The sequence below is a fragment of the Lysobacter sp. Soil_N_23 genome, from assembly GCF_057656135.1.
In genome coordinates this window covers 55,255-111,009 of record NZ_JBDGKY010000006.1, presented here as the reverse complement: position 1 = coordinate 111,009, position 55,755 = coordinate 55,255, and the positions used below count along the sequence as shown (strand labels likewise).

Sequence of the window (55,755 nt, the reverse complement as noted above, 5' to 3'; positions counted from 1 at the left end):
GCATCAGGTCCTGCTTGGTGACCTTCAGGAAGCCGATGGTCAGCAGCGGGCAGGCCACGAAGATCGACGACAGCGTGCCGATGATGATGCCGATCATCTGCGACTCGGCCATGCCCTGCAGCGAACCGCCGCCGTACAGGTACAGCGCGAACACCGTCAGGAATGCCACGAACGACGTGATCACCGTACGCGACAGCGTCTGGTTGATCGACTTGTTGAGGATCTCCTCCGGCGAAGCGCGCATCGAACGGAAGTTCTCGCGGACGCGGTCGAACACCACGATCGTGTCGTTGATCGAGAAGCCCATCACCGACAGCACACCGGCGAGCACGGTCAGGTCGAACTCGTGCCCGCTCAGCGCGAACCAGCCGGTCACCACCACCACGTCATGCAACGTGGTCAGCACGGCCGCGATCGCGAACTTCTTCTCGAAGCGGAACGAGATGTAGATCAGGAAGCCGGCAACCACGAAGATCAGCGCCCACAGGCCGTTGATCGCCAGGTCCTTGCCGACCTGCGGACCGACCACCTCGCTGCGCAGCACCTTGCCGGGGTTGCCCTCGAACGCCAGCGCATTCTGCACGTCGCTGGCGGTCGTGTTGCCCCTGTTCTCGGCGCCAGCCGCGGCCTGCTTGGGCTGCAGGCGGATCAGCAGGTCGTTGCCGCTGCCGAAGGACTGCACCTGCGCGCCTTCGTAGCCGGCACGGTCGAGGCGCTCGCGGACGTCATCGACGTCGACGGGCTTCTCGAAACGCATCTCGGTGACGGCACCGCCGGTGAAGTCGAGGGCGAAGTTGAAGCCCTTGACCGCCATGCCACCGACGGCCACCAGCAGCATCGCCAGGGCGATGCCCAGCGACAACCAGCGCAGGCGGATGAAGTTGATGTTGCTGTCGTAGGGGAAGACGTTGAACGGTTTCATTTGCGTGATCTTCCCGTCAGATCCAGATCGACTTGATCTTGCGGCGACCGCCGTAGATCAGCGTTGCAATGGCGCGCGACACGCCCACCGCGGTGTACATCGAGGTCGCGATACCGACGATCAGCGACACCGCGAAGCCCTTGACCGGACCGGTGCCGAACGCAAACAGCGCGACACCGGCGAGGATGGCGGTGAGGTTGGCGTCGGCGATCGTGCCCGAGGCGCGCTCGTAGCCTTCGGCGATGGCGGTCTGCGGAGGCAGCCCCAACCGGAGCTCCTCGCGTATGCGCTCGTTGATCAGCACGTTGGCGTCGACCGACATGCCCACCGTCAGCGCGATGCCGGCCAGGCCAGGCAGGGTCAGGGTGGCGTTGAACAGCGACATCACCGCGATCAGCATCAGCATGTTCAGCAGCAGCGCCAGGCAGGTGATGACGCCGAACACGCGGTAGTAGAACAGGAAGAAGACCAGGGCGAAGGCGAACGAGTACGTCACCGCGGTCAGGCCGCGCTCGATGTTCTCGCGGCCCAGGCTCGGGCCGACGATGCGCTCTTCGATGAAGTCCATCGGTGCGGCCAGCGAGCCCGAACGCAGCAGCAGGGCCAGGTCGGCCGCTTCCTTGGAGCTGTCCAGGCCGGTGGTCTGGAACTCCTTGCCGAACACGCCGTTGATGTTGGCCACCGAGATCACTTCCTCGTTGATCTTGGTCGTGCGCACTTCCTTGCCGTCGACGATGCGCACCTCGGGGATGCGCTCGATGTAGACCACGGCCATCGGCTTGCCGACGTGCTCGGTGGTGTAGTCGAACATGCGCTGGCCGCCGACGCCGTTCAGGCGCACCGAGACCGCCGGGGTACCGGTCTGCGGGTCCATCATCGAGGTCGCGCCGACCAGTTGGTCGCCCGAGGCGATCACGCGCTTGTTGAGCAGCACCGGCATCGGCTTGCCGTCCGGGCCGAGCTCGCGGCGGTAGTAGACGCGCGCACCGGCCGGCACGTTGCCGGTGGAGACGGCGTCATACGGATTGCCCTCGACCACGCCGCGATACTCGAGCGTGGCGGTGGCGCCGAGGATGCGCTTGGCCTGCGCGGTGTCCTGCACGCCCGGCAGCTGCACGACGATGCGGTCGCTGCCCTGGCGCTGGATGATCGGCTCCGACACGCCCAGCGCGTTGATGCGGTTGCGCAGGGTGCCGACGTTCTGTTCGATCGCCTCCACCGCCATGCGCTGCATCTCGGCTTCCGAGATCTGCACGGTCAAGGTGTTGCCCTGCACGTCGAGCAGCAGGTTCGGCTGGCTCTTGGCGATCTCCAGGCGTGCCTTCTCGGCATCGGCGGCACTGGCCAGGGTGGCAACGATGGAGTTGCCGCCGCGGCGTTCGACCGACTCGTAACGCACGCGGCCGTCGCGCAGGCTCACGCGCACGTCTTCGGCGGTGGCGTCCATGCGCTTGTCGAGGGCGGCCTTCTGGTCGACCTGCATCAAAAAGTGCACGCCGCCCTGGAGGTCCAGGCCCAGCAGCATGGGTTTTGCGCCGATCTTCTCGAGCCAGTTCGGCACGGTCGAGGCAAGGTTCAGGGCAACCACGTAGTTGCTGCCGAGCTTGTCGCGCAGGACGTCGTTGGCCTTGATCTGCTGGTCGGGATTGTTCAGGCGCACCAGCAGGTTGCCGTTGTCGAGCTCGACCGACTTGGGCGTGACCCCGGCCTGCTTGAGCATGGTGCCGACCTGGGCGCTCAGCGCCGGATCGATCTTGGCACCGCGACTGGCCGTGACCTGCACGGAGGGATCCTGCGGATAGATGTTCGGCAACGCATACAACGCGCTGAGCAGCAGAACGATCAGGATGACGAAGTATTTCCAGCGCGGGTAAGTCAGCATCTAGGGCCCCTGCGGCGGCCACCCCGGCCGCCGTATGTCAAATTCTTCTGGAGACGGCTTACGCCGACTTCAAGGTGCCCTTCGGCAGCACGTTGGCGATGGCGCCCTTCTGCACGCGGATGCGCACGTTGTCGGCGATTTCCACGGTGATGAAGTTCTCGCCGATGTCGGTCACGGTGCCGGCGATGCCGCCGTTGGTGAGCACTTCGTCGCCCTTGGCCAGCTTCTCGAGCATGCCGCGATGCTCCTTCTGGCGCTTCATCTGCGGGCGGATCATCAGGAAGTACATGACGCCGATCAGCAGGATCGGGAACAGCAGCGACATGCCGAAGCCGCTGCCGCCGGCCGGAGCGGCCGCCTGGGCGTAGGCGGGGGATACCACGAGATCAAGCAGGTTCATGACGATTGTCCTGGATCGAAAAATAGCGGGGGATTATGCCACGGGGCGCAGCCCGTCCTTCTCCCGCTTGCGGGAGAAGGTGCCCAAAGGCCTGCCCCGTACCTGATACGGGGGCGGATGAGGGCGCTTTTCGGCCGCCTGGGCGCCCTGCCCTCACCCCAACCCCTCTCCCGCAAGCGGGAGAGGGGCTTGACGAGTACCCGTTCCGCTAGCTGGAGAGGGGCTCGGCAGCCCGTGCGGCGTAGAAAGACTCCCGGAAGGCGGAAAAGGTTCCCCGGGCGATCGCGTCGCGCATCTGCGCCATCAGGCGCTGGTAGTAGCGCAGGTTGTGCAGGGTGCCCAGCATCGGCGCCAGCATCTCGTTGCAGCGGTCCAGGTGGCGCAGGTAGCTGCGGCTGAAGCCGTTGCGGCAGGCGTAGCAGTCGCAGCCTTCTTCGATCGGGCGCAGGTCGCGCTCGTACTTGGCGTTGCGCACGCGGACCGTGCCGAAGCTGGTGAAGTAGTGGCCGTTGCGGGCGTTGCGGGTCGGCATGACGCAATCGAACATGTCGATGCCGCGGGCGACGCCCTCGACCAGGTCCTCCGGCCGCCCTACCCCCATCAGGTAGCGCGGGCGGTCGGCCGGCAGCTGCGGACAGGTGTGCTCGAGCATGTGGTTGCGCTCGGCCTCCGGCTCGCCGACGGCGAGGCCGCCGATCGCATAGCCATCAAAGCCAATCGCCTTGAGCCCTTCGGCCGAACGGTCGCGCAACGCCGGGTGGATGCCGCCCTGGACGATGCCGAACAGCGCCGCGTCGTTGCCTTCGTGCGCCTTCTTCGAGCGCTCGGCCCAGCGCAGGCTCAGCTCCATCGACTTGCGTGCCACCTCCTCGGTGGCCGGGTACGGCGTGCACTCGTCGAAGATCATCACCACGTCCGAGTCGAGCACCTTCTGGATGTGCATGCTCTCCTCGGGACCGAGGAAGACCTTACTGCCGTCGGTCGGCGCGGCGAAGGTCACGCCCTGCTCGGTGATCTTGCGCTTGTGCGCCAGCGAGAACACCTGGAAGCCGCCGGAGTCGGTCAGGATCGGACCGTTCCAGCGACCGAAGCCGTGCAGGCCGCCGTGGTCGGCGATCACGTCCAGGCCCGGGCGCAGGTACAGATGGAAGGTGTTGCCGAGGATGATCTCGGCGCCGAGCTCGCGGATCTGCTCGGGCATCACGCCCTTGACCGAACCGTAGGTGCCGACCGGCATGAACGCCGGCGTCTCCACCGTGCCACGCGGAAAGGTCAGGCGACCGCGGCGGGCAGCGCCGTCGGTGGCGAGCAGGTCGAACGACATGCGGCTCATGCGACCGGCTCCGGATACAGCAACATCGCATCCCCGTACGAGAAGAAGCGGTAGCGCGAGGCGATCGCGTGGTCGTAGGCGGCGAACACGCGCGCCTTGCCGGCGAAGGCCGATACCAGCATCAGCAAGGTGCTCTCGGGCAGGTGGAAATTGGTGATCAGCGCGTCCACCGAACGGATCCTGTAGCCCGGCAGGATGAACAAGCGGGTTTCACCGGCATACGGTTGCAGTTCGCGCACGCCGGCGTCGTTGACGCGCATCGCGCTTTCCAGCGCGCGCACCACCGTCGTGCCGACCGCGATCACGCGGCCGCCGGCCGCACGCGTGCGCTGGATCTGCTCGACCAGCGCGGCGCCGACGTTGAGCCATTCGCTGTGCATCACGTGCTGACCGAGGTCGTCGACGCGGACCGGCTGGAACGTGCCGGCGCCGACATGCAGGGTGACGTGGCCGAACTGCACGCCACGCGCGCTCAGTTGCTGTAGCAATGCCTCGTCGAAGTGCAGGCCGGCGGTGGGCGCGGCCACTGCCCCGACCTCGCGCGCGAACACGGTCTGGTAGCGGGTGTCGTCGTCGCTGCCGGCCTCGCGCTGGATGTAGGGCGGCAGCGGCAGGCGGCCGGCGTGCAGCAACCATTGCTCGAGCGACTCGGGCACGTCGAAGCGCAGGTGGTAGAACTCGCCGTCGCGGCCGAGCACTTCGGCTTCGCCGCCGGCATCGAGCACGATCTTCGCGCCGGCCTTGGGCGACTTGCTCACGCCCAGCTGCGCACGCACTTCGTGGCCGCCAAGCAGGCGCTCGATCAGGATCTCGACGCGTCCGCCGCTGGTCTTCTGGCCATACAGGCGCGCCGGAATGACGCGGGTGTCGTTGAACACCAGCAGGTCGCCCGGGGCGAGCAGGTCCGGCAGGTCGCGGAAGGCGCCGTCATGGAACTGGAACTGCTGCGAGTCGCGGTCACCGGCCGCGGCCGGCGGCACCACCAGCAGCCGGCTGGCCGAGCGCTCGGGCAACGGCACCTGTGCGATCAGCTCGGGCGGCAGGTCGTAATGGAAATCGGATTTCTTCAAGGCGGGGGGCATTCAGGCGGCGGGGCTGGCCGCAGGACCGGGCATTGTAAGACCCCACGCCCGTGTACGGCCCGGGGGCCGTCATTCCCGCGAAGGCGGGAACCCAGCGCCTTGGGCGGGTGCGGCGGAAGACATTGGGTCCCCGCCTTCGCGGGGATGACGGTTTCCGGGATGACGGTTTCTGCGCGAGGCCTGGATCCTGGCGTGCGCCGGGAAGACGGGATGAGGTGACCTACCGCTCGAACTTGGCCGACAGGATGATCGCCGAGGTGGTCCGCTCGACCCCGTCGATGGCGCCGATCCGGTCGGTCAGCTCGTCCATCGCCTCCACCGTCGGCACCACGCCCAGGGCGATCAGGTCGAACGGCCCGCTGACCGAATGCAGCGTGCGCACCTCCGGCATCCCATGCAGGACCGCCACGACCGAGGTCATCTGCTTGGGCAGCACGGTCACCATGATGTGGGCGCGGATATGGCCGCGCTCGGCCTCGTCGTGGACGCGGACGGTGTAGCCGTCGATCACGCCCTGCCGTTCCAGCCGCTCGATCCGGCTGTGGACCGTGGTCCGCGACAGCTTCAGGCGGCGGGCAATGTCGGCCGTCGAGGCCCGCGCGTTCTCGCGCAGGACGCAGAGCAGCTGCTGGTCGGCGTCGGTAATCTTCATCTCGCCCAGATTGTTCGTCGGATCGACGAGATTGTCCAGTAATTCGTACAAATCCGCACTGTCTACCGACGAATTATTCCAGATAATAGGGAGATTGCGTACCGACAGGAGAAACACACCATGGCCGTCCTCGACCGCCTCGCCCCCTTGCGCGCCCACAAGGGCCTTCGCCGCACCCAGGGCCTGGACGACGCCACGATCATCCGCTTTGCCGCCAGCCACGCCGAGCTGATCGAAGCGATCGAGGCCGCTGACCAGGAATACCGGCGGCTGAAGGACGACTTCGCCGAATTGCTCAACCTCGACGAGGAAGCGCAGATCCAGACCGTGCTGGCCGGCTACATCAACTTCTACCCGGACGACGCGGTCAATCCGTACGTCGCCCTGGCCGCGCGCGGCCCGTGGGTGGTCACCCTCAAGGGCGCGGTGCTGCACGACTCCGGCGGCTACGGCATGCTCGGTTTCGGCCATGCGCCCAAGTCGGTGATCGCGGCGATGGCCAGGCCGCAGGCGATGGCCAACATCATGACGCCGTCGCTGTCGCAGCTGCGCTTCGATCGCGCGCTGCGCGCCGCTATAGGCATTGCCCGCGGCGGCTGTCCGTACGACAAGTTCCTGTGCCTGAACTCCGGTTCGGAGTCGGTCTCGCTGGCATCGCGCATCGCCGACGTCAACACCAAACTGATGACCGACCCGGGTGGTCGCCACGCCGGCCGCGCGATCAAGCGCGTGGTGGTCAAGGGCAGCTTCCACGGCCGCACCGAACGCCCGGCGCTGTATTCGGACTCCTCGCGCAAGACCTACATGCAGCACCTGGCCAGCTTCCGTGGCGAGGACACCTTGCTGACGGTCGAGCCGTACGACGTCGACGCATTGAAGAAGGTCTTCGCCGACGCCGACGCCAATGGCTGGTTCATCGAGGCGATGTTCCTGGAGCCGGTGATGGGCGAAGGCGACCCGGGCCGCGGCGTGCCGCCGGCGTTCTACGCCGCCGCGCGCGAGCTGACTCGCGCCCACGGCGCGCTGTTGCTGGTCGACTCGATCCAGGCCGGCCTGCGCGCGCACGGCGTGCTGTCGATCGTCGACTACCCCGGCTTCGAGCAGCTCGACCCGCCGGACATGGAGACCTACTCCAAGGCGCTCAACGCCGGCCAGTACCCGCTGTCGGTGCTTGCCGTCGGCAAGCGCGCGGCCGAGCTCTACAAGAAGGGCCTGTACGGCAACACGATGACCAGCAACCCGCGCGCACTGGATGTCGCCTGCTCCGTGCTGGAGCAGGTTACCCCTGCCCTGCAGCAGAACATCCGCGACCGTGGCGTTGAGGCACTGGAAAAGCTCGAGAAACTCAAGACCGACCTGGGCGGCCTGATCACCAAGGTCCAGGGCACCGGCCTGCTGTTCTCGTGCGAGCTGGCGCCGCAGTTCAAGTGCTATGGCGCGCGCTCGACTGAAGAGTGGCTGCGCGAGCACGGCATCGGCGTGATCCACGGCGGCGTCAATTCGCTGCGCTTCACGCCGACCTTCACCATCACCAGCGAGGAGATCGACCTGCTGGTGGCGATGGTGGCCAAGGCGTTGAAGGAAGGGCCGCGCGCCGAGCAGGCTGTGGCGGCGTAACTCCCTCTCCCTGGCGCTGCGCGCCTGTCCCTCTCCCACAAGGGGAGAGGGTCACGCGGATGCTCCTGACGCTTGCCGTTGCCTCTCCCCTTGTGGGAGAGGGACGACCGCGAATGCGGTCAGGGAGAGGGGGCTGTGCAATCCCGCAGCGACAACGCCCGGGCAATATCCCGCCAATCAAACGCCGCCACCGCCTGGTCGTCATCGACCGCATAGAACACGCCCTGCGGAAAACGCGCGCTCGCGCTCTGGTCCAGCCACACGCCATCGGTATTGGCAGTCTTGCCACCGGCAAAGGCACCGACGTGCTTCAGCGTGTCGCGATCGAACACATGGAACAGGCTGCGATCCTTGAACTGGTCGGTGGCAATCCAGTAACCACTGCCATCGGCGCAGCGCGCCAGCGCCATGCCCTCGGCCTGCGCCTTGAACAGATCGGCGCCGATATCGCGGCCACGGTACTGACCGTCGAGGCCGTATTCGCGAAGACGCGTGCCGGTGGCGACATCCTCTTCCGCCAACAGCAGGCGATCGTTGCCGACATCGCCGAACACCGATTCGGCGATGCGGATCGCGCCGGCCTCACCGGTGTCGCCGAACACACCCATCAGCCGCGCCTGCCAGCCACCCGGCACGCGCCGTAGCTGGTAGCGCTTGAAACGCTCACCCAACTGCGCCAGCGGCGGCGGCAGGTCCTCGTTCTGCGGCGACATGTAGTTGTCGCTGACGATCACCTCATAGCTGTCCTTCTGCGCGCGCACCCACAGCCCATATGGCTGCTTGAGGTCGTCACCGCCGAACACCAGCAGCGGCGTGAGCTCGGGCAGCTGGAACATCTGCACGCGATGGTTGTCGCGCTCGACCACCAGTGCGTAGTTGTCCATCACGGCGATGCCGTTGGGGCGCTGCAACTGTCCCAGCGCGGTGCCGGGACCGCCGACGCTGCGGACGGACTTGCCGCTGTCGCCGTCATAGACCACCAGCTTGTCGGTGGCCTTGCCGGTTGCGATCAACCAGCGCTTGCCGTCCGGCGATCGCCAGCTGGCCGGCGAGTCGATGTTGTCGGCCGGCGTGGCGGCGGTGATGAACGCTTCGGTCACCACGCTGTGCGGCACACCCGCCTGGCTCAGCAGCGGATCGACTTCCGCGGTCTTCTCATCGGGCTCTGGCTCATGGCCGTTGCGCAGCGGCGGCGCGGTAGTCGCGCAGGCGGTGAGCGCAAGGACGAGTGCGAACGTGGTCAGGCGTGATGTCACGGATCCCCCGGAGGATGGAATGCAAACCTCGACTATCTACGCGGCCATTGTGACCGCGTTGTTGCGCCAGGCGCCAACACCGCCCTTGGCCAAAGTGCAGTTGCACTGTCACGTTTCCGCCATCCGCGCCCCGTACAAATCGCGGTTTGTTTGCCGCCGTCTTGCATGGGGATGCAGATCCAATGAAACGAAACCTCCTGTCCCGCGCCCTGTCGCGCGCGTTGTTTGTCGCAGTGCTGGCGCCTGTCAGCTTCACCGCCATTGCCGATGACGGTGCCGATCCGGCACCGGATCCGAAGCAGCTCGACGCCGTCGTCGTCCAGGCCGATATCGCCTACCGCAACCGCACCGACGCCACCGCACCGGTGCTGTCCTACGACCTGGAATACTTCCAGCGCTTCGAGCCGCTCACCGTCGGCGACATGCTCAAGCGCGTGCCCAGCGTCGCCTTCGTCTCCGACGTGCTCGAGTACGACGGCGCGCAGTTGCGCGGCCTGGATCCGGGCTACACGCAGATCCTGATCAACGGCAAGAAGGTGCCCGGTGCCGGCAACGACCGCTCCTTCTTCGTCGACCGCATCCCGGCCGAACTGGTCGAGCGCATCGAGATCGTCCGCAGTGCCAGCGCCAACCGCTCCGGCGACGCCGTGGCCGGCGCACTCAACATCGTCCTGCGCGATGCCTACGAGTTCGACGGCAGCTACATCCGTGGCGGCGTCATGCACTTCGACGACGGCAAGTACAAGAACACCTACGGCGCGGTCAGCAGCGGCGAAGTCGGCGGTGGCCGCCTGCTCGGCGGCTTCAACGTCCAGGGACGCTACAACCCGAAGGTCAAGCGCAGCGACCGCTTCGAGGAACCCGGCGGCGAATTCGTCGACCGCGAGGACCAGGCCGACACCCGCGACGGCACCGACTACTCGGCCAACGTGTCCTACACCCACGACATCGGCAGCGGCCGCCTGTCGCTGGACGGCTTCTACGTGCGCACCGACCGCGACGAGACCGAGCACTCGCTGGAGTACAACGACCCGACCAGCACCAGCCGCGACAACCTGCTGTCGGTCAACGACCAGTTCGAGAACATCAAGCAGGACAACTGGTCGTTTGGTGCCAACTACGAGTTCGACATGCTCGGTGGCCGCACCGAGCTCGACCTCGACTACGCCCGCTTCGACGACGACACCGTGTCGACCGAGGAAGAGACCGGATACGACGACGAGGACACGCCGCCGTCGTTTGACGGCCGCGAAGGCACGCGCACGCTGAGCGACATCCGCGACGACGAGTTCGGCTTCAAGGCCGCGCACAAGCGCGAGTTCGGCAACGCCAAGCTCGAGTTCGGCGTCGACTTCCTCGACAAGCAGCGCGACACCGGCCTGCAGATCGCCGAGGTCGAGTCCGACGACGAGGACGTCGCCCTGCCGCCCTACGAGGATTTCGAGGGCATGGCCAGCCGGATCGACGAGACCCGCATCGATCCGTACCTGATGTTCTCGGGCACGTCGGGCGCGCTTGCCTGGGAAGCCGGCCTGCGCTACGAGACGACCGACGTCGACGTCCGTGCCGACGATACCGCCGTCTCCAACGACTACTCGACGCTGCTGCCGTCCGCGCACCTGAAGTGGGACGTGACCGCCGACGACCGCATCAGCCTGTCGCTGGCGCGAACCGTGCGTCGCCCCAACTTCGACCAGATCCTGCCGCTGACGCTGGAAGAGGAGTTCGGCGACAACGACTTCACCGGCAACCCGCTGCTCGAACCCGAGCTCGCGTGGGGCCTGGACCTGGGCTACGAACGGCGCCTGGGCCAGCGCGGCGTGTTCGGCGTGAACGTGTTCTACCGCGACATCCAGGACCTGATCGAGACCGTCAACACCGGCGACCCGAGCTCGACCGCGCTGGACGACTTCGAGGACGAAGTCGAGGAGTTCCTCGACGAGAATCCCGGCGCCGACGAGAACACTCCGGGCTATCCGCAGTTCGACCCGGACAGCTTCGTCTACACCGCCCGCAACGTCGGCGACGGTTACGTCTACGGCATCGAGTTCGACCTGTCGACGCCGCTGACCGTGCTCGACCTGCCCGACACCGGTGTGTTCGTGAACTACTCGTGGCTGGACAGCTCGGTCGACGACGAGTTCGGCGAACGCCGCTTCAACAACCAGGCCAGGTACGTCTACAACGTCGGCTTCATCCAGAACATCCCCGATTGGGGCGTCTCGTTCGGTGCAAGCTACCGCCGCCAGGGAGAAGCGTTTTCGCGCATCGTCAGCGAGGAAGTCACGACGACGTATGAAGGCGACCTGGAAGTGTTCGTCGAGAAGCGCTTCGGCGATCGCATGTCGGTGCGCCTGACCGGCTCGAACCTGCTCGATGCCTCCAAGGAAGAAGCCTTCAACAAGTTCGACAACGCCGCCGACCAGATCGATCGCGACTTCGACGAGTACGAGCTGGAGCGCGAGACCGCCGGGCCGGTGTACCAGCTGATCGCACGCTATTCGTTCTGACCGGAATGTCGTCCCGACGAGCCACCGTCGGGACGACACCTACATCCGCGCGAGCACCAGGTGCGAGTGCATCGGCACAACCACGTGCCCGTCGTGGATCTGCTCCCTGATCGCCCCTGCCAACCGCGCTTGTGCCGCCTCGGTCAGCTCCGCACGCGCCTTGACGTCCAGGTGCTGCGTTGCCGGCACCGCCGCGGCTATGACGTCCACCTCCATCGCGACGAAACTGTCCGGATCGGGAAACACCGCCGGCATCGCCCGTGCCTGGATCGAGACGTCGCGGAATCCGGCATCACGCAGCAGCGCTTCCAGCTCCGATGCCTCGCCCAGCTCGAACGGTGCGGCGAGCGCGGGAATGCCGATCAGGTCCACCAACACGTCGTTGAACCGCGACCAGAACGGGTGATGGTCGAGTCCGCGCCAGACCGCCAGCGCCAGGCGACCGTCGTCGCGCAGCACGCGCCGTGCCTCACTCAGCGCCGCGGCACGGTCGGGCACGAACTGCAGCCCGTGCTGGCACAGCGCCAGGTCGAACTCGGCCTCGGCGAACGGCAGCACCTCCAGCCGGCCCTGCTTCCATTCGATGTCGAGCCCTTCCAGCGCACCCTGGACCTGCGCCACGCCGAGCATGTCGGGGTTGAGATCCACGCCGACCATGCGCCCGCTCGGCCCGACCCGTGGCGCGGCCAGGCGGGCGACGATGCCGGTACCGCAGGCCAGGTCGAGCACGTGTTCGCCGGGCGCGGGTTGCGCGAGATCAAGCAGCGCGCCGACCCAGGGACGGAACAGCACCGGGACCATCTCGCGTTCGTAGGTGACGGCGGGATTGCTCATGGGGCTCCTTAGGCGGTCCTTGCCGGTCGCCACGATATTCAACCGTGCATGCGAACGGGAACGTGTAGGCGCCCAGGCGGCGGCCTGGCCTGCCGGGCGAGCTTGGTATGCCGGGCGCGCCCGGCTGCGCTAGGCTTGCGCGATGAAGATCATCGAAGTCCGCCACCCGCTGGTGCAGCACAAGCTCGGCCTGATGCGACTGGCCGGGATCAGCACCAAGGAATTCCGCGAACTGGCGTCCGAGGTGGCCACGCTGCTCACCTACGAGGCCACCGCCGACCTCGAGACCGAGGAAGTCACGGTCGAAGGCTGGGCCGGTCCGGTGAGGACCCGCCGCATCAAGGGCGCGAAGGTAACCCTGGTGCCGATCCTGCGCGCGGGCCTGGGCATGCTGCCGGGCGTGCTCGAGCTGATTCCCGCCGCCAAGGTCGGCGTGGTCGGCCTTCAGCGCGACGAGCGCACGCTCGAACCGGTCGGTTACTACGAAAAGCTCACCGGCCGCATGGACGAGCGCACGGCGCTGATCCTCGATCCGATGCTGGCCACGGGCGGCACCCTGGTCGCCACCGTCGACATGCTCAAGGCGGCGGGCTGCAAGCGCATCAAGGGACTGTTCCTGGTGGCGGCGCCGGAAGGCCTGCACGTGCTCGAGAGCCGTCACCCGGACGTGGAGGTGTACACCGCCTCGATCGACGACCGCCTCAACGACGTCGGCTACATCCTGCCGGGCCTGGGCGACGCCGGCGACAAGATCTTTGGGACGCGGCACAACGGCTGAGGGCGCGGCGGACGGCCACTCATCCGGGCAAACACTTCCTCACCTCATCGCACCCGCACCGTCATCCCGACGAAAGCCGGGATCCATTTGCCCTTGACGTTGCTCCGCAGTCACTGGGCTCCCGCCTACGCGGGAATGACGGGGTGGTGGCGTAATCGCGATCTTTCACCGTCATCCCCTCACCGTCATCCCCGGCGAACGTTCGCCGGGATGACGGTGAGGGGGAACGACGGTGAGGTAACGGAAAAGTGGCGGGCCTGGATCCCGGCGTTCGCCGGGATGACGGTGAGGGGGCGGATGACGGTGAGGGGGCGGACGACGGTGAGGGGCGGATGACGGTGGGCTGACGCGGGATATCAACCGCGCTTGCGCCGCACGCGCCGCCACACCAGCGCCGCGCCGAGTAGCATCGCCGCCGCGCCCAGCAACCACGGCAACAGCCGCTGGTCCGTCCCCGGCGGCAATTCCACCACCGTGGACGCACGTTCCGCGCTCAATGCCTGCGCGGCGGCCTCCGGCGACAGCACCCAGCGATTGCCGCGAAGTTCCACCTTGTCGTCCAGCGGCGGCAGGCTCAGTTCTCGCCAGGTGATGCGGATGTCGCCGATCTGCGGATCGAGCGGATTCTCGGCACTGCCCAGACCGTCGCCTTCGGGCTGGAACGACGCCGCCAGGTTCGCCGGCAATCGCGAGAAGTTCGGCCGGAACACGCGCCATTGCCCCAGCGTCTGCAGCACCGCCAGATCGATCGGCTTGCCTTCCAGCGTCGCGTCGTCGGACCACCAGCGGCGATTGTCCAGTGGCAGTTTCTTCGGATTGGCGTGCCCCGGCGCGAAACGCGACGAGTCGATCGCCGCGGCGTTCCACACGCGCGTGTAGCCATCGCGGTTGGCACGCCACTGGTACATCTCGACCCTTCGATCCAGGCCGAAGCCGCGCGTGCCGACGCCGAAATCACGGTCCCGCAACGCCTTGCCGGGCTTGGGCGGATCGAGAGAATCATCGACGACCGCCGGCTGCGCCCATGCCTTGCTGCAGCACGCCGCGCCCATGGCGAGCGCGCAGGCCAGCGACAGCCAGGCTGTCGCTCCGGGCCGCGTCATGCGCGCAGCGCCCTCGCCTGCAGTTCGGCCACCTCGTGGGTCGTGCCGAATTTGCCCTTGTCGTCCTGGGTGACCTGCGCCAGCGCGCACTGCGGATCGTGGGTGAAGAACAGATGCACGTTGCGTCGCAGCTTGTCGGCAAGAAAGGCCTTCTTCTCGTCGATCAGCAACTCGGCATTGCGGTCGTAGCCCATGGTGATCGGAACATGCACCCACGGCCGTCCCGGAATCAGGTCGGCGCAGAACACCACGCCGCCGTGCGGCTCCCCCTCCACCTGGTCCGGGCCGACGATCTCGGCCAGCATCAGTCCCGGCGTATGGCCATCGCTGTAGTGGAAACGCACCGCCTGCCCAAGCGTGCGCGAGTACTCGCCATCGACCAGTTCGAGGCGGCCGGTGGCTTCGAGCAGGCCGGGCAGTTCCGGAATGAAGCTGGCGCGATCGCGTGCATGCGGATGCAGCGCGCGCTCGTAATGCTCGCGACCGACGACATAGGTCGCGTTCGGGAACAGCAGCCGGGGCGCCTCGCCTTCCTTCCATGGCGCGAGCAATCCGCCGGCATGGTCGAAGTGCAGGTGCGACAGCACCACTACATCGACATCCTCCGGAGCGAAGCCGGCCGCTGCCAGGGACTGCACCAGCACGTGCTGTTCCTCGACCACGCCGTAGCGCTCGCGCAGCTTCGGCTCGAAGAAGGCACCGATGCCGGTTTCGAACAGCACCGTCTTGCCGGCAAGCGGGCTGGCAAGCAGCGCGCGGCAGGCCAGTTCGATGCGGTTTTGCTCGTCGGGTGGCGACCACTTCGCCCACATCGCGCGCGGCGCATTGCCGAACATCGCGCCGCCATCGAGCTTCTGGCTGTTGCCGAGAATGGACCAGAGTTTCATCGGGCTAGGGTAACTCCACGCGCGTTAGGTTCGCGATAGCGCAATTCAACGACACCGTCCGTCCTGAGCGTGGCGCAGCGAAGTCGAAGGACCGGATAACCGGAAACCGCCAGCCACCTGCTCCTTCGACTTCGCGCCTTCGGCGCTACGCTCAGGACGAACGGTGTCGGGGGCCTGCCGGGGCCAGGGATTGGAAGCGGGCTCAGCGACCCTCTACGGCACCCTTGCCGACCGGGTTGCGCGGGTCGGTACCGGCCTCCAGTACGTTGCTGCGCTTGTCCCAGGACACCGTCTGCAGGTTGCCCCAGGTGTTCTCGCCGGCATTGACCTTGTGCCCCATCGCCTCCAGCGCCGTCACCGTCTGCGCGTCCAGCGTGCCCTTCTCGGCGGAGATCACGTCCGGCATCCACTGGTGATGGATGCGCGGCAGCGCGGCAACCTCCTGCGCGCCCAGGCCGGCGTCGTAGCCGAGGATGCCCAGCAGCACTTCGGTGATGATGCGGCTGCCACCGGGTGCGCCGATCACGGCCAGCCTGTCCCTGGATTCGATGAAGCTCGGCGTCATCGAGCTGAGCATGCGCTTGCCCGCTGCCGGCGCGTTTGCGGCGAAGCCCATCACACCGAACGCGTTGGGCGTGCCGGGGCGCAGGGCGAAGTCGTCCATCTCGTTGTTGAGCAGCACGCCGGTACCCGGCGCGACCATGCCCGAGCCATAAAGCAGGTTGACCGTCTGCGTGGTCGAGACGCGATTGCCGGCCGCATCGATGATCGAGAAGTGCGTGGTTTCGTCGTCTTCCAGCGGTGCCGGCTGGCCCGGCAGCAGATCGCTGGGCGTGGCCTTCTCCGGATGGATCGTCGCACGCAGCCCGGCGGCGTAATCGACGCTGGTCAGTCGCGCCAGCGGCATCGTCACGAAGTCCGGATCGCCCAGGTAGATCGTGCGGTCGCGGAAAGCGCGACGCATCGCCTCGGTGATCAGGTGGGTTCGATGCGCCTGGTCGAGTTTGGACAGATCCCAGCCCGACAACATCTGCAGCATCTCCGCCAGCGCCACGCCACCCGACGACGGCGGCGGCGCGGTGGTGACGGTCCAGTCGCGGTACTGGAAGTGCAGCGGTTCGCGCTCCTTGACGCGATAGCCCGCCAGCTCGTCGGCGCGCCATTGCCCGCCTTCTTCCTTCACCGCAGCCAGCAGCCTGGCGGCGACTTCGCCGCGATAGAAGCCATCGAAGCCCTTGTCGGCCAGCAGCTCCAGCGTGCGCGCCAGATCCGGTTGCTTGAGGATCTCGCCGACCTTGGGCGCGCTGCCGTCGGCGAGGAACACCTCGCGCGTGCCGCGGTAACGCTCCATGACTTCGCGCCGGCTGCCGTAACCGCGCTCAAGGCGCGGGTACACCTCGAAGCCTTCGCGCGCGATGCGGATCGCAGGCGCCAGCGTCGTCTTCAGCGGCAACCGGCCGTACTTGCCCGAAACATGCACCAGCGCCGCGGGCAGGCCCGGGATGCCGGCCGACCACGGGCCGTTGGTGGCGCGGTCGCGGTTGAGCTCGCCCTTGTCGTCGAGGTACGCCGCCGGCGTGGCCGCGGCCACCGCGGTCTCGCGCGCATCGACGAAGACATCCTTGCCACTCTTGGCGTCGTGCAGCAGGAAGAACCCGCCACCGCCGATGCCCGAGCTGATCGGCTCGACCACGGCCAGGGTGGCCGACACCGCGACCGCGGCGTCGAAGGCGTTGCCGCCGGCGCGAATCATCTCCATGCCGGCATCGGTGGCCAGCGCGTGGGCACTGGCGATCGCGACACCCGGCGGATGGCCGGCGGGCCTGGCGGCTTTCTGGGCTGCGTGAAGCGGCAGCGTCGCGGTGAGCAGGAGACCGGCGGACAACACACTGGCGCTCACCAGCGCACGCAACGCTTGACGCATCATTTCAGCTCCTGCTGCAGGCGCGCGAGCTTGGCCAGCAGCTGTTCGTTGGTTTCGGGGTGGTCCGCGTCGGGGTCGATGCACTCGACGGGACAGACGACCACGCACTGGGGTTCGTCGAAATGGCCGACGCATTCGGTGCAGCGCGCCGGATCGATCACGTAGATGGTCTCGCCCTGCGAAATCGCCTGGTTCGGACAGGCCGGTTCGCAGACATCGCAGTTGACGCAGAGCTCGTTGATCTTGAGGGACATGGGGGACTATTTCTCGTCATTCCCGCGAAGGCGGGAATCCAAGGACGCTGACTCTTGATATGCGTGCCGCAAACGGCAAAAGCAACGTCCTTGGATCCCCGCCTTCGCGGGGATGACGTTCCGGCAAAGGCAACGTCCATGGATCCCCGCTTTCGCGGGGATGACGATTCCACGAAGGCGGGGCCGCTTTGCGGCCCCGCGTGGAATCGTCACTTGGCTTCGATGAACTCGTACTTCGCGCCCGACGGCTCGACGGCAGCCTTGACGCGCTCGCTGTCGGCGCTGGCGCCGATGAACATCAGGCGCACGCCCTTCATCGTGCCCGGCTGGGCCTGGGCGAAGGAGGCGATCGCCAGGTCAGCCGACTTGGCCGAGTTCTGCGAGCCGAAGGCCAGCAGCGTGCCCTCGACGCCACCGCGGGCGACGTCGCCCTGCGCCTTCTCGAGCTGGCGGGCGTACTCGCCCTCGAAGTCGGCGCCGGCCGGGTCCGGCAGGGTGTACAGGTAGACGCTGGTGGCGCCTTCGACATTGCGCTTGACCACTTCGGTCAGATAGGTGTCCCAGGCGGCGCCTTCGTTGGTGGTCGGCGCGGTCAGCGGCGCTTCGACGGCGGCGGCGGCCTTGTCGTCGCCCTTGTTGCAGGCAACCAGCAACGGCATCGACAGGCAGGCGAGCAGCAGCAGGCGGGTGGTGGTCTTCATCGGGGTCCCCTTCGGTGACTACAGGTTTGAGTAGTGCAGGTTTGAGTAATGGTGGAACGGGTGGAGGATCTGGATGCTTTGATCAGGTTGCTTTGAGCGCGTCTGTTCGGACGCCGTTGCGGATCAACGGTGGTTGCGTTGCCATTGCGCCTGCAACGCTGCGGCTACCGCCGGCGGCACGAAACCCGAGACATCGCCGCCCAGGCGGGAGATCTCGCGCACCAGCGAAGAGGAAATGAAGCCGTACTGCTCGGCAGGGGTCAGGAACAGCGTTTCGACTTCCGGAATCAGGTGGCGGTTCATGCTGGCCAGCTGGAACTCGTACTCGAAGTCCGACACCGCGCGCAGCCCGCGCAGCAGCACGCCACCGCCGACCTGGTCGACGAAGTGCGCCAGCAGGCTGTCGAATCCGCGGACCTCGATATTGGCGTGGTGGGCGACCGCCTTGCGCGCCAGCTCGACGCGCAGGTCCAGCGGCAGCGCCGGGCCCTTCCCCGGGCTTTCGGCGACACCGATGATCAGCCGCTCGAACAGCGGCGCTGCGCGGTCGACCAGGTCGATATGGCCGTTGGTGATCGGGTCGAAGGTGCCGGGGTATACGGCGATTCGGTTTCGGGCCACGGTCATTCGGGTCGTCGACAGGTGGCCGAAGTGTAACAGTCGCCCGTAGGAGCGAGCTTGCTCGCGACCGGACGACCCGGCGCGGCCACGCCCATCGCGAGCAAGCTCGCTCCTACGGAAGCGACGCGGACCGCCGATAGAGGGCAAATCGCACCTCCCGGGTCCGACCTTCACGGTGCAGGCGCCAGTCCGGCGGCAATTGCGGCGCTGCGTCATGCGGCGCCTCGACGTACAGCCAGGCGTCGGGCTTGAGCGTGGCGATGACAAGTGGCAACGCCTTGTCCCACAGGCCGGCGGCAAAGGGTGGATCGAGGAACGCCAGGTCGAAACCGGCTTCGGCCTGCCCCGCCAGCCAGGAAAGCGCATCGCCCTGGACGATCGTTGCCGCCTCCCCGCCGGGCAGGCGCGCGGCCAGCGTGCGCAGGGCATCGGCCAGGCCCGGGTCGCGTTCGACCAGCACCGCGCTGGCGGCGCCGCGCGAAAGTGCCTCCATGCCCAGCGCGCCACTGCCGGCGAACACATCGAGCACGCGGGCGCCGGGCAGCATCGGCATCAACCAGTTGAACAGGGTCTCGCGCACCCGGTCCGAGGTCGGCCGCAGACCGGCCACGGCCGGCACGCTCAGCCGCGTGCCGCGCCAGCGTCCACCGATCAGGCGCACTTTGCCCGCGGCCGCGGTGGCCGGCATGGCGACGGTGGCGGGATGGCGTCGGGGCGGTTTGTTCATCGGGGTCGGGAGGGGGCCGGTGCTAGCATGTGTGCATTCTCGCGCATTCCCCACATTGCCCTCGATGCTCAGTTTTTTCCGCCGCAAGAAACCCCAGACTCCAGCCGAAGCGGCAAAGCCGGGCGCCAGCGAGGGCGCTTACAGCACCGAGGAACTTGCTGCGGCATTCCCGGCGCCGCCTGAAGACGAGGCGCCCGTCGCCGAGCCGGTCGCAGAACCTGCCCCGCCCCAGCCGCCCGAACGACGCGAACCTGAGCCTGTTCCAGCCGAGATCATCGCCGCAGCGCTGGATGTCGAGCCGGTCCAGATCCAGGCCGTCGAGCCGGCCCCGCAACCTTCGCTCCCCGCCGAAGCCGCCCTCGCCGCCCATCCGATCGTCGCCCCAGCCGCGCCGGGCAAGACCGGTTGGCGCGAGCGTCTGCGCGGCAGCAGCTTCGCGCGCAGTTTCAGCGGCCTGTTCTCGCGCAATCCCAAGCTCGACGACGACCTGCTCGACGAGATCGAGACCGCGCTGATCACCGCCGACGTCGGCGTCGGCGCGACCACCGAGCTGATCGAGTCGCTGCGCAAGCGCATGAAGGCGCGCGAGTTCGCCGATGCCCGCGCATTGCTGGCAGCGCTGCGCGCGGACCTGCTGGCGATGCTGCAACCGGTCGCGCAGCCGCTGCAGATCGACACCAATGCCAAGCCCTTCGTGCTGCTCACCGTCGGCGTCAATGGCGTCGGCAAGACCACCACGATCGGCAAGCTCGCCAAGCGCTTCAAGGACGAGAACCGCCCGCTGATGCTGGCCGCCGGCGACACCTTCCGCGCCGCCGCCGTCGCCCAGTTGCAAGCCTGGGGCGATCGCAACGGCGTGCCGGTCGTCGCCCAGGGCCAGAACGCCGACGCCGCTTCGGTTGCCTTCGATGCCCTGCAGGCCGCCAAGGCGCGCGGCACGCAGGTGCTGATCGCCGACACCGCCGGCCGCCTGCACACCCAGCAGGGCCTGATGGCCGAACTGGGCAAGATCAAGCGTGTGATCCAGAAGATCGACGTCAACGCGCCGCACGAGGTCCTGATGGTGATCGACGGCACCACCGGACAGAACGCCCTGTCGCAGCTGCGCCAGTTCCATGCCGCGGTGGGCGTGACTGGCCTGGTCGTGACCAAGCTCGACGGCACCGCCAAGGGTGGCGTGGTGTTCGCGCTTGCACGCGAGTTCGGCATTCCGATTCGTTTCGCCGGTATCGGTGAGCGTCCGGAGGACCTGCGCGTGTTCGATGCCGAGGCCTTCGTCGACGCCCTCCTGCCCGGGTCGCTCGGCGCCTGACGCGGCCGACGCCACGCATGGCCGCGCCGGAACCCGCCATCCCGCGTCGCCCTTCGCGCCGCCGCAGCATCCTGCTCATCGCGCTTGTGGTGGTGTTCGCCCTGCTCGTGCTCGCATTGCGCTGGGTCGGGCAACCCAGTCGCGTCGCCGGATTGATCCTTTCCGAGGCCGGCGATGCACTTGGCCTTGAGATCACCGCGGCCGGCGCCAGCGAGTACCGGTTACGCGGCACGCCAATGCTGCTGCTTCGCGATGTCGTCGCCCGCCAGCCCGGCGCGCCGACGCCACTGCTTCGCGCCGAGCGCATCCAGCTCGAACTGCCATGGGCCACCATCCGCGCTGCCGGTGACGATCTGACGGTGCGCCGCATCGAACTTGACGCGCCGCAACTGGACCTCGCGGCACTGCAGCGCTGGCAGGCCACGCGGCCTCCGTCCGAGACGCGCATCCCGACCCTGACCGACGGCATGCGCCTGTTGCGTGGCCGCGTCATCGGCGACGCCTGGTCGGTCGATGCAATCGACATCGACCTGCCCGTGCTGTATCCCGACCGCGCCCTGACCGCACACCTGCGCGGACGCTTCAGCAGCGGCACCCTCGCCGCGCCCTTCGACCTCGATGCAGCGCTGACCCGCTTCGCCGTCAACGCCGGACTGGGCCTGAGCGGCGATGTCGGCGTCGAATCGCCGCCGTGGTCGCTGCCGATGCGATTGGTGTTGTCCGGGCGCGTGCGCGACGGCGACGACGGCATGGGTGTAGACGTCATCCGCCTCGGTGCCGTCGCGCGCTATCGCAACGGCGATACGGTGCTGCCGTTCGTGTTCGGAGTGGCCGGCCCTCTGCGCCTGCATTCGGGCGAAGTGACGATGACGCCGCTCGGCTTTGCCCTGCGCGGACGCGACGCCATGCCCAGCCTGCATGCCCGTGGCGGGTTCGCGTTTGGCGATGCATTGGCATTGCGCCTGGACGGCATGATCGCCGACTGGCCGAAGGCCTGGCCGGCATTGCCGGAACCGCTGCAATCGTCGGTGTCGGCGCTGCCGTTCAAGTACGAATATCGCGGCCGCGCCGACTTGTCCGACACCAGTGCGCTGCAACTGCAGCGCGACGCCACCCGCTTCGACGGCCACTTCCGACTGCCCGAAGTGCTGACGTGGATCGATACCATCGACCGGGGGACGCCGCTGCCGCCGCTGGCCGGGCACCTGTCGACGCCGAAGATCGAGATTGCCGGCGCGACGCTGCAAGGCGTCGAAGTCGATTTCGCACCCACGCAAGGCGAGGCGATGACGCCGTGAGCACGACGACACCCGTGGACCCGTTCGCCACACGCCTTCTTGCCTGGTTCGACGTCAGCGGCCGCCATGACCTGCCCTGGCAGCACCCGCGCTCGCCGTACCGGGTGTGGCTGTCGGAAATCATGCTGCAGCAGACCCAGGTCAAGACTGCTGCGCCCTACTTCGAGCGTTTCGTGGCGGCGCTGCCAACGCTGCGCGACCTCGCCGCCGCACCACTCGACGACGTGCTCGCACTGTGGTCGGGCCTGGGCTACTACGCCCGTGCACGCAACCTGCACGCCGCCGCCAAACGCTGCGTCGAACTGCACGGCGGCGACCTGCCGCGCGACCTCGATCCTCTGACCGCCCTGCCCGGCATCGGCCGCAGCACCGCCGCGGCGATCGCTTCGCAGGCATGGGGCGAGCGTTGCGCGATCCTCGACGGCAACGTCAAGCGCGTGCTCACCCGCTACCACGGCATCGACGGCTACCCCGGTCTGCCTGCGGTCGAGAGGAAGCTGTGGTCGCTGGCCGAGGATCACGTCGCCCGCGCGCAGTTGCCGCCATTGCGGATGGCCGACTACACCCAGGCACAGATGGACCTGGGGGCCACGCTGTGCACCCGTGCCGACCCGGCCTGCGTGTTGTGCCCGATGCAGGACGACTGCGTCGCCCGTCGTGAAGGTCGCGTCGCCGACCTGCCCACGCCCAAGCCCGGCAAGACACCGCCGCAGAAGTACGCGCACGTGCTGTGGGCCGAAGACAGCGACGGCCGCATCCTGCTGCAGCGGCGACCGCCGAGCGGCATCTGGGCATCGCTGTGGACCCTGCCGCAGGCCGAGGACGACACGCTGGCGCAGGACTGGTTCCAGCAACACCTCACTGGCAATTATTCAAACGCGCAAGTGTTGCCCGCTATCGACCACGCCTTCAGCCACTACAAGCTGCAACTGCAGCCGTTGCGCTGGCGCGGCACCGCGCTGCGCGGCCGGATCGGCGACAATGACGACCTGCGCTGGGTCGCACGCGAGGACCTCGGCGCGATCGGCATTCCAGCACCGATCCGCAAACTGCTGGAAGCCAGCGCCCGGGAACCCTGAACCATGCCCCGCACCGTCTACTGCGAATACGAAAAGCGCGAAACCGAAGGCCTCGACTTCGTGCCGTGGCCTGGCGAACTGGGCAAGCGCATCTTCGCCCACATCGGCAAGCCCGCCTGGGCGGCATGGCTTGCGCACCAGACCATGCTGATCAACGAGAACCGGCTGTCGCCGCTCGACCCCAAGCACCGCGCCTTCCTCGAAGGCGAAATGGAGAAGTTCCTGTTCGGTGGCGACGCCGCCAAACCCGCCGGCTACGTCGCCCCCGAAAACTGACACTGGGTCCTGAGGCTTCAGGACTTCTCGCGCTCGGCGACCTGCGCGGCGCGCTTCTCGCTTTCGGCCTGTCTCAGCGCCTTGGCATCGACCGGACGGATTTCCTTGATCCAGCACGGAATCTGATTGGACGCCCGGCTCAGCACGATGACCTTGTCGAAGTTCTGGTACACCCGCCCGAACTGGTTGGTCACGGTGATGGCCTGGGCGAAGTCCAAGTCCTGGCAGGTGCTCTTGAGCTCCAGCAGATAGACCTCGCTGGGCTTGGTCCACACCGCCAGCGCGGTATCGCCCAAGGGCGTCCAACCGTCGAGGCGGCCGAAGTACTGGAAGTTCGGAACCGGCGCGCCGGCGTGGGCGCGGTACAGCTCCAGCTTGTCGGCATCACTGATGCGAGTTGCGCTGGCGCAGGCGCTGGTGACCAGCGCGGCCAGGCAGGCCAGGACCAGGGCTTTCATGACGCTCTCCTGCAGCGCGCGGGCTGCCTGTGGAAGAACACCCCACAATCTTGCACCGCCCCGGCGCCGGCGCTGCAGCGACCCGCGAACCCGTTCAGCGCACATCCGGCTTGCCATGCCCGCCCGCGATCCGTATCATTCCGCTCCTCGCACGGCCTGACCGTCGCGGAATGGCCGGGTAGCTCAGTTGGTAGAGCAGGGGATTGAAAATCCCCGTGTCGGGGGTTCGATTCCCTCCCCGGCCACCATGATTAAACGTAAGCCCAGTAAGGCTCTCAGGCTTTACTGGGCTTTCTGCTTTCTGGGCCCATCGCGCCCCGTGTCACGGCCCGTGTCATGGCTCGCGTTCCGTCCGCTTGCCGCCCTGCTGGAAGTTCAATGCGCGCAGACCTAACAACCGAGTCGATCGGGAGAGCTGCCGTTGAGGAGGCGGTCATCGCCCTTAGCTTGCTGCTGCCTGGCGCGATTCCAGACCTGCTAGAAATGCTGCCGCAGGCCTCGACAGCGCATCCTCGGCAGCTGTGCACCGAGCTTCGAAAGCGTGGAGCGCAGCTGAGCCCTCAGGAAAAGCGGGAGCGTGGCGTGCGGGCCAATGCATTCCTCAGCCGGGAGGCGCTTTCCCAGATGACGCCTGCTGGCCAGAAGAGGCCGCTCGTGGCCCACGAAATCACGTTGCTTCGGGCCAGATTCACGATGCACAGGTTCGAGCGCGTTCTGGCCGTTCGCCCATTCGGAGACTCGGCCAAGCTTCGGCACTCACCTTCCATCCCATCCGAGCGGTGCGCTGGCTGTCGGCGGCTCGAATCGTTCGGCTGCGTCGAACCTGGCGAAGCTGCCACCTTTCCGCCCGACGACTGCGAGGTTGAAGCCTGCAACCTCATCTTGGAAATCAAGATCGATCACGTAGCGATGCTTCTTCGCGAAGCATGAAAAGCGTAGCCCGCCCCTGATCCAAGGGCGGGCTCCGGTCAACTCACGGCGGCGAGATCTCGGACAGAGGGACCAACCGCGTCGACTGCTGGTGTTGTTACGGGCACCGCCAGCTGGCCCGGCGCGGAGCCCGGACTCCCGCGCATCTCTAGCTCAGTGCCGGTGTCGACCTGGCACGCGGTAGGCGAGCGCGTAGGCGACTGGATCCATCGGCCGCTCCTCGGCGAGCACGTCGAACCTGGCTTCGATGTAGGCCTCGCTCCGACCTTCGACATGCGAAGCACCGAACCTGTCTCCGACGGCGCGCGCCCGGATCTGTTCGTCCGGCCATGCCGCGTCAAAGCAGGTGTTCGGCGAGATCTGCGTTGCCTGAATCAGCGCAACAGAATCTTCTCTGAGTTCATCAGGGTTCTGCAAACGGTCTCGCCCGGCAACGACGTAATCGCTGACTTGGAAAGCGCCAAGTCCGAAACTCAATTCACAAAGTCGATGGAGGCGATAAAACACGCACTCCCTGACTCGCTCAAGATCAATGGCCAGAACCCAATCCTTCTACTCCATTCCGCGCTTAGCGAGGGGCTTCACGCCAAGGATGACGCTGACTGCCTGGCGTATGCTGCGGCGGTTAGGACCATCCTTTTTGAGGCCGTTGACAGGCTAAGCAGCGCATTGAAGGAAGATGCCGAACTTGGCAAGGCATTAGCACTCTTGAGCAAGGCCAAGCAGTAGCGAGCATGAACTCGCACCTTGCTTCCGACTCGCTAGTCCCTGCGACGTTCCCCCGCTTTCAGTAGTGAGACGATCTAGAGTCCGGGATTACTGTAGCCGAACCTCGGGCACGGGGATGGCCGCGGGAGGTATGTTCGGCAGGTCTACGGCCGCTCGGCTTTGGTCCAAGTAGCAGTCCTGGCTGCCTCTTCGTCCCGGAGAACTTCCGCGCGTCGGATCATCTGCTGCACTTCCGGGCTCGCATGCATCGCAATGAGCTCCAAGTCTGGATGCGCATTTGCAAAGACCCGGAATATCTCATCGGCAAATGCTTGCCCAATTCTCCCCACGTCTTCGAAGTCGAGAATCACGCTCTTGAAACGGTCAACCCGTTGCATGAGTCGTTTGGCCTGAGACCTGGACACCAGGTTCTCATTTCCCACACGAGCCAACCGCACCGGAACCACGGTTTTTGCGAACGAGTAATCGTCGGGACCGCTGGAGTACTCCCGAAACACTTCGGTGTCCGTTCGGGTCGAATCGGTTGCGATCTCCATCGACACTGTCGTTCCTTGATGCTCGCCATCGCGCTCCATCAGCAGATCGTCCTCTTCGGAATCCACATGATCGAAGACAAGTTCTCCAGAGAATATGCGGAAAGCGTCGAACATTCGCGAAGTGAAGAAGATGCCTTCTCCTGAGTGCCTTCTTGGATCCGTCGTCAGCTTCCCCTTGGATAACTCCAGGAGGGCCAAACGCTCGTCGGGAAGATCGAGTGCACGAGTGATCTTTCTGAAGATACCAATGCCATTGTCCACCACCCGCATCGCGAGGGCGGTAGCGGTCCGGTCGACATTGACCCTGACTTCAGTGCCTTCGGAATGATCCACCGCGTTGTTGACCATTTCAGTCAAACCATGGTGGGCAATATCCATGACGTTGCTGGGGAGGCCCTGTAGAAGAGGCGCAACGTCCTGCGTCCAGACGCGGTCTTCGGCAAGACCTGAGATGGCATAGGAGAAGGAGTCACGCCGACTCTGTCCACGGCCATAGACCGGACGAGTGGTTCCAGTCTTGACGAGAAACCCGTCGTCGATCAGCGCCTGGGCATGCTTGATGACGGTCGGTCGACTGATCCCCAGACCTTTCATTACGGTCTGGATCAAGTCCTTGGGGTGATCGGCAACCGCGGCAAGTACCGCGGCCTGGATCTCAAAGGCTCTGGAGGGGCGTGCCATCGGGCGACTGTAAACCTAAAGCGACTTTATTGTAAAGTTAAGCCTCGCTGACTATAAAGAAACGGCGATAGACATCTTTCTTGGGGCCCGTTCAGGGAGTCAGTTAGCCGTGCCAGACGGACTGGCGTAGACCTACGAACGAGCCATCAGGTTCTCCGCCACACGCCTTGCCACCTCACTTGGTGCGATCCAGGCGCTTCGATAGATCCGGGACGGGCATGAACACGAACGATTTGCCTGACCTCTCTTTGTGCAAGAGACCAAGCTCAACAAGCCCCAGCAAGTCACTTCTAGCCGTCGGATAAGTAACGGTATGCGCCGCCTGATGGCCGGCGATTTCGTACCAACTGTCTGGATGCTTGATTGCATGAAGCAGGAGCGCACGTTGTCGATGATTCAGTTGAGCACCAAGGCGTGAGCCCGGCCTCAAGAGCGCTTCTGCCTGGCGACGCTCCTTGTGCTTTCGCGCCAGGTAGCTGCGGAGGCCATCGACTGCCTGGATGATGACTCCCAGCTGATGCTCCACGAAGTAGGACAAGTCGGAATTGTCGCTCTCCGTATAGAGGTAGGCCTGAACGTATTGAGCTGGCGCCTTCTTCAGCACGCTTGAGATGGAGATGTATTCAGTAAGCCAATATCCTGACTTGAGCATCGACCAGTAGAAGAGCGCTCGTGCGGTTCGGCCATTGCCATCACAAAAGGGATGGTCATAGCCGATCTGGAAATGAATTGCGATCGCCCTGACGATCGGGTGCAAGAACTCGCCGTCGCTGCCTCCGTTCGCGAAATCACAAAGCGCCTGCATTCGAGCCATCAACTCGCTCGCGGGGGGCGGCACGTGGAGCGTGATCGTTGGGTCCAGCCTATCTTGGACCACAACATTGTCTTCTTCGGTACGAAGTCGCCCCGCCTGCGACGGATCATCCAGGGCGTCATCCATGAGCAGTCGGTGAATACTGAAGATTGTTTTCGGCGTGAGCTTTCCTGCCTGCCAACCGTGGAGCGCCTGCATGACCTTGAAGTTGTTGTAGATCATGCGTTCACTGCGATCGCGGGGATTGCGCCCTGTCGCCAGCATTTCCTTGGCGATCTGGCGCGTGGTCGATGCCCCCTCCAACTGGGACGACGTCATCGCCTCTTCGATGAGAGACCGCATCAGATAACGATTACGCAGCGAGTCGGCGTCGATCGACTCCGTCCCTAGAATGGCGCCAGCGGCCTCACGATCAAGGTAGTGAAGTTTGCGCTGCATTGCGCTGGTGACTGACACAGCGAACGTCTGATCCGCTTTGTCCAGCAGGGGCAATTTACGCGCCATGGACATCCGCGCGAATCGCAGCCCCAACCACCATTCCTCACTGGAAAGGCCATCCGGGGATGGCAGATGCCGGAGGTGGTCCCAGTGCTCATATATGCCATTGACGTCAGGTCCCAGCCTGCGCGCCATGATTTCGCTCAACCGGCCTGGGGCCAGTGTGGTCGCTGCGCTCATGCCCGGGGGCTTAACCGGAATTTTCATCAATGAAGGCTTGCTATAAATTGTCCTGAGATTTATATCAAACTTACACAGGGAGATGTTAAGCAACTTTATCACAGTAATTTCAATGACTTACTGCATAACCAGTTTCCGCATCGGAGTTGCCGCCGAGCGCCATGTTCGGAGTTGTACGCCCAGGGCCAGCGTGTGGCCCTGTCCGCCCGCCGCAGTTCGCCCTTCACACCCCCGTGTTACCCCCGTGACAGCATCCGCGAGCCGGGCCCCGTGCGCCGCAATCGCCTCGCACGGACAGGGCCCTGCACCTCGACTCAATCCGACTGGAGATTCGCAGATGCGCAAGTTCGCTTCCTGGGCCAAGCGCGGCCTGTTGGTGGTTTCGCCCCTCTCTCTCGTAGTCGCAATGGCCGCATCCGCGGCGGAGCCTTCCGGCGCGATGCCGGACTCGGTCCGCGCGGCGATGCAGCGGGATCTTGGGCTGACGTCGGCCCAGTTGTCCCAGTACCTCAAGATCGAACGCCTCGCCGCGTTGCGGGAGAAGCAGCTGGCCCATGCACAGGGTCGCGCCTTCGCCGGCAGCTGGATTGAGCGCAATGCAAGCGGCGGCTACCAGTTGATCGTCGCGACGACCTCGATCCGCCCGCAGCAGGCGGCGGCAGGCGTCGAGATCCGTCAGGCACGCCGCAGCCTGGATGAACTCACCTCTTCCAAGTCCCGGCTGGACGCCGTGCTCGCAAGCGAAGGCAAGGCACCCGATGGCGTTTACGGCTGGTATGTCGATCTGCCCAGCAACAGCGTTGTGGTCAGCGTCGGCAAGGGTGGACAGCAGGCCGGCATCGACTTCGTTGCCGCAAGCGGCGTCGATGTCCAAAGCGTGCGCCTGGAGACTGCCGAAGAACAGCCGAGCCTGCGCGTGGACCTGAAGGGCGGACTGGGTTATCTGCGCAACCCCGGTGATGGTTATCTCTACGCATGTTCGGTTGGTTTCAACGTCACCCAGGGAAGCAATCCGGGCTTCGTCAGCGCCGGCCATTGCGGCACCGCCACCGAGGTCGTGTATTTCGAGCCGGCGCAATGGACGCTCGGGCCGAGGCTCGGCACGTTCGCCGCTTCCTCGTTTCCCGCGCCCGGCCAGACCGGAAACGACTACGCCTGGGTGAAGGTGGATGCCACTCACATCCTGTCGCCGACGGTTTACGGTTACGGCAGCGGCGACGTCACTGTCCGGGGCAGCGCTGAAGCGGCCGTCGGCGCCGCGATCTGCCGCTCCGGCCGTACCTCGGGTTGGCGATGCGGCACGATCGAAGCCAAGAATCAGACGGTCGCCTACAGCAGCGGCGAAACGATCTTGAATCTGACCCGCACCACCGCCTGCTCCGAAGGCGGCGACTCGGGCGGTTCGTTCATCACCGGTCCGGGCCAGGCGCAAGGTGTGCTGTCTGGTGGTAGCGGCACGTGCAAAGGCAAGCAGCCCAACAAGCGCACAAGGAGCTTTTTCCAGCCGCTCCTTCCGATTCTGCAGGCCTACGGCTTGAACTTGCGCACCGGCGTCTGACGGCGCTGCACCGAAAACAAGAACGCTCCGCTTGGCGGGGCGTTCTTCCGTCAGACATCACGCTAGATCTGAGCCAGCATCAACACATAACCATCCGGATCCTCAAGCCTGCATTCGCCGCCCGGCATGTAGAACGGGTACTTGATCTCGCCCGGCTCATGGCCGAGCTCCACCAGGGCGGCGCGGCTCTGCTTGATGTCGTCGTAGTAGAGATAGAAGAGGACGGCTTGCTGGGACGCATCTATCGGCCCGGACGCCAGTCCGACCATCAGGTTGGCCTTCTCGCTCTCCAGCCAAGCCCAGACAGGCGCGGTTTGCCCATTCGGAACAACGGTGTTGAGCACAGTGAAACCGAGGCCAGCGTAGAATCGGATGCTTCGCTCGACGTCGGCGACGTGGGCAAAGGCGACGAGTGACCTTGTCTGAGCTGCCATGTGAACCTCCGATGCCATTCAACGCAATGCCCGGTCACGCCGCCGAAGCGGCGTCGGCGCCCTGAGCTTATGCACGAAGGTTCAAGCCAGCAAGCCGGCCTGAAGATCAGAACGCCCGGCTGATCGTGAAGCTCCCGAACACCGGCGTCTCGCGCTGGCCATCGAACTCGCGCGTGCCGTGGTAACGCGCCAGCGCGAACTTCCAGCGATGCCGCATCAGCGCCACGCCGTAACCGATGTTGGCCACGGCATGACGCTTGTCGACGCTGTGGCTGTCGCGGAAGGTATTTCCGTCCAGCGTGATGTCATAAAACACCCAGCGCGTATCGAAGGTCACGAACAGATGCGCGCCGGGCACGTACTGGCTCTGTGGCTCGCGCGTCGGCGCCGTGTTCTCGCCGGCCGGGCGCAGGGGCGTGCTGCCGAAGTCGTCGGGAAGGTTCAGGCCGAAGCGGAACTCTGCGCCGGTGTTGAGGTAGGTCGCCAGGTTGCCAAAACTGCCACCGTAGTGCGCGATCGTGTCCCAGCCCCACCCTCGCGCGCCGTCGCTGGAGGAGAAACGAAGCATGCGCTCGTGGACGATCCGGAAGACCGGCTCGTTCTCGAGCTGGTTGTCCCAGCCGCGGAACTTCTCGCTGCCGGTGATCTGGTGCACAGCATCCTGCGCTTGCTTGCCCAGCGCTGCCGGTCCGACGATGCCGACCTGCAGTTGCGTGGTGCGCAGCTTGTCGCCTTCGCGTGCGTTGTAGCCCAGGCCGACCAGCAACGCGGCTGCATACGGCCGGTCGTCCTCGATCAGGTCGCTGCGACTGAAATCGGTCGGCGTGTAGATGCCCTGGGCGAAGGTCGCGATCATGTTCTGCTGCTCGAACGTTTCCGACTGCAGCGCCCCCAGGTAGCGGTTGACCCACTGGGCGAGCCGCGGGATGCAGGGATCGTTGGTGTAGTCGCGCAGGTTGGGCGATACCAGCGTCAGCTGCACGCCGTTGCTGTAGCCCTGGTCCTGGCCGCCGATCACGTCGTTGTCGACGCGCAGGTTGACGATAGGGGGAAGCCGGGTGCGGCCGCTGGTGCAATCTTCGCGGCCGTGTGCCTGGGCGGTTCCTATGGGGCAAAACGAGATCGCTGTGGCTGCCAGCAGCCACTTGCCAATGAACTGGGAACGCATGATTTCCTGCTATCAAGACCCCGGGGCGCCATGAGGCTTGACCGGTACCGGGCGTAGGGTTGGCGCTTCTGATCCGCTGTATCGTCGTGCTGATCGGTACTCCGCGGAGACACCGCGCCGACGCAGGTTGTCCCGTGCACTCCAGAAGCCTGGCGCGAGAATAGAGTCCCGCCCGCGCCATGGGTAGCCCTCGTGGCGGACCCTGTGTGTTGTCCGCAGCGCAACAATCTGCCGGTCTCGCGAATCGGGACGCGGCGCGTCCGCGCGCTACTGCGAACCACCGGCCTTCGCAGCAACCTCGGCGATGCGCTCCAGCGGTACATCTTCAACGTCTTCGGATATCACACGCGCGACGCGACCTTCGCCATCGCGCTCGAATCGCAGCGGCCCCAGCCCTCCATCCATCACGAACGTGGACTGCGTCAGCGCCACCAGTTCCTTCGGCGGTGCCTCGCCCTCGATCACATGCAGCTTGCCGTGCTGCAGCTCGATCCGCAGCGTCCAGTCGTACTCGTCGATCCGATAGCTGCCGACGTAATCACGCAGCAGGCGCTCGGGCACTGCCATCCCGCGTGCCGGCACGAGGTGGTTGGCGCTTCCCAGCGGATGCTCGCCTCCGCACACGGCGCAGGCCGTGCCCGGACCGAGATTGCCGATGCGATGCGCGACCGGATGGCGCGTCTTGAGGAATGCATGCAGTGCGGTGAGGTCGGCGTCGTTGAGACGACGATAGAAGAGCCACGGCATCTCCGGCGCCAGCAGCCCTGCCTTGCCGGTGCGGATCACCTGGATGAAGCCCGCCGCGTCGTACGACATGCCGGTAGGGTCGGGAGTGATGTTGGCGCTGAACACCTTGCGTCCATCGCGCCCGACATCGTTGCCGCCCGCATACGCGCCGGGCAGGCGCTTGCCATCCCACAGCGTGTGGCAGCCACCGCAATCGGCCAGCCCGGCGAGGTAGCGGCCCCGCTCTTCCGGCGTGGCGTGCGGGGGTTCGGGCACCGGCGCGGTGATCGGCCTGGGTTCACCGATATAGCGTTTGACCTGCTCGTCGGAGAGCACCGTCTGCGGCAGCGTGTTGCGCACGGCAGGCAGCGATCGCAGATACACCACCACCGATGCCAGGTCCTCGTCGGAAAGCTGGCGGAAAGACCGGTACCACATCTGCGGATGCAGCAGGCGGCCGTCGTGGCCGATGCCCTCGCGTATCGCGCGGGCGAGCATGTCGTCGCTCCATCGGCCCGCGCCGGTGTAGGGCTCGGGCGTGATGTTCGGCGCTACCAGCCAGGTCTTGCCGTCGGTCTTCCACACCCGGCCCGCATACGCACGACCTGCAACGATGGGACCGCCCGGCTGCTGCCAGTCGCGCTCGGAATGGCAGGCGGCGCAGGCGAGGATGCCTTCGGTCAGATACTCGCCGCGGGCTCGCCGCGCTTCGGTTCGTTCGAAAGTGCGGTCGGTAAGAGGTCGCACCTTCAGGCCTGGGATCGGGCCGAGCTGGACGATGGGCTTGGGCGCGTCCAACTGGGCCGCCTGGTCGCCCGCGGAGCAGCCCGCCAGCAGCAGTGCAAGCAAGTGCGCCAGGCCGAGCCGGGAAAACGACGCCATTGCACTGCTCCGGTCCGAGGCCCAAGTGCTCCAACGAGCCACAGGCCATGGCCCGGACAGGACGGTCGGTCCAATTCGGCTCCGGCGACCGGCTGAATAGCGGACCTTGATTCGACTGCGACTTTTTCTTGCACACGCGGCGGCCCGGTGCGGCTCGAAGGGCTGCTAGATTCGAACCCCTGTCACATTACAGTTGGGGGACTGTATGCGACCTCTCGTTTTCTCCCTGCTCGCGCTGCTGACGGCTTCGGGCTGGGAAACCGCGCATGCGCACGGCGGCGGCCTCGACAAGAACGGCTGCCACACCAATCGAAAGACCGGCGATTACCACTGCCATCGAGGACCCGCCGCGTCCGCGCCTTCCGGCGGCGACCGGTCGAGTCCGGCGCTGTTCGACGGAGGCAGGAAGGCAACCACCTCACAGGCATTTCGCAACTGCGCCGAAGCCCGCGCAGCCGGAGCCGCGCCCGTCCGGCGCGGCGAAGCAGGCTATGGAAGCCATCTCGACCGCGATGGCGATGGTGTCGGCTGCGAGCCATATCGGCAAAGCGCCCACGGCCGCTAGTCCACCACCATTCGAATCAGCAGCAGGCACCATGCGCAGAAGACATACCGACACCAGCAGATACCTCTGTTACGTACTGCGTCATGCCCCCGGAGCGATCGGATTGACGCTGGATCGCGAAGGATGGGCGGACATCGACGACCTGGTCGCAAGTGCGCGAAAGGCCGGGCACGTGCTCGACCCCCGCGTGATCCGTGCCGTCGTCGACGACAACGGCAAGCAGCGCTTCGCGCTGTCCAGCGATGGCCGGCGGATCCGCGCGGTGCAGGGGCATTCGACCGATACCGTTGCCATCCAGCGCGAACCTGCGTTGCCGCCCGAACGCCTGTTCCACGGTACGGCAACGCGCTTCCTCGATGCGATCCTCGCCGAAGGACTGCGGCCCGGCCTCCGCCATCACGTCCATCTGTCGGAGGACATCGCCATCGCCGCGCAGGTTGGACAGCGCCATGGCACGCCGGTGGTGCTGACGATCCAGTCCAGGCGCATGCATCAGCAGGGTTACGAGTTCTATCTGGCCGACAATGGCGTGTGGCTGACCGGGCCGATTCCGAAGGCGTTCATCACGACCTGAGCGAAAGCACTACGCTGCCTCCGCCAGATGCACGAACAGCCGCCCCAGCGTCACCACGTCCTGCAGATTGTGCTCGGCCACGCGGCGCAGGTTGTGCGACGAACCGCCGCGCAGGAACGACAGCCATGCCGCCGGCGCTTCCGAGCCCGGCAGGTCGTCTTCGCGCACGATCCGCAGCGCCTCGCGTTCGATGGTGGCCAGCCGGCAGTTCTCCCACACGCCGCGGTACCGGCGCCGGGTCGGGAACAGCAGGTCGACATGGTCGAGCGCGCTGATCGGATCGCCCATGCGCGCCAGGCGGTAGCGGGTCTTCAGCAGCGGTGCGTCGTAGCACCGTCCGTTGTAGCTGCACAGCACTGTTTGCGGTGACAGCCACTGCGCGAACGTGCGCAGCATCGCCGGCTCGGCCGCCAGCGTGGTGATGGTCAGCTGGCGGATGCGCAACGTGCCGGCGCTCCAGTCGGCTGCGCCGATCATGAAGGCGCGGGTGCCGGTACCACCGGCCAGTCCGGTGGTCTCGGTGTCGAAGAACAGCACGGCATCGGTATCCACCGCATCCTCGCGTTTGGCGAAGGCCAGCGGCACCGACGGCGGCGCCTGCATGGGTCGCGTGGATTCTGCCAGGAACAGCCCGGGTTCGATCTCGATGCCCGGGATGCTGCGATCGCGGGAGACCAATGGTGCCGGCGCGTGGCGCTGTCGCACGCCAAGCATGCGACGCAGCGCATCCAGCTGAGCACCCGGGTCAGGTCGTGGCGCCCCGGCAGCGGGCGCGGCAAACAGCGCCTGCGGAATGCCGCCCTCGCCTGCGCCGCTGCCGCTTGCCGTTTCACCGGCCTGTCTGCGCAGCGCGCGCAACTTCTCGAGCGTGACCGTCATGCGCCCACCGCGTTGCCATTATCGCCGGCCTCCAACTCGCGGGCTTCGATCAGCAACGACAGCACCCGTCGCGCCAGCGCCTTCGGCGTGGAGCCCTCGCCTTCCTCGCTCGCAGCCAGGATCGGGCCGACACAGGCCGGACACCCACTGCGGCAATCGCACCGTTCGACCAGCTCCATCGCGCGCATCACCAGCTCTTCCTGGCGTCGCCACAGTGGCTCGCTCAGGCCCACGCCGCCGGGGAAGTTGTCGTACAGATAGACCGTCGGCACGAACTGCTGCACATCCGCCAGCTCGATGCCGCCTTCCACGCCACGCAGCGTGCCGCGACCGCCCTGGTCGCTGCTGGCGAACCAGGCGCCGTCGCCATTGCCGACCGCCTTCTGCAGGTCGCGCGCGTCCGCCATCACCGCCACGGTCGCGACGATGTGCAACGCGTATGCCGCGCCGAGAAAGCCATCGAGCGCATCCTGCTTGCTGGCGAACCACGCCAGCAGCGTCGCCTGCGGCAGCTGCCACCAGACCGACGTCGTGTGCAGTTCCTGGTCGGGCAGGTTGACCGGACCGTAGCCGATGTTCTCGTGGGTGTAGTAACGGATCTTCTTGTAGCCCGACACCCGCCTCACCACGTGCACCTCACCATGGCTGGCATCGCCCTGGCCCGCGGCGCAGCCATCGAACCGCTCTAGCACCTTGAGCCTGGTGTAGTCGATGGAGTCGGTGTAGTAGTCGACATGGGTGCGCTGCACGTAAGCCTTGCGCCCTTCCCAGTCCAGCCGCTCCACCTGGTACGGCGTGGACTGGACCATGTGGATCGCGCCTTCGTACAGCGTCAGCGCCGCCGCCGAGTAGTCGACCTCGGCGATGATGGTCTGGCGGCCGTCGGTGCGGTCGACAACGACGAAGTTGCCATCGGCGACCGAACGCAGCGACACCGCGTTGGCCGGGTAGCTGTCGGCGATCCACTCCCAGCGCTCGCCCTCGCGATGGACCACGGCGGACTCGGCCAGTGCATCCAGGTACACCTCCGGCTCGATCGGCCCGAACATCTCGCGCACGTGGAATGGCAGTTCGAAGGCGGCGCAGCGGATGTGGTCGAACAGGATCAGCGGCTGGTCCGGCGCGGTGCGCGCATGCTCGGGCGGACTGTCGGCGAAGAAGTCCGGATGCCGCACCATGTACTGGTCCAGCGGCTGCGAGTTGGCCACCAGGATTCCGAGACTGGGCTGTTGCCTGCGGCCGGCGCGACCGAAACGCTGCCACGTCGCGGCGACGGTGCCCGGGTAGCCGTTGAGGACGACCACGTCGAGGCTGCCGATGTCGACGCCGAGTTCGAGCGCCGAGGTCGAGATGATTCCGTCGATGCGGCCATCGCGCATCGCCCGCTCGGCGTCGCGGCGCTCGCTTGGCAGGTAGCCGCCGCGATAGGCGCGGATGCGCGGCGGTTTGCGCGGGTCGTGGTCGAACACGTCCTTGAGGTACTTGGTCAGCACCTCGACCATCAGCCGCGATTGCGCGAACACCAGCGTCTTGAGCCCGGACTTGATGGCGATGCGGGCTATGCGATTGCTCTGCGAGCGCGCCGAGGCGCGCAGGCCCAGGTCGGCATTGACCACCGGCGGATTCCACAGCAGGACGTGCTTGTCGCCGGTCGGCGCGCCGGATTCGGTGATGGCCTGCACGCGGTCCTCGATCAACGCCTCGGCATGCGCCTGCGGATTTCCGATCGTCGCCGAGCACAGGATGAACTGCGGCCGCGCGCCATAGAACGCGCAGATCCGCTTGAGCCTGCGCAGCACGTTGGTGACATGGCTGCCGAACACGCCGCGATAGGTATGCACCTCGTCGATCACCACATAGCGCAGGTTCTCGAAGAACTGCGCCCACTTGGTGTGGTGCGGCAGGATCGCCTGGTGGAGCATGTCCGGGTTCGACACGACGATGTCGCCGTGCAGGCGGATCGCCTGGCGCGCATCGCCCGGGGTGTCGCCGTCGAAGGTGAATGCCTTGACGCCAAGGTCGCCGGCGCGATTGAGCTCCAGCAGCTCGGCAACCTGGTCCTGCGCCAGCGCCTTGGTCGGGAACAGGTACAACGCCTTGGCCCGCGAGGTCATCGCCGCAGCGACCACCGGCAGCGTGTAGCACAGCGATTTTCCCGACGCGGTCGGCGTGACGATGGCAACGTTGTCGCCGCGGCGGGCCGCCTCCCAGGCCTGCGCCTGGTGGCTGTAGAGACGCTCGATTCCGCGTGCGCGCAAGGCCTGTGCCAATGCCGGTGGCAGGTCCCGTGGCAGGTCTGCATACCGCCCTTCGCTGCCCGGGAGGGTGAAGCTGCCGGTGATGCGGCTGGCATAGCGCCGCGACAGTGCCTGCGCGAGCAGTCCACTGTCCGCGGCCGGACGGCCGTCCGCGCGCAATGCAAGCGCGCGCTCGTCGCTGTCGTGGTTCGTGTCGTGGACAGGGGCAAGCGCATGGGTCGGCGGCGACATCGTGTTCTCCTGCTGGGCGCCCGCGAGTGGAAGCGATGGCCGTCTCAACCGTTGCGACGGCAAGCGACGACCCGTTGACGCTGCGCTATCACCGGGAGGCGTACGTTCGGGTCGTTCGAGTCTTGTTCCCCGAGACGGCGGAAGTAGAGGCTGCCGCCATGACCCATCCCACCCCCGGCCTGCATGGCCCGATCGCTGTCAGGCCCCGGCCTTCGCCGTTCGCCGGTTCCAATCCCTACCTCGATCGGCCCTTGTCGCAACTGTTCGCCGCCTGCCAGCAACGCGCTGACGGGTTGCTGCGCCGTGACCAGGACTACACCGCCGAGGAGCGCGCCAGCCTCGCCCAGGACACCGCCCACCTGCTGCTGGCGGTATCGCCGGCACTGGCCCACGGCGAGGAGATGCCGGGCAGCCCTGCGCGGGCGATCCTGCAGGGCCGCGGCGACTTCATCGAGGAGCACTGGCGCGCGCATGAGTCGGCATTGCGCAGCGCGCGATACCGGACCCTGGTGATGGCATCCGACCTGGCCCTTGGCGGCCATGCCCGCATCTGGCGGCGCGACGCCCGCGTCGACGGCGATTTGATCTACGACGTGGCCCTGTCCAGCGAGATGGGGCTGCTGCGTGCGCTCAGCGAACTGGCGAAGCTGCGCGTGGCCGCCGTGCGACGGCGATGACCATCCTGTCTGGCGCTGGTCTCAGCTGAAGTGCGCCATGCAAAGCTCTCTGGCCGCCTGGATGCTGATCGCTTGTGCGGCGACAGGCTCCGTGGCCGCGCAGACGTCGCCGCAGGAGTCCTCGCCACGCATCGTTGAGACACGCATCGTTGAGATCCGCCTCGTCGGCAACGAGAAGACGCGCGACAAGGTCATCCTGCGCGAACTCGGCCTGGCACCCGGCGATATCGCCGACCCGGCCGCAATCGAGGATGGCCGTCAGGCCGTGCTCGACCTGGGCCTGTTCCGCGAGGTCAAGGCAACCACGCACGCCGTGGCCGATGGCGTGGTGCTGGAGGTGGCGGTGCGCGAGAAGTACCACCTGCTGGTGCTGCCGCGCATCGATGCCAGCTCCGACAGCGACTACAGCTACGGGGCGCAGCTGCGCTGGAGCAACGTGTGGGGGCTCAACCACCGCCTCAACCTGACGGTCGAGAAGGGCGAATTCCCCAACGAGCGCGACCGCCTGGAGGAAACCAGCGCGCGCCTGGGTTACCGTGCGCCGTACATTTTCGACAGCCCCTACGAGCTGCGCGTGCGCCTGGAACGTCGCGAGCGGGTGACGCCGATCATCGACCCGGTCAGCAACGAAGTCAGCGACGACAGCTTCGACGAAACCTTCGACCATTTCGAGATCGGCGCCGCGCGCGACTTCCGCGGCAACCGCCCGCGCAGCGGCTGGATCCTCGGCGGTGCGCTGTTCTGGCAGCGCCAGGACACCGAAGGAGAACTAGCGCCACCACCGGACGGCCAGGCGCTCGCGCTGGTCGGGACTGCCGATTACGACGACATGCGCTTCCACGTCTACAGCGAGACCGGACGCCGCTTCGATGCGCGCGTCGAAGTCGCCGCCGAGGGCGTGGCATCCGACTACGACTACACCCGCAGCACCGCCAGCTACTTCCAGTCGCGCGCGATCGGCGACGTTCCGCACCAGACCGTGCATGTCCTGGGCAGCGCCGGCGTACTCACCGGTGGCACGGGCAGCCGCAACGAGTTCTCCCTCGGTGGCTCGGGACAGATGCGCGGCTACGACTCCGACTTCCTCGAGGGCGACTATTACTACTACGGCTCGCTCGAGTACCTGCGCCCGGTCAAATGGGACTGGCTGCGGCTTCTGGCATTCGTCGAGGTTGGCGGCAGCGGTGACGACCGCGAAGGTCTACGCGACGGTTCGCCCTATGCCGACATCGGCGTGGGCGTGCGCATCCGCCTGAGCTGGTTCGTCGGCGTCGAGATCGAGCTGGGCTGGGCCTACCCCCTGCGCGGCGGCGAGGGGGCGAACTTCTTCGCCGGAGGCAACTGACCTGCCGACGGTTGGGGCGCCTTGGTCAGAAAATCCCTACCCCCTCTCGCGCCCTACCCCGATGGCATTGCCCAAGGTTCAGGCGCGATTCTGTCCAGGCCCCGGCAGCCCGGTTTATGCGACAGCACGGATGCCGCTCAGCAAGGGAAAGATGACCGTCACCTTGAGCAGGTGAATAGCTGGGCCGGGGTACCTTCAGCTTTGCTGGTACACAATCTCGCCATCGCAGTACACACGGAAACGTGCTTCCCCTATGGCTACGACCAATGCCAGCGAGCGTGCGCTCGCCCGGATCCGTATTCCCGCCAGCGCCTCGCGCATGTCCCGCGCCGCGCGTGCGCGTCGCGCGGTGTTTCGCTACCTCGCGGTCTGGGCCGCCGTGGCCGCCCTCGCCCTGATCGCGCAGGCCGTGGCGCCCGCCGCCGCCAGCTGACAAGCCACCCCTCCAGGCGCCGCCGTGCGCCGTAGTATGCTCGCCGTCCCATCACGGCGGAGCTGCGGCATGAAGCACGAGGCGATCTGGAAACGCTGGAACGGTCCGGCGCTGCTGCTGTCCTTACTGGCGGCGCTGGTGCTGGCCGGTTGTTCCAGCGGCCCGGTCCGCCGCGTCTCCGAACCTTCCGCGCGCATCCAGCAGCTGACCGTACGCGCCGATGGCAGCTGGTCGGCCGAGCTGCGTATCGAGAACTTCAGCAGCATCCCGATGCGCTTCGACTCCGTCGACCTAGCGCTGAAGGTCGCCGACACGGCGGCCGGCAGCCTGCGCGCGCAACCCGGGCTTTCGATCGGCCCCGAATCGGCCGACGTGATCACGGTGACCCTGGCTCCGCAGGCCGCGGCCAAGCTGGCGGCCGCCGACGCCCTCGCCGCGGGCAGCAGCCTCGCCTACGAACTCGACGGCCACATCGATGCCACCCCGGACCAGGGCAAGTTGCGCAGCTTCGAAGTCAAGCGCAGCAGCGCGCTGAGCCCGGCGCCGGGCCTGCCGGGCGTGCTGCGCTGATCGCAAGTCCAATGTCGTCCCGAGCGCAGCGAGGGACCTGTTGTTCGTCGCGTAAAACAGATCCCTCGCTACGCCCGGGATGACAAAACCAGCCACGCTTTCACTGACGAGATTCCAATGAGCAGCTACAACGCCCCCCTTGCCGACATGCGCTTCGTCCTGTTCGACGTGCTCGGCGCGCAAGCGCAGTTCCAGCGCATGGGTTTTACCGACGCCACGCGCGATGTGCTCGATGCGGTGCTCGATGAAGCCGCACGTTTCACCGAGACCGTGCTCGCGCCGCTCAATGGCATTGGCGATCGCGAAGGCTGCAAGCTCGACCAGGCCACCGGCAAGGTCACCACGCCGCCGGGCTTCAAGCAGGCCTATGCGCAGTTCGTCGACGGCGGCTGGTCGGGCCTGACCTCGCCGGCCGAGTTCGGCGGCCAGGGCATGCCGCATGCCGCCGGTGTGCCGCTGAAGGAAATGATCGACGCGGCCAACCTGGCCTGGGGCAACTTCCCACTGCTGTCGCACGGCGCCACCGAAGCGCTGCTGCACCACGGCGAGGCATGGCAGCAGGAAGCCTTCCTCAAGCCGCTGGTCGAAGGCCGCTGGACCGGCACCATGTGCCTGACCGAGCCGCATTGCGGCACCGACCTGGGCCTGCTGCGGACCCGCGCCGAGCCGCAGGCCGACGGCAGCTACGCCATCACCGGCACCAAGATCTTCATCACCGCCGGCGAGCACGACTTCACCGACAACATCGTCCACCTGGTGCTGGCGCGCCTGCCGGATGCACCGGCCGGCAGCAAGGGCATCTCGCTGTTCGTCGTGCCCAAGCGCCGCGTGGATCGCGACGGCAACGTCGGCGACGCCAATGCGGTGCGCTGCGGCAGCCTCGAACACAAGATGGGCATCCACGCCTCGGCCACCTGCGTGCTCAACTTCGATGGTGCCCAGGGCTACCTGATCGGCCATCCGCACAAGGGCCTGGCGGCGATGTTCACCATGATGAACACCGCCCGCCTCGCGGTCGGCCTGCAGGGCCTGGGGCTGTCGGACCGTGCCCTGCAGAACGCCCTGCGCTATTCGCGCGAGCGCCTGCAGATGCGTGCACCCGCAGGTCCGATGTTCCCGGCCAAGCCGGCCGATCCGATCATCGTCCACCCGGACGTGCGACGCATGCTGCTGACCTGCAAGGCGCTGGTCGAAGGCGGCCGCGTGATGGGATACGACGCCGCACTGCAGGTCGACCTCGCCCACCACGCGCCCGATCAGGCCGAGCGCAAGCAGGCCGATGATCTCGTCGGCTTCATCACGCCGATCGTCAAGGCATGCCTGACCGAATGGGGCGTGGAGTGCACCTACCATGCGCTGCAGTGCTTCGGCGGCCACGGCTACATCGCCGAGCACGGCATGGAGCAGCTCGCGCGCGATGCCCGCATCACCACGCTGTATGAAGGCACCACAGGCATCCAGGCGCTCGACCTGCTGGGTCGAAAGATCCTGCAGTTGCAGGGCGCGGGACTGAAGGTGTTCCTGGGCCAGGTCGCGGCGTTCTGCGATGCGCATGGCAATGATGCGGCGCTCGCCGATTTCATTGCGCCGCTGCGCGAAAAGGCGGCGCAGTGGCAGCAGATCACCCTGCAGGTCGGCAAGCGTGCTGCCGCCAATCCGGATGAGATCGGAGCGGCCTCCTACGACTACCTGATGTATTCGGGCTATGTCGTGCTGGCCTACTGGTGGGCGCGCAGTGTCGCCGCCGCCGAGGCATCGGCGCAGCCGCAGGCATTCAAGGACGACAAGCGCGCCACCGCCCGCTTCTACTTCGCCCGCATCCTGCCGCGCACGCTGGCCCATGCGGCGGCGATCGAAAGCGGCTCGGCCGGCTTGCCGGAACTAGACGTCGACGTCGCCTGACGTAGATCGTTCCTGCTCGGCGATCCTCGACTGCGGCCCGCAACGCCGTGGTCGTTCGCTGCGGGTACACAAAATGTAAACAAAGGCGTATAAGCTGGTTTCCCATATGGAGACCGATAGAGCACCGCTTCGTTTGGTCAGAACCGGAACCGATCTGGGTCCGGACACTCCCTCCTTCGCTCCGCGCCCGGCACTCGACCGGCTCAACTCGGTGCGGCTGCTCTCACTTGATGCGCATGGCCGGGTCCTCGACTGGATGAGCTGGCAGGATGCGACCTGCCTTTACGTGCGCGGCGCGGTTGCCTGGACGCTCGGTGATCCTTGCCTGCAGGTGCACGGCGGCATCAACCGGCTCAGCGGCGAGCAGAGCGTCATCGAACTGCATCCGATCGTCGCCGCCCGCAGCCATGCCCGCGCGCATGCACTCGACCCGACCCCGGCGCTGACCAACGCCGCGCTGTTCGCGCGCGATGGCTACCTGTGCATGTACTGCGGCCACGACTTCAGCCGGCCGCACCTGACCCGCGACCATGTCATGCCGGTATCGAAGGGCGGCCGCGACATCTGGGAAAATGTCGTAGCCGCCTGCTTCCACTGCAACTCGCGCAAGGGCAACCGCACGCCACAGCAGGCGAGCATGCCGCTGCTGGCCGTGCCGTACCGGCCGAGCTGGGTCGAGCACCTGATCCTGTCGAACCGCAACATCCTCGCCGACCAGATGGCGTTCCTGCGCAACCAGCTTCCCAAGAACGCGCGACTGCAGGCCTGAGCGACCGCACTCAAGGACTTGGTGGGAGGGGCTCAGCCCCGATCCCAGGCATCCAGTCGGGACTGAAGCCCTTCCCACCCCGCGTCGGACCGTGATGGGTATCGCGCTTTACCGCGCCCATTCCGACGCCTCAAATACACACCTGACACAAAACGCTCACTTTCGACGCGCTGCGCGCGTTGACGAGTTTGTGGGCGTCCGCAACACTCGCGAACCATTGCAATTGAAACGGAAGCGACGATGCGCCTGACCCTAGGTCTGACGGGCATGGATCCGGCCACGGAGTCCGCCCTGCAGGCGGCCTTCCAGGCCGCCAACGGTCGCCTTGGCGGACGCTGGCAAATGTTGCCGGACACCCAGGCCGACTACGTCATCGTCGACATGGACAGCATGTACGGTCCGATGAGCTGGCTGCGCCTGCATGCTGCCGGAAAGAGCGTGATCGCCCTGACCGTTTCCCAGCGCAGCCAGACCGACTTCCGCCTGGCCAGCCCGTTCGATGCCAACAGCGTCGGTGCCCTGCTGCGCGAGATCGGCACGCAGGCCGGCGTTTCGTTCGACGAGGCCCCGGCTGCAGCCGCGCCGCCTCCGGCCGCCGTCGCGGCGCCCGCTCCGGCGCCCGTAGCCGCGCCGGCACCGGCACCAGTGGCTGCGCCGACACCGGCTCCTGCCCCCAGCGTCGCCGCAGCGGCACCGCAGGCCGCGCCTGCTGCCGTCGTCGAAGCGCCTGCCGCCGCACCTGCGCCAGCCGCCGCACAGACGGCCAGGTCGGGCACTGACACCCTGCTCGACTGGCTCGACAACGACCGGCTGAAAGGCCGCATGCGTGTGCGTGGCGACGAGGTCGTGCTGATCGACATGGACCAGCGCGTCTACCACGGCCCGGCCGCCCTGAAGCCGCTGTCGGCACTGTTCGAGGGCAAACTCTCCACGGCGGACTTCATCTCCGTCGATGCCGCCACCTGGGACAGCGAAAGCGCGCGCCTGGGCGCAGCGATGCCACTGGTACGCCTGGTGTGGTTCGGCACCCTGCTCGCCGGCAAGGGCGTCCTGGCACCGGAGCACGACCCGCAGCGCCGCTACCAGATGGTCAAGTGGCCGCAGACCGAGCGCGACTACCCCAAGCACTTCCGCATCGCCACGGTGATGATGAAGGGCCCGGCCCTGATCCCGGAGATCGCCGAAGCCAGCGGCGTGTCGGTGGCCGAAGTCGCCGACTTCATCAATGCCAACCTGGCCACCGGTTTCGCCGAAGTCGAGCGTGAGCCGGAGACGCTGGAAGCCGGCAAGTCCGGCAGCGGCCTGTTCGGCCGCCTGCGCGGCCGCTAAGGCTGGATGCGCCGCCTGCGCGGCCGCTAAGGCTGATGCGGCGCCTGCGCGGCCGCTGACGGCCCCGCCACGACCAAAACTGAACGCTGCGCCTTGCCCGCCCCCGACTGGGGCGGGACAATGGCGAACTTGCCGTCTGATAACGTCGTGATGATTGACCCGCAGCGCTATCCCCGCCTTTCCCGGATCGAGGTCCCCGCCGATCTGCGCCAGTTCCCGGAAGAGGAACTGCCGGCCATCGCCGACGAACTTCGCGCGTACCTGATCGAACAGGTCGCCCTGGTCGGTGGACACTTCGGCGCCGGCCTGGGCGTGATCGAACTCACCGTCGCCCTGCACTGGCTCTACGAGACGCCGGTGGACCGCCTGGTGTGGGACGTCGGCCACCAGACCTACCCGCACAAGATCCTCACCGGTCGCCGCGACATCATCCAGACCGTCAAGCAGAAGGACGGCGTGGCGCCGTTCCCGAAGCGCGAGGAGAGCGAGTACGACACCTTCGGCGTCGGCCACAGCTCGACCAGCATCTCGGCCGCGCTGGGCATGGCGATCGCGCTGCAGCAGATGGGTGACGAGCGCAAGGTCGTGGCGGTGATCGGCGATGGCGCGATGACCGCCGGCATGGCCTTCGAGGCGCTCAACCACGGCGGCGGCATGGATCCGGAGCCAAACCTGCTGGTGATCCTCAATGACAACCAGATGTCGATCTCCGAGAACGTCGGCGGCCTGACCCAGATGCTCGGCCGCCTGACCGGCAGCCGCACGCTCAACGCCATCCGCGAAGGCGGCAAACGCCTGCTCGGCGACAAGAACAAGCCGGCGGCGAAGTTCGTCAAGCGCTGGGAAGAACACTGGAAGGGCATGTTCGTGCCGTCCACGCTGTTCGAGGAAATGGGCTTCCACTACACCGGCCCGATCGACGGCCACGACCTGCCCGCGCTGATGTCGGCGCTGAAGGTGCTCAAGACCCTCAAGGGTCCGCAGCTGCTCCACATCATCACCACCAAGGGCAAGGGCTACGAACTGGCCGAAGGCGACCAGATCGGTTACCACGCGGTCGGCCCGTTCGATCCGTCGACCGGACTGGTCAGCAAGCCCGGCGCCAAGAAGCCGACCTACACCGACGTCTTCGGCGAATGGCTGTGCGACATGGCCGCAGCCGAACCGAAACTGCTTGGCATCACTCCGGCGATGCGCGAAGGCTCGGGCCTGGTGCGCTTCAGCAAGGAATACCCGCAGCGTTACTTCGACGTCGCCATCGCCGAACAGCACGCGGTCACGCTCGCGGCCGGCATGGCCTGCGAAGGCGCCAAGCCGGTGGTAGCGATCTACTCGACGTTCCTGCAACGCGGTTACGACCAGCTGGTGCATGACGTCGCCATCCAGAACCTGGACGTGCTGTTCGCGCTCGATCGCGGCGGCGTGGTCGGCCCGGACGGCGCGACCCATGCCGGCAACCTCGACCTGAGTTACCTGCGCTGCGTCCCGAACATGGTGGTGATGGCACCGTCGGACGAGAACGAGTGCCGGCAGATGCTCAGCACCGGTTACCACTTCGCTGGCCCGGCCGCTGTGCGCTATCCGCGCGGCACCGGCCCCGGCGTGGCCGTGCAGGCCAACCTGGACACGCTGCCGATCGGCAAGGCCGAGCTGCGCCGCCAAGGCTCGCGCATCGCCCTGCTCGCCTTCGGCGCGATCGTGCCGGCGGCGGAGAAGGCGGCCGAAGAACTTGGCCTGACCGTGGTCAACATGCGTTTCGTCAAACCGCTCGATCGCGCGCTGATCCTGGAGCTTGCACGCAGTCACGAAGGCTTCGTCACGCTCGAGGACAACGTCGTCGCCGGCGGCGCCGGTTCCGGCGTGGCCGAACTGCTGGCCGCCGAAGGCATCGTCATGCCGATAGTGCATCTGGGCCTGCCGGACGAGTACCAGCACCACGCCAGCCGCGAGCAGTTGCTGGCCGAAGCCGGACTGGATGTCGCAGGCATCCGCGCTGCCGTGCTCAAGCGCTGGCCGTTGCTGCTCAAGCCGCAGCCGCAAAGCGCCTCGCTCTGAAACCCGGCAGCCCCGGATAGCACCCCTGCCTGCATCGGTGCCATCACCGTCGTCCCGGCGAACGCCGGGACCCAGGCCCGCACCGCATCGGTCCCATCACCGTCGTCGCGGCGAACGCTGAGCAGCGCAAACCGGATCGCCGCTAACATGCGCGATCCGGTCGAGGACCCATCAGGAACTGTCTCTCCATGAAGTCGCGCTCGCTTGCAGCGATATTGCTCGCGCTTGCTCTGTCGTTCCTGCCGGCACACGCGGCCGAAGGCGACCCGGCCATCCTCGTCGTGATCGAGTCGTTTCGCACCTCGATCATCGAAAAGGATCGAGAGCGTTTCCTGGACCTCTTCGTGCAGCAGGATCTCCCGTGGCAAAGCGTGGTAGACGACCAGTCGCTCGCGCAGATCCAGGTCCAGCGCCCGGAGGCGATCAAGGCCAGATTCAAGAAGGAGAACAATCCTGTTGCCTTCATCGACGGCATAGTCGCCAGCAAGAACCGCAGCGAAGAAACCTTCTCGAACATCAAGATCGATTCCGACGGCGAAGTGGCGGCCGTCACCTTCGACTATTCGTTCCTGTCCAATGGCAAACGCACCAACTGGGGCAAGGAGTGCTGGCTCATGGTCAGGACCGAGGCGGGCTGGAAGATCACGACCGTGGCCTACTCCGTCACACTGGCGCCGCCGACGCAGGCACAAGGCGGATGACTCACGCTGCGCCGACTGTCGTATTCGATTTCGACCTGACACTGACACACTGGGACACGGCCGACCGCTTCTTTCGTTGGTTGTTGAAACGACAAACCTGGCGTCTGGCCTTGGTCCTGCTATCGGTGCCCGCGCTCGGCCCCCTGCTCCTGATTCGCAGCACCCGCAAGTGGCCCGTTCGCTACGCCGTATGGGTGGCCACACTAGGAGGCTCGCACGACGGTCTGCGTGCACTGGCGCGCGAGCACACCGATGCGCTGTTTGCTGCTGACGCTCCCGTATTCCTGACAGACGGCCTTGTACGGCTTCAACATCACCTGGACCAAGGCGATCGCGTGGTCATCGCGACCGGCTGCCTGGAAGTGTTAGCCCGTGACCTGCTTGAGCGAGTTGGGTACGGGCATGTGCCGCTGGTGGGTTCTTCGCTCAAACCCTGGCTCGGGGGCATGGTGCGCCACGAGCACTGCTTCGGACCGAATAAGCCGCCCATGCTCTCCAGGCGCGGCTTTGCTCCGCCCTGGGCCGTCGCCTACACCGATCATCAGTGCGATCTTCCTGTTCTCGAACTGACATCGCAGTGCTACCTGGTGAACCCCAAGCCGGACGCCATCCGGGCGGTTGAGCAGGCACTGGCGCAGCAGCCTACGGTGCTGGAGTGGCGATAGCCGACTCTCCTGGCTCCTCGACGGAATAGCCGCGCGCGCGCAACTGCGCGGCGTAACCATCGGGCTTGAGCAACTCGCGCATCGGCAGCACCGCCAGGCTCACGCGGTTGTTCTTCAACGCCAGCTCGGCGGCGTCCAGCCAGCGCTCGCGCACCTTCGCCTCGATGTCGCCGGCGCGCTTGCGCAGCACGGCGGCTTGCGAGACCGCCTTGATGCAGGCTTCGTTCTGGTCGGTGTAGGGCAATGCTTTCAGGGCCGCGATGTCACCGACCGCCCAGGCGTTGGCGCGATCGCGCATCATTTCCAGATCCGACTCCAGTCGCTGCATCGTCTTGCCGAAGCAGTCGACGTCATCGAGCTTGGAGTCGCGGAACTCCTGCAACGCAACTTTCGGGTCCTCGATGACGATGGTGACCCGCGTGGTCGTCAGCGGGACCTTGTGGCGACGGGCCATCTTCTCGACCACCGGCGAAACCATGCCGTACTGCTTGAGGTCGGAGTCGTCCATCGCTTCGTCGTAGAGCTCCAGCGCCGCCATCATTGGCCGCCACTGCTCGACTCCCTCGTCGCGCCCCATGTACTTGCGCTTGAGCACCAGCCAGCGCGCGTACATGTCTGCCGGCACTACTTGCTGCAGGGTCTGGCCGTCGGGGTTCTTGCGCGCGCTCAGCGCCTTGGGCGCAAGCAACAGGCGCTGGAAGATGCCGAGCTTTCCGTCGATGCTCACGCTCGGCGCCTGGATCACTTCCTGCGCCTGGGCGATCACTGCCTCGACATCGCGCGACTCCCATTCCATGCGCTTGGGAAGCGGCGACAGCGTGCCCAGCACGTACAGCGTGTGATCGTCGCGGCTGATCTTCCACATGCCGGGACCGGGCTGCACGCCGCTGACGACGAGCGTGTCCATGTCGCGGATCGGGGGTAGCGGCGCCGGCGCCGCTGCCGGCACTGCAGCGAAGGCGATCGACAATCCGAGCATTGCGGGGGCAAGGCCAGTTCGCATTTCCACTCCTTGTGGGGGACTCGTTTCCCGGAGATGGACCGTGGCTGGCCGGGCGAGTTCAGCGCCAGCGTGCCTGCAACCGGAGGACCAATCAAACCCCACACCGTCATTCCCGCGAAGGCGGGAACCCATGGACGTGAACGCACCATCAACCTCACGTTCGCCCCGCCCCGTCATTCCCGCGAAGGCGGGAACCCATGGACGTGAGCGCACCATCAACCTCTCGTTCGCACCACCCCGTCATTCCCGCGAAGGCGGGAACCCAGCGACTTTTCCCCTCACGCGTTACGCCACTTGATCCCCGCCTTCGCGAGGACTGACGGCGTCAGAGCGGCAGACCACGAACCCTGGCCAATGCATCCGCCACGTCACCGCCCTCGCCCAGCAACTCAAACCCCTCCCACGCAAACCCGGGCGACACCGTGCAAGCCACCAGCGTGTACGCACCCAGCGGGCGCGCCGCCTGCCAGCGCCCGGCCGGGACTACATGCATCGGAACGCCCTGCCCGCTGCGGTCGAGGATGGTGGTCGTGAGCGCGGCTGTGTCCGGATCGAACTCCAGCAACTCCAGCGCATCGCCCTCCTGCCAATGCCAGCACTCGTCCGCGTCGATCCGGTGCCATTGGCTCACCTGCCCCCGCGCGAGCAGGAAGCTAATCGCAGTCAGGGCCGGCCGCGGCATCGCGGCCGCTTCAACCCGCGTTTCCGAGGCGTACACACGGCGGAAGTAGCCGCCCTCCGGATGCGGGGCGAGCTGCAATTCGACAATCAGATGTTCTGCGCGTGGATGCATGGACACATCGTAACGTGATCGCGAATACCGAGCCGTTCGGCCATGAATGGGAGCCGGACGGTCGCGAGCCTCTCAGTAAGGTCCGCGGCCCTTTTTGTTCGGGCGCAAGCAAGAAGACCATGCCGTCGCTGAGCATTGGTCACGCAGTTGCGATCGACTGACGCCTCGCCTAGTCTCGCCGTGGCGCGCCCCATATTCGGGGGCGGATCGATCAACGGCTCGGACTTCGACGCGATCCCTCATCAGGAGGACGCAATGCGACCACTTCGGTATTCCATCAACGTCACGCTGGACGGCTGCTGCGATCATCGCGGCATGGCGGCGGACGACGAACTGCATCGTCACCACGCCAACAACCTCACTCAAGCCGACGCCCTCCTCTTCGGTCGGGTGACCTACGAGATGATGGAGGAGGCGTGGCGGGAACCGGCGGAGACAGGCGTGATCCCCGACTGGGCGGAGCCTTGGGTAATGCCTTTCGCCCAGACCATACACGCGGCAAAGAAGTACGTCGTCTCGACCACCCTTGACCGGGTGGACTGGAACGCCGAGCTCGTGCGCGGCGACCTGCGCGAGGCCGTACAACGACTCAAGCGGGAACCGGGCAAGGGGATTTTCGTCGGAGGCGTGACGTTGCCGCTGGCGCTGGCAGAACTGGGATTGATCGATGAGTACGAGTTCGTGGTGCACCCCAGGCTGGCAGGCCACGGGCCGACATTGTTCGCGGGGCTGTCGAAACCTGTCGACTTGAAGCTCGTGAGCCGGAAGCAGCTCGACTCGGGGGCGATGGTGTTGCGATATGAGCCGAGAAGGTAGTCGTCGACTTCCGGTGTGACGGGCCAACTCACCGTCACGCATGTACTTGATGCAATGGTCGGGACGGCCGGATTTGAACCGACGACCCTCTGCCCCCCAGGCAGATGCGCTACCAGGCTGCGCTACGCCCCGACGTGTATTGCGATCTCCGCCTTGCGGCGGGCGGCAAGTATAGCCGCTTGTTACCGTGTCCGGCCATCCATCTGGCCAGCGATCCAGCGTGACGCCGCGTCAGCGACGCAGCAGCGTCAGGACCTCTTCCAGCTCCATCCGCACCTGCTTGATGATCTGCGAGCTCAGCGCGGACTCGTCCTTGGCCGATTCGCCTTCCAGGCGCAGGCGGGCGCCGCCGATGGTGTAGCCCTGTTCGTACAGCAGGCCGCGGATCTGCCGGACCATCAGCACCTCGTGGCGCTGGTAGTAACGGCGGTTGCCGCGGCGCTTGACCGGATTGAGCATCGGGAACTCGGTCTCCCAGTAGCGCAGCACGTGCGGCTTGACGTCGCACAGCTCACTGACCTCACCGATGGTGAAGTAGCGCTTCGCCGGGATCGGCGGAAGTTCACGGTTGCTGCCCGGATCAAGCATGCTTCACTCCTGCCTGTTCAACGCCGCTGAATGCTTCCACGCGTTCCTTGAGCTTCTGCCCCGGACGGAACGTCACCACCGTGCGCGCGGAGATCGGGATCTCCTGGCCGGTCTTGGGGTTGCGACCCGGCCGCTGGTTCTTGCGGCGCAGGTCGAAGTTGCCGAAACCCGACAGCTTCACCTGGCGGCCCTGCTCCAGCGCCTCGCGAAGGGCGTCGAAGAAGGAATCGACGAATTCCTTGGCCTCGCGCTTGTTCAGCCCGACTTCGTCGAACAGGCGCTCGGCCATCTCAGCTTTGGTCAGTGCCATCTTTTTTCCTTCAACCTCAGCTGCGGATCACTGCGCCATGTTCACGCTGCAGGGCATCGGTCACCGAAGCCACCGTTGCGTCCACCTCACGGTCAGTGAGCGTGCGCGATTCATCCTGCAGAATCAAGCCCATAGCAAGACTTTTGAAACCCGGTTCCACTCCCTTGCCCTGGTATTTGTCGAACAGGACCAGGTCGCGAAGGACGGTACCGGCGGCCCGACGAACGACGGCCGACAGCGCGCCCCAGGTCACCGGTTCAGCCACCACGAACGCCAGGTCGCGGCGCACCGACGGGTACTTCGACAGTGCGACGGCCTTGGCCACCGCGCGGCTGAACAGCGGCTCCAGATCGAGCTCGAAGGCCACCACGTCGACGTCGAGGTCGAGCGAGCGCTGCAGGCGCGGGTGCAGCTGGCCGATCCAGCCCAGGTAGGCACCCTCGCGGTAGACGTCGGCCGAGCGGCCCGGGTGCGCCCAGGAGGGCTGCGACGGGCGGTATTCGAGATTGGCACCGGCCAGCGCGGCCAGGCTGTCCAGATCGCCCCGGAGGTCGTGGAAACCGGCCGGACGGGCGGTCGTCGCCCACTGCTCGGCGGTCGCCTCACCGCAGATGGCGGCGGCGATGCGCGGGGTCTCGCGCGGCGCTTGGCTGCCATTTGCGCTGAAGACATTGCCCAGCTCGAACAGGCGCACGCGCGGCTGCTGGCGCACGGTATTGCGCGCCAGCGCGGCGACCAGGCCCGGCAGCAGGGCCGTGCGCATCACGCCCAGTTCGGCGCTGAGCGGGTTGGCCAGCGGCACGGCGCCGTCGGCCTTGCCCCACCTGTCTAGCAGGTCGGCTTCGACGAAGGCGTAGTTGACCGCTTCCAGGTAGTCGCGCGAGGCCATCTGGCGGCGGGCGCTGGCGTCCTCGACGCGGGTTTCGCTCGGCGCGACCAGGCGCGCGGCCCCGCTCGGCAGCGTCGTCGGGATCGCGTCGTAGCCGTGGATGCGGGCGATTTCCTCGATCAGATCTTCCTCGATCGCCAGATCGAAGCGGCGGCTCGGCGGGATCACGCGCCAGCCCTCGGCGAGGTTCTCGACCGACAGGCCCAGCGCGCGCAGGATGCGCTCGACTTCGGCATCGGCCACCTGCAGGCCCAGCACGCGCGCCAGACGCGCGCGGCGCAGCGTGATCGGCTGCGACGGCTGCAGGTGTTCGGGCAATGCGGCTTCAATGATCGGGCCGGTGACGCCGCCGGCGATGTCGAGGATCAGCCGGGTCGCGTACTCCACGGCGATGCGCGGCAGCTGCGGATCGACACCACGCTCGAAACGGTGACCGGCATCGGTGTGCATGCCGAGCTTGCGGCTGCGGCCGATGATCGCCGACGGCACCCAGTGCGCGGCTTCAAGGAACACGCTGCGGGTGGCATCGGTCACGCGGGTATCGAACCCGCCCATGATGCCGCCCAGCGCAACTGCGCGCGCGCCATGGCCGCCGCGGCTGTCGGCGACGACGAGGAACTCTTCGTCGAGCGCGACCGTGCGGCCGTCGAGCAGCTTGAGTTCTTCACCCGCACGCGCTGGACGAACGACCACGGCGCCTTCCAGCGCGGCCTTGTCGAAGGCGTGCATGGGCTGGCCGAGTTCGAGCATCACGTACTGGGTGATGTCGACGAGAAAACTGATCGGACGCACGCCGCTGCGACGCAGGCGTTCGGCCATCCATGCCGGCGTCGCCACCGTGGCGTCGACGTTGTCGATGACGCGGCCGACGAAACGCGGCACGCGGGCGCCGGCCTGCAGCTCGATCGTCAGCGTGGCATCGCTCTGCGCTGCAACCGGCGTGGCGTCGAATTCACGCACTTCGCTCGCCAGCGCCGCCGCCACATCAAAGGCGATTCCGCGGACGCTGAAGCAGTCGGCGCGGTTGGGCGTGAGCTTGATCTCGATGCTGGCGTCGGGAAGGCCGAGGTACTGCGCGAGGGGCGCGCCCACCGGTGCATCGACCGGCAGCTCGAGCAGGCCCGAGGCGTCGGGATCCACACCCAGTTCCTTGGCCGAGCACAGCATGCCCGACGACTCCACTCCACGCAGCTTGGCGGCCTTGATCGCGATGCCACCGGGCAGGTTCGCGCCGACCATCGCCAGCGGCGCCTTCAGGCCGGGGCGCGCATTGGGCGCGCCGCAGACGATCTGCACGGTGCCGTTGCCGGTGTCGACCTGGCAGACCTGCAGGCGGTCGGCTTCGGGGTGCTTCTCGGCGCTGACGATGTGGGCGACGACGACGCCGTCGAGCGATTCGCCCAGCACGGTCACGTCCTCGACTTCCAGGCCGATCGCGGTCAGCGTCGCGGCGAGTTCGTCGCGCGTCGCGGTGGTCGGCACATGCTGTCGCAGCCAGTTTTCGGAGAATTTCATTGCAGGGACCTTTGGTCTCTTGTCATCCCGAGTGAAACGAGGGATCTGATCTTCCGCCACTCCGCGCTGCAGCAGATTCCTCGCTGCGCTCGGAACGACAAGGTGCAGTTACGCGAACTGCTTCAGGAAGCGCACGTCGTTGTCGAAGAAGCTGCGCAGGTCGTCGACGCCGTAACGCAGCATCGCGAAGCGCTCCACGCCCAGGCCGAAGGCATAACCGGTGTACTTCTCCGGATCGATGCCGACGTTGCGCAGCACGTTCGGGTGGACCATGCCGCAGCCGAGCACTTCCAGCCAGCGGGTCGAACCGTCGGGCTGCTGCCAGGCGATGTCGACTTCGGCGGACGGCTCGGTGAAGGGGAAGTAGCTCGGGCGGAAGCGCATTTCGAAGTCGCGCTCGAAGAATGCGCGCACGAACTCGGCCAGCGTGCCCTTTAGGTCGGCGAAGCTGGCGTGCTCGTCGACCAGCAGGCCTTCGCACTGGTGGAACATCGGCGTATGGGTCTGGTCGCTGTCGCTGCGGTAGACCTTGCCCAGCGCGATCATGCGCAGCGGCGGACGGGTGTCCTGCATGTAGCGCACCTGCACACCGGAGGTATGCGTGCGCAGCAGGCGGCCGTCGCCGAAGTAGAAGGTGTCGTGCATGGCCCGCGCCGGATGGTGCGGCGGGAAGTTCAGGGCCTCGAAGTTGTGCCAGTCGTCCTCGATCTCCGGGCCGTTGCTGAGCTCGAAGCCCAGGCGCCCGAAGATCTCGGCGATGCGCTCCATCGTGCGGCTGACCGGATGCAGGCCACCGCGGCCGGGGTCGATGCCCGGCAGGGTGACGTCGATGCTCTCGGAGGCCAGGCGCGAATCCAGCGCGGCATCGTCGAGCACGCGCTTGCGCTCGCCCAGTGCTTCAGTCAGCGCGTCACGCGCGCGGTTGATGGCCTCGCCGGCGCTCTTGCGCTGGTCGGCGGGCAATGCGCCCAGCTGCTTGAGCTGCGCGGTGACGCTGCCCTGCTTGCCCAGCAGCGCGACGCGCAACGCCTCGACGGCGTCGGGCGTGTCGGCGGCGGCGATATCGCCCAGCGCCTGCTGCGTCAGTGATTCGATTCCACTCATTTGCCAGCAACCCCATTGGACAACCGGATCGTCATCCCCGCGAAGGCGGGGACCCAGCGACTCTGTCCTTGCCGTACCCCAGGACGCTGGGCTCCCGCCTGCGCGGGAATGACGGACAAAGGGCAGAGCCCAAAACGAAACATGGGGAAGGACTTGCGCCCTTCCCCATGCGTGTACTGCGTTGTGCCGCGGCAACACGATCCGCAGTGCGAACCGTGTGACCGGGCGAGCAACTTACGCCGCGAGCGCGCTCTTCGCCTTCTCTGCCAGCGCTGCAAAACCCTGCGCGTCGTGCACGGCGATGTCCGCCAGCACCTTACGGTCGAGGGTGATGCCAGCCTTCAGCAGGCCGTTGATGAAACGGCTGTAGCTCAAGCCGTTGATGCGGGCAGCCGCATTGATGCGGGTGATCCACAGCGAACGGAAATGACGCTTCTTCTGCTTACGACCGATGTAGGCGTACTGCAGGGCCTTCGTCACCGCCTGCTTGGCGACGCGGAAGACCTTGCGACGGGCGTGATAGTAGCCCTTGGCCTGCTTCAGGATTTTCTTGTGACGGCGGCGCGCCGTAACACCACGCTTGACTCGTGCCATTGTTCAGTCCTCCTCAGAGATAAGGCAACATGCGGTCCAGACGGCCCGCGTCCTCGGCACGAACATGGTTCGTCTGCCGCAGGTTGCGCTTCCGCTTGGTCGCCTTCTTGGTGAGGATGTGGCTCTTGTTGGCGTGGCCGCACTTGTA

General features: G+C 66.4%; 54 protein-coding genes and 2 tRNA genes (2 of these 56 cut by a window edge). 24 read left to right on the top strand and 32 right to left on the bottom strand.

What is annotated here, in order from left to right:
- The 6 genes from secF to AC3A3X_RS06930 form a co-directional block, all read right to left on the bottom strand.
- Positions 1-922, bottom strand: the 5' portion of a protein-coding gene (gene secF / locus AC3A3X_RS06955) for a protein translocase subunit SecF (protein WP_487582298.1). It extends 41 nt beyond the left edge of the window; 922 of the gene's 963 nt are visible here — the first part of the coding sequence; its start codon is at positions 920-922; the stop codon falls past the left edge of the window.
- Positions 923-938: 16 nt separating this feature from the next.
- Entirely contained in the window at positions 939-2,804 is a 1,866-nt protein-coding gene (gene secD, locus AC3A3X_RS06950; RefSeq protein WP_487582297.1) for a protein translocase subunit SecD, read from the bottom strand.
- A gap of 58 nt (positions 2,805-2,862) precedes the next feature.
- Positions 2,863-3,204, bottom strand: coding sequence for a preprotein translocase subunit YajC (gene yajC / locus AC3A3X_RS06945; RefSeq protein ID WP_158733234.1), 342 nt, complete (start codon positions 3,202-3,204; stop codon positions 2,863-2,865).
- A gap of 208 nt (positions 3,205-3,412) precedes the next feature.
- Positions 3,413-4,537: a tRNA guanosine(34) transglycosylase Tgt gene (tgt, locus tag AC3A3X_RS06940; protein WP_487582296.1), complete on the bottom strand. Its 1,125-nt coding sequence runs from the start codon at positions 4,535-4,537 to the stop codon at positions 3,413-3,415.
- On the bottom strand, positions 4,534-5,607 hold the full coding sequence (gene queA / locus AC3A3X_RS06935) for a tRNA preQ1(34) S-adenosylmethionine ribosyltransferase-isomerase QueA (protein WP_487582295.1): 1,074 nt from the start codon (positions 5,605-5,607) through the stop codon (positions 4,534-4,536). The genes tgt and queA overlap by 4 nt, the downstream gene beginning before the upstream one ends.
- Positions 5,608-5,839: 232 nt before the next feature.
- Positions 5,840-6,271 (bottom strand): Lrp/AsnC family transcriptional regulator, encoded by a 432-nt coding sequence (locus tag AC3A3X_RS06930; protein ID WP_487582356.1) that lies wholly within the window; start codon positions 6,269-6,271, stop codon positions 5,840-5,842.
- A gap of 120 nt (positions 6,272-6,391) precedes the next feature.
- Here AC3A3X_RS06930 and AC3A3X_RS06925 point away from each other — a divergent pair, with 120 nt between their 5' ends.
- Entirely contained in the window at positions 6,392-7,888 is a 1,497-nt protein-coding gene (locus AC3A3X_RS06925) for an aminotransferase class III-fold pyridoxal phosphate-dependent enzyme (protein ID WP_487582294.1), read from the top strand.
- 119 nt (positions 7,889-8,007) lie between these two features.
- On the opposite strand, the gene AC3A3X_RS06920 is transcribed toward AC3A3X_RS06925, so the two are convergent.
- Complete coding sequence (locus AC3A3X_RS06920) at positions 8,008-9,144, bottom strand: phytase (protein WP_487582293.1); 1,137 nt, start codon at positions 9,142-9,144, stop codon at positions 8,008-8,010.
- A 182-nt stretch (positions 9,145-9,326) separates the two neighbouring features.
- Here AC3A3X_RS06920 and AC3A3X_RS06915 point away from each other — a divergent pair, with 182 nt between their 5' ends.
- Positions 9,327-11,654 (top strand): TonB-dependent receptor plug domain-containing protein, encoded by a 2,328-nt coding sequence (locus tag AC3A3X_RS06915; protein ID WP_487582292.1) that lies wholly within the window; start codon positions 9,327-9,329, stop codon positions 11,652-11,654.
- Positions 11,655-11,693: 39 nt separating this feature from the next.
- Here the strand turns inward: AC3A3X_RS06915 and AC3A3X_RS06910 are convergent, their stop codons facing one another.
- The gene (locus AC3A3X_RS06910) at positions 11,694-12,488 is read right to left on the bottom strand and encodes a class I SAM-dependent methyltransferase (RefSeq protein ID WP_487582291.1); all 795 of its coding nucleotides are present in this window, start codon (positions 12,486-12,488) and stop codon (positions 11,694-11,696) included.
- Between the two features lie 142 nt (positions 12,489-12,630).
- On the opposite strand from AC3A3X_RS06910, the gene upp reads away from it, so the two are divergent.
- On the top strand, positions 12,631-13,266 hold the full coding sequence (gene upp, locus AC3A3X_RS06905; protein ID WP_487582290.1) for a uracil phosphoribosyltransferase: 636 nt from the start codon (positions 12,631-12,633) through the stop codon (positions 13,264-13,266).
- A gap of 356 nt (positions 13,267-13,622) precedes the next feature.
- Here upp and AC3A3X_RS06900 read toward each other — a convergent pair whose 3' ends face one another.
- The 7 genes from AC3A3X_RS06900 to rsmD form a co-directional block, all read right to left on the bottom strand.
- Entirely contained in the window at positions 13,623-14,369 is a 747-nt protein-coding gene (locus AC3A3X_RS06900) for a TMEM43 family protein (RefSeq protein ID WP_487582289.1), read from the bottom strand.
- The gene (locus tag AC3A3X_RS06895; RefSeq protein WP_487582288.1) at positions 14,366-15,256 is read right to left on the bottom strand and encodes an MBL fold metallo-hydrolase; all 891 of its coding nucleotides are present in this window, start codon (positions 15,254-15,256) and stop codon (positions 14,366-14,368) included. The genes AC3A3X_RS06900 and AC3A3X_RS06895 overlap by 4 nt, the downstream gene beginning before the upstream one ends.
- A 202-nt stretch (positions 15,257-15,458) precedes the next feature.
- Entirely contained in the window at positions 15,459-17,180 is a 1,722-nt protein-coding gene (gene ggt / locus AC3A3X_RS06890; RefSeq protein WP_487582287.1) for a gamma-glutamyltransferase, read from the bottom strand.
- A complete protein-coding gene (locus AC3A3X_RS06885; protein ID WP_200604469.1) occupies positions 17,180-17,434 on the bottom strand; it encodes a YfhL family 4Fe-4S dicluster ferredoxin in 255 nt (84 codons plus the stop codon). The genes ggt and AC3A3X_RS06885 overlap by 1 nt, the downstream gene beginning before the upstream one ends.
- A 209-nt stretch (positions 17,435-17,643) precedes the next feature.
- Entirely contained in the window at positions 17,644-18,135 is a 492-nt protein-coding gene (locus AC3A3X_RS06880; RefSeq protein WP_487582286.1) for a hypothetical protein, read from the bottom strand.
- 123 nt (positions 18,136-18,258) lie between these two features.
- Positions 18,259-18,762, bottom strand: coding sequence for a pantetheine-phosphate adenylyltransferase (gene coaD, locus AC3A3X_RS06875; RefSeq protein WP_487582285.1), 504 nt, complete (start codon positions 18,760-18,762; stop codon positions 18,259-18,261).
- Positions 18,763-18,868: 106 nt separating this feature from the next.
- On the bottom strand, positions 18,869-19,375 hold the full coding sequence (gene rsmD, locus AC3A3X_RS06870; RefSeq protein ID WP_487582284.1) for a 16S rRNA (guanine(966)-N(2))-methyltransferase RsmD: 507 nt from the start codon (positions 19,373-19,375) through the stop codon (positions 18,869-18,871).
- Between rsmD and ftsY the strand changes: the two genes are divergently transcribed.
- The 4 genes from ftsY to AC3A3X_RS06850 are packed head-to-tail and all read left to right on the top strand — an operon-like array spanning position 19,317 to position 23,448.
- On the top strand, positions 19,317-20,795 hold the full coding sequence (gene ftsY / locus AC3A3X_RS06865) for a signal recognition particle-docking protein FtsY (protein WP_487582283.1): 1,479 nt from the start codon (positions 19,317-19,319) through the stop codon (positions 20,793-20,795). The two genes, rsmD and ftsY, sit on opposite strands and share 59 nt — an antisense overlap.
- A 17-nt stretch (positions 20,796-20,812) precedes the next feature.
- Positions 20,813-22,093: an AsmA family protein gene (locus AC3A3X_RS06860; protein WP_487582282.1), complete on the top strand. Its 1,281-nt coding sequence runs from the start codon at positions 20,813-20,815 to the stop codon at positions 22,091-22,093.
- Positions 22,090-23,172, top strand: coding sequence for an A/G-specific adenine glycosylase (gene mutY / locus AC3A3X_RS06855; protein WP_487582281.1), 1,083 nt, complete (start codon positions 22,090-22,092; stop codon positions 23,170-23,172). Before AC3A3X_RS06860 ends, mutY begins: the two co-directional genes overlap by 4 nt.
- Before the next feature lie 3 nt (positions 23,173-23,175).
- On the top strand, positions 23,176-23,448 hold the full coding sequence (locus AC3A3X_RS06850) for an oxidative damage protection protein (RefSeq protein WP_487582280.1): 273 nt from the start codon (positions 23,176-23,178) through the stop codon (positions 23,446-23,448).
- A 17-nt stretch (positions 23,449-23,465) separates the two neighbouring features.
- Here AC3A3X_RS06850 and AC3A3X_RS06845 read toward each other — a convergent pair whose 3' ends face one another.
- Positions 23,466-23,906 carry a DUF6491 family protein gene (locus AC3A3X_RS06845; RefSeq protein WP_487582279.1) on the bottom strand — a complete coding sequence of 147 codons (441 nt, stop codon included), beginning with the start codon at positions 23,904-23,906 and terminating at the stop codon, positions 23,466-23,468.
- 172 nt (positions 23,907-24,078) lie between these two features.
- Here AC3A3X_RS06845 and AC3A3X_RS06840 point away from each other — a divergent pair.
- The 3 genes from AC3A3X_RS06840 to AC3A3X_RS06830 all read left to right on the top strand — a co-directional run bounded on the left by AC3A3X_RS06840 (position 24,079) and on the right by AC3A3X_RS06830 (position 25,565).
- Positions 24,079-24,154: transfer RNA gene (locus tag AC3A3X_RS06840), tRNA-Phe, on the top strand.
- 130 nt (positions 24,155-24,284) lie between these two features.
- Entirely contained in the window at positions 24,285-24,836 is a 552-nt protein-coding gene (locus AC3A3X_RS06835) for a hypothetical protein (protein WP_487582278.1), read from the top strand.
- Between the two features lie 162 nt (positions 24,837-24,998).
- On the top strand, positions 24,999-25,565 hold the full coding sequence (locus tag AC3A3X_RS06830) for a hypothetical protein (protein ID WP_487582277.1): 567 nt from the start codon (positions 24,999-25,001) through the stop codon (positions 25,563-25,565).
- A 143-nt stretch (positions 25,566-25,708) separates the two neighbouring features.
- Here the strand turns inward: AC3A3X_RS06830 and AC3A3X_RS06825 are convergent, their stop codons facing one another.
- The gene (locus AC3A3X_RS06825) at positions 25,709-26,782 is read right to left on the bottom strand and encodes an STAS-like domain-containing protein (RefSeq protein ID WP_487582276.1); all 1,074 of its coding nucleotides are present in this window, start codon (positions 26,780-26,782) and stop codon (positions 25,709-25,711) included.
- Between the two features lie 175 nt (positions 26,783-26,957).
- Positions 26,958-28,274, bottom strand: a complete 1,317-nt coding sequence (locus AC3A3X_RS06820) for a Fic family protein (RefSeq protein ID WP_487582275.1) — start codon at positions 28,272-28,274, stop codon at positions 26,958-26,960.
- A gap of 337 nt (positions 28,275-28,611) precedes the next feature.
- On the opposite strand from AC3A3X_RS06820, the gene AC3A3X_RS06815 reads away from it, so the two are divergent.
- Positions 28,612-29,832 carry a S1 family peptidase gene (locus AC3A3X_RS06815; protein WP_487582274.1) on the top strand — a complete coding sequence of 407 codons (1,221 nt, stop codon included), beginning with the start codon at positions 28,612-28,614 and terminating at the stop codon, positions 29,830-29,832.
- A gap of 62 nt (positions 29,833-29,894) precedes the next feature.
- Here the strand turns inward: AC3A3X_RS06815 and AC3A3X_RS06810 are convergent, their stop codons facing one another.
- The 3 genes from AC3A3X_RS06810 to AC3A3X_RS06800 form a co-directional block, all read right to left on the bottom strand.
- Complete coding sequence (locus tag AC3A3X_RS06810) at positions 29,895-30,266, bottom strand: VOC family protein (RefSeq protein ID WP_487582273.1); 372 nt, start codon at positions 30,264-30,266, stop codon at positions 29,895-29,897.
- 106 nt (positions 30,267-30,372) lie between these two features.
- Complete coding sequence (locus AC3A3X_RS06805) at positions 30,373-31,434, bottom strand: lipid A deacylase LpxR family protein (RefSeq protein WP_487582272.1); 1,062 nt, start codon at positions 31,432-31,434, stop codon at positions 30,373-30,375.
- A 267-nt stretch (positions 31,435-31,701) separates the two neighbouring features.
- A complete protein-coding gene (locus AC3A3X_RS06800; protein ID WP_487582271.1) occupies positions 31,702-33,042 on the bottom strand; it encodes a c-type cytochrome in 1,341 nt (446 codons plus the stop codon).
- Positions 33,043-33,247: 205 nt separating this feature from the next.
- Between AC3A3X_RS06800 and AC3A3X_RS06795 the strand changes: the two genes are divergently transcribed.
- A complete protein-coding gene (locus AC3A3X_RS06795) occupies positions 33,248-33,607 on the top strand; it encodes an excalibur calcium-binding domain-containing protein (protein ID WP_487582270.1) in 360 nt (119 codons plus the stop codon).
- A 31-nt stretch (positions 33,608-33,638) separates the two neighbouring features.
- Positions 33,639-34,181 (top strand): RNA 2'-phosphotransferase, encoded by a 543-nt coding sequence (locus AC3A3X_RS06790; RefSeq protein WP_487582269.1) that lies wholly within the window; start codon positions 33,639-33,641, stop codon positions 34,179-34,181.
- A gap of 9 nt (positions 34,182-34,190) precedes the next feature.
- Here the strand turns inward: AC3A3X_RS06790 and AC3A3X_RS06785 are convergent, their stop codons facing one another.
- Both AC3A3X_RS06785 and AC3A3X_RS06780 read right to left on the bottom strand, forming a co-directional pair.
- The gene (locus AC3A3X_RS06785; RefSeq protein ID WP_487582268.1) at positions 34,191-35,060 is read right to left on the bottom strand and encodes a ribonuclease H-like domain-containing protein; all 870 of its coding nucleotides are present in this window, start codon (positions 35,058-35,060) and stop codon (positions 34,191-34,193) included.
- The gene (locus tag AC3A3X_RS06780) at positions 35,057-37,549 is read right to left on the bottom strand and encodes a DEAD/DEAH box helicase (RefSeq protein WP_487582267.1); all 2,493 of its coding nucleotides are present in this window, start codon (positions 37,547-37,549) and stop codon (positions 35,057-35,059) included. Before AC3A3X_RS06780 ends, AC3A3X_RS06785 begins: the two co-directional genes overlap by 4 nt.
- A gap of 158 nt (positions 37,550-37,707) precedes the next feature.
- Here AC3A3X_RS06780 and AC3A3X_RS06775 point away from each other — a divergent pair, with 158 nt between their 5' ends.
- The 10 genes from AC3A3X_RS06775 (at position 37,708) to AC3A3X_RS06730 (ending at position 47,995) form a co-directional block, all read left to right on the top strand.
- Entirely contained in the window at positions 37,708-38,226 is a 519-nt protein-coding gene (locus AC3A3X_RS06775) for a hypothetical protein (protein WP_487582266.1), read from the top strand.
- A gap of 37 nt (positions 38,227-38,263) precedes the next feature.
- Complete coding sequence (locus AC3A3X_RS06770; RefSeq protein ID WP_487582265.1) at positions 38,264-39,571, top strand: BamA/TamA family outer membrane protein; 1,308 nt, start codon at positions 38,264-38,266, stop codon at positions 39,569-39,571.
- Positions 39,572-39,824: 253 nt separating this feature from the next.
- Positions 39,825-40,004, top strand: a complete 180-nt coding sequence (locus AC3A3X_RS06765; protein ID WP_487582264.1) for a hypothetical protein — start codon at positions 39,825-39,827, stop codon at positions 40,002-40,004.
- A 69-nt stretch (positions 40,005-40,073) separates the two neighbouring features.
- Entirely contained in the window at positions 40,074-40,574 is a 501-nt protein-coding gene (locus AC3A3X_RS06760) for an LEA type 2 family protein (protein WP_487582263.1), read from the top strand.
- 117 nt (positions 40,575-40,691) lie between these two features.
- Entirely contained in the window at positions 40,692-42,476 is a 1,785-nt protein-coding gene (locus tag AC3A3X_RS06755) for an acyl-CoA dehydrogenase C-terminal domain-containing protein (RefSeq protein WP_487582262.1), read from the top strand.
- A 106-nt stretch (positions 42,477-42,582) separates the two neighbouring features.
- Positions 42,583-43,245, top strand: a complete 663-nt coding sequence (locus AC3A3X_RS06750) for an HNH endonuclease (RefSeq protein WP_487582261.1) — start codon at positions 42,583-42,585, stop codon at positions 43,243-43,245.
- 240 nt (positions 43,246-43,485) lie between these two features.
- Positions 43,486-44,574: a hypothetical protein gene (locus tag AC3A3X_RS06745; protein WP_487582260.1), complete on the top strand. Its 1,089-nt coding sequence runs from the start codon at positions 43,486-43,488 to the stop codon at positions 44,572-44,574.
- A gap of 150 nt (positions 44,575-44,724) precedes the next feature.
- A complete protein-coding gene (gene dxs, locus AC3A3X_RS06740; RefSeq protein WP_487582259.1) occupies positions 44,725-46,629 on the top strand; it encodes a 1-deoxy-D-xylulose-5-phosphate synthase in 1,905 nt (634 codons plus the stop codon).
- A gap of 188 nt (positions 46,630-46,817) precedes the next feature.
- Entirely contained in the window at positions 46,818-47,330 is a 513-nt protein-coding gene (locus tag AC3A3X_RS06735; RefSeq protein ID WP_487582258.1) for a Cif family virulence factor, read from the top strand.
- A complete protein-coding gene (locus tag AC3A3X_RS06730; protein WP_487582257.1) occupies positions 47,327-47,995 on the top strand; it encodes an HAD family hydrolase in 669 nt (222 codons plus the stop codon). Before AC3A3X_RS06735 ends, AC3A3X_RS06730 begins: the two co-directional genes overlap by 4 nt.
- Here the strand turns inward: AC3A3X_RS06730 and AC3A3X_RS06725 are convergent.
- Positions 47,973-48,998, bottom strand: a complete 1,026-nt coding sequence (locus AC3A3X_RS06725; protein ID WP_487582256.1) for a TraB/GumN family protein — start codon at positions 48,996-48,998, stop codon at positions 47,973-47,975. The two genes, AC3A3X_RS06730 and AC3A3X_RS06725, sit on opposite strands and share 23 nt — an antisense overlap.
- Before the next feature lie 325 nt (positions 48,999-49,323).
- Positions 49,324-49,791 carry a cupin domain-containing protein gene (locus tag AC3A3X_RS06720; RefSeq protein ID WP_487582255.1) on the bottom strand — a complete coding sequence of 156 codons (468 nt, stop codon included), beginning with the start codon at positions 49,789-49,791 and terminating at the stop codon, positions 49,324-49,326.
- A gap of 180 nt (positions 49,792-49,971) precedes the next feature.
- On the opposite strand from AC3A3X_RS06720, the gene AC3A3X_RS06715 reads away from it, so the two are divergent.
- Positions 49,972-50,607 (top strand): dihydrofolate reductase family protein, encoded by a 636-nt coding sequence (locus AC3A3X_RS06715; protein ID WP_487582254.1) that lies wholly within the window; start codon positions 49,972-49,974, stop codon positions 50,605-50,607.
- Between the two features lie 55 nt (positions 50,608-50,662).
- On the opposite strand, the gene AC3A3X_RS06710 is transcribed toward AC3A3X_RS06715, so the two are convergent.
- The 7 genes from AC3A3X_RS06710 to rpmI form a co-directional block, all read right to left on the bottom strand.
- Positions 50,663-50,739: transfer RNA gene (locus AC3A3X_RS06710), tRNA-Pro, on the bottom strand.
- A 99-nt stretch (positions 50,740-50,838) separates the two neighbouring features.
- A complete protein-coding gene (locus AC3A3X_RS06705) occupies positions 50,839-51,195 on the bottom strand; it encodes a MerR family transcriptional regulator (protein ID WP_158733140.1) in 357 nt (118 codons plus the stop codon).
- Positions 51,188-51,505, bottom strand: a complete 318-nt coding sequence (locus AC3A3X_RS06700) for an integration host factor subunit alpha (protein WP_487582253.1) — start codon at positions 51,503-51,505, stop codon at positions 51,188-51,190. Before AC3A3X_RS06700 ends, AC3A3X_RS06705 begins: the two co-directional genes overlap by 8 nt.
- Positions 51,506-51,521: 16 nt before the next feature.
- Positions 51,522-53,909 (bottom strand): phenylalanine--tRNA ligase subunit beta, encoded by a 2,388-nt coding sequence (pheT, locus tag AC3A3X_RS06695; RefSeq protein WP_487582252.1) that lies wholly within the window; start codon positions 53,907-53,909, stop codon positions 51,522-51,524.
- Between the two features lie 108 nt (positions 53,910-54,017).
- Entirely contained in the window at positions 54,018-55,013 is a 996-nt protein-coding gene (gene pheS / locus AC3A3X_RS06690; RefSeq protein ID WP_487582251.1) for a phenylalanine--tRNA ligase subunit alpha, read from the bottom strand.
- A gap of 234 nt (positions 55,014-55,247) precedes the next feature.
- A complete protein-coding gene (rplT, locus tag AC3A3X_RS06685; RefSeq protein ID WP_487582250.1) occupies positions 55,248-55,607 on the bottom strand; it encodes a 50S ribosomal protein L20 in 360 nt (119 codons plus the stop codon).
- A gap of 13 nt (positions 55,608-55,620) precedes the next feature.
- Positions 55,621-55,755 carry the 3' portion of a 50S ribosomal protein L35 gene (rpmI, locus tag AC3A3X_RS06680; RefSeq protein ID WP_027083463.1) on the bottom strand. The gene runs 63 nt beyond the window's last position, so 135 of the gene's 198 nt are visible here — the last part of the coding sequence; its start codon lies off the right edge, out of view — the gene reads right to left on this strand; the stop codon is at positions 55,621-55,623.

Excerpts from the sequence above, each read along its gene's own strand:
- secD (WP_487582297.1), bottom strand. The coding sequence starts at position 2,804 with ATGCTGACTTACCCGCGCTGGAAATACTTCGTCATCCTGATCGTTCTG.
- yajC (WP_158733234.1), bottom strand. The coding sequence starts at position 3,204 with ATGAACCTGCTTGATCTCGTGGTATCCCCCGCCTACGCCCAGGCGGCC.
- tgt (WP_487582296.1), bottom strand. The coding sequence starts at position 4,537 with ATGAGCCGCATGTCGTTCGACCTGCTCGCCACCGACGGCGCTGCCCGC.
- AC3A3X_RS06930 (WP_487582356.1), bottom strand. The coding sequence starts at position 6,271 with ATGAAGATTACCGACGCCGACCAGCAGCTGCTCTGCGTCCTGCGCGAG.
- AC3A3X_RS06925 (WP_487582294.1), top strand. The coding sequence starts at position 6,392 with ATGGCCGTCCTCGACCGCCTCGCCCCCTTGCGCGCCCACAAGGGCCTT.
- AC3A3X_RS06915 (WP_487582292.1), top strand. The coding sequence starts at position 9,327 with ATGAAACGAAACCTCCTGTCCCGCGCCCTGTCGCGCGCGTTGTTTGTC.
- AC3A3X_RS06910 (WP_487582291.1), bottom strand. The coding sequence starts at position 12,488 with ATGAGCAATCCCGCCGTCACCTACGAACGCGAGATGGTCCCGGTGCTG.
- upp (WP_487582290.1), top strand. The coding sequence starts at position 12,631 with ATGAAGATCATCGAAGTCCGCCACCCGCTGGTGCAGCACAAGCTCGGC.
- AC3A3X_RS06900 (WP_487582289.1), bottom strand. The coding sequence starts at position 14,369 with ATGACGCGGCCCGGAGCGACAGCCTGGCTGTCGCTGGCCTGCGCGCTC.
- AC3A3X_RS06895 (WP_487582288.1), bottom strand. The coding sequence starts at position 15,256 with ATGAAACTCTGGTCCATTCTCGGCAACAGCCAGAAGCTCGATGGCGGC.
- ggt (WP_487582287.1), bottom strand. The coding sequence starts at position 17,180 with ATGCGTCAAGCGTTGCGTGCGCTGGTGAGCGCCAGTGTGTTGTCCGCC.
- AC3A3X_RS06885 (WP_200604469.1), bottom strand. The coding sequence starts at position 17,434 with ATGTCCCTCAAGATCAACGAGCTCTGCGTCAACTGCGATGTCTGCGAA.
- AC3A3X_RS06880 (WP_487582286.1), bottom strand. The coding sequence starts at position 18,135 with ATGAAGACCACCACCCGCCTGCTGCTGCTCGCCTGCCTGTCGATGCCG.
- coaD (WP_487582285.1), bottom strand. The coding sequence starts at position 18,762 with ATGACCGTGGCCCGAAACCGAATCGCCGTATACCCCGGCACCTTCGAC.
- AC3A3X_RS06860 (WP_487582282.1), top strand. The coding sequence starts at position 20,813 with ATGGCCGCGCCGGAACCCGCCATCCCGCGTCGCCCTTCGCGCCGCCGC.
- AC3A3X_RS06850 (WP_487582280.1), top strand. The coding sequence starts at position 23,176 with ATGCCCCGCACCGTCTACTGCGAATACGAAAAGCGCGAAACCGAAGGC.
- AC3A3X_RS06845 (WP_487582279.1), bottom strand. The coding sequence starts at position 23,906 with ATGAAAGCCCTGGTCCTGGCCTGCCTGGCCGCGCTGGTCACCAGCGCC.
- AC3A3X_RS06835 (WP_487582278.1), top strand. The coding sequence starts at position 24,285 with ATGCGCGCAGACCTAACAACCGAGTCGATCGGGAGAGCTGCCGTTGAG.
- AC3A3X_RS06825 (WP_487582276.1), bottom strand. The coding sequence starts at position 26,782 with ATGGCACGCCCCTCCAGAGCCTTTGAGATCCAGGCCGCGGTACTTGCC.
- AC3A3X_RS06820 (WP_487582275.1), bottom strand. The coding sequence starts at position 28,274 with ATGAGCGCAGCGACCACACTGGCCCCAGGCCGGTTGAGCGAAATCATG.
- AC3A3X_RS06815 (WP_487582274.1), top strand. The coding sequence starts at position 28,612 with ATGCGCAAGTTCGCTTCCTGGGCCAAGCGCGGCCTGTTGGTGGTTTCG.
- AC3A3X_RS06810 (WP_487582273.1), bottom strand. The coding sequence starts at position 30,266 with ATGGCAGCTCAGACAAGGTCACTCGTCGCCTTTGCCCACGTCGCCGAC.
- AC3A3X_RS06805 (WP_487582272.1), bottom strand. The coding sequence starts at position 31,434 with ATGCGTTCCCAGTTCATTGGCAAGTGGCTGCTGGCAGCCACAGCGATC.
- AC3A3X_RS06800 (WP_487582271.1), bottom strand. The coding sequence starts at position 33,042 with ATGGCGTCGTTTTCCCGGCTCGGCCTGGCGCACTTGCTTGCACTGCTG.
- AC3A3X_RS06795 (WP_487582270.1), top strand. The coding sequence starts at position 33,248 with ATGCGACCTCTCGTTTTCTCCCTGCTCGCGCTGCTGACGGCTTCGGGC.
- AC3A3X_RS06790 (WP_487582269.1), top strand. The coding sequence starts at position 33,639 with ATGCGCAGAAGACATACCGACACCAGCAGATACCTCTGTTACGTACTG.
- AC3A3X_RS06785 (WP_487582268.1), bottom strand. The coding sequence starts at position 35,060 with ATGACGGTCACGCTCGAGAAGTTGCGCGCGCTGCGCAGACAGGCCGGT.
- AC3A3X_RS06780 (WP_487582267.1), bottom strand. The coding sequence starts at position 37,549 with ATGTCGCCGCCGACCCATGCGCTTGCCCCTGTCCACGACACGAACCAC.
- AC3A3X_RS06775 (WP_487582266.1), top strand. The coding sequence starts at position 37,708 with ATGACCCATCCCACCCCCGGCCTGCATGGCCCGATCGCTGTCAGGCCC.
- AC3A3X_RS06770 (WP_487582265.1), top strand. The coding sequence starts at position 38,264 with ATGCAAAGCTCTCTGGCCGCCTGGATGCTGATCGCTTGTGCGGCGACA.
- AC3A3X_RS06765 (WP_487582264.1), top strand. The coding sequence starts at position 39,825 with ATGGCTACGACCAATGCCAGCGAGCGTGCGCTCGCCCGGATCCGTATT.
- AC3A3X_RS06760 (WP_487582263.1), top strand. The coding sequence starts at position 40,074 with ATGAAGCACGAGGCGATCTGGAAACGCTGGAACGGTCCGGCGCTGCTG.
- AC3A3X_RS06755 (WP_487582262.1), top strand. The coding sequence starts at position 40,692 with ATGAGCAGCTACAACGCCCCCCTTGCCGACATGCGCTTCGTCCTGTTC.
- AC3A3X_RS06750 (WP_487582261.1), top strand. The coding sequence starts at position 42,583 with ATGGAGACCGATAGAGCACCGCTTCGTTTGGTCAGAACCGGAACCGAT.
- AC3A3X_RS06745 (WP_487582260.1), top strand. The coding sequence starts at position 43,486 with ATGCGCCTGACCCTAGGTCTGACGGGCATGGATCCGGCCACGGAGTCC.
- dxs (WP_487582259.1), top strand. The coding sequence starts at position 44,725 with ATGATTGACCCGCAGCGCTATCCCCGCCTTTCCCGGATCGAGGTCCCC.
- AC3A3X_RS06735 (WP_487582258.1), top strand. The coding sequence starts at position 46,818 with ATGAAGTCGCGCTCGCTTGCAGCGATATTGCTCGCGCTTGCTCTGTCG.
- AC3A3X_RS06730 (WP_487582257.1), top strand. The coding sequence starts at position 47,327 with ATGACTCACGCTGCGCCGACTGTCGTATTCGATTTCGACCTGACACTG.
- AC3A3X_RS06725 (WP_487582256.1), bottom strand. The coding sequence starts at position 48,998 with ATGCGAACTGGCCTTGCCCCCGCAATGCTCGGATTGTCGATCGCCTTC.
- AC3A3X_RS06720 (WP_487582255.1), bottom strand. The coding sequence starts at position 49,791 with ATGCATCCACGCGCAGAACATCTGATTGTCGAATTGCAGCTCGCCCCG.
- AC3A3X_RS06705 (WP_158733140.1), bottom strand. The coding sequence starts at position 51,195 with ATGCTTGATCCGGGCAGCAACCGTGAACTTCCGCCGATCCCGGCGAAG.
- AC3A3X_RS06700 (WP_487582253.1), bottom strand. The coding sequence starts at position 51,505 with ATGGCACTGACCAAAGCTGAGATGGCCGAGCGCCTGTTCGACGAAGTC.
- pheT (WP_487582252.1), bottom strand. The coding sequence starts at position 53,909 with ATGAAATTCTCCGAAAACTGGCTGCGACAGCATGTGCCGACCACCGCG.
- pheS (WP_487582251.1), bottom strand. The coding sequence starts at position 55,013 with ATGAGTGGAATCGAATCACTGACGCAGCAGGCGCTGGGCGATATCGCC.
- rplT (WP_487582250.1), bottom strand. The coding sequence starts at position 55,607 with ATGGCACGAGTCAAGCGTGGTGTTACGGCGCGCCGCCGTCACAAGAAA.